General features: G+C 64.1%; 50 protein-coding genes, 1 tRNA gene and 1 pseudogene (2 of these 52 only partly in view). 26 read left to right on the forward strand and 26 right to left on the reverse strand.

Annotated elements, in window-relative coordinates; genetic code table 11:
* Both hisF and hisI read left to right on the forward strand, forming a co-directional pair.
* Nucleotides 1-412, forward strand: the 3' portion of a protein-coding gene (hisF, locus tag CH294_RS20705; RefSeq protein ID WP_032378996.1) for an imidazole glycerol phosphate synthase subunit HisF. Its footprint begins 362 nt before the window's first position; 412 of the gene's 774 nt are visible here — the last part of the coding sequence; the start codon falls outside the window, past its left edge; the stop codon is at nucleotides 410-412.
* 14 nt (nucleotides 413-426) lie between these two features.
* On the forward strand, nucleotides 427-783 hold the full coding sequence (hisI, locus tag CH294_RS20710; protein WP_094738943.1) for a phosphoribosyl-AMP cyclohydrolase: 357 nt from the start codon (nucleotides 427-429) through the stop codon (nucleotides 781-783).
* Here the strand turns inward: hisI and CH294_RS20715 are convergent.
* Nucleotides 774-1,295, reverse strand: coding sequence for a MarR family transcriptional regulator (locus CH294_RS20715; RefSeq protein WP_170944800.1), 522 nt, complete (start codon nucleotides 1,293-1,295; stop codon nucleotides 774-776). The two genes, hisI and CH294_RS20715, sit on opposite strands and share 10 nt — an antisense overlap.
* Nucleotides 1,296-1,446: 151 nt before the next feature.
* Nucleotides 1,447-1,908: a peroxiredoxin gene (locus tag CH294_RS20720; RefSeq protein WP_032378994.1), complete on the reverse strand. Its 462-nt coding sequence runs from the start codon at nucleotides 1,906-1,908 to the stop codon at nucleotides 1,447-1,449.
* Between the two features lie 88 nt (nucleotides 1,909-1,996).
* Between CH294_RS20720 and CH294_RS20725 the strand changes: the two genes are divergently transcribed.
* The 12 genes and pseudogenes from CH294_RS20725 to CH294_RS20780 all read left to right on the forward strand — a co-directional run bounded on the left by CH294_RS20725 (nucleotide 1,997) and on the right by CH294_RS20780 (nucleotide 18,640).
* Entirely contained in the window at nucleotides 1,997-3,565 is a 1,569-nt protein-coding gene (locus tag CH294_RS20725; RefSeq protein ID WP_037150774.1) for an anthranilate synthase component I, read from the forward strand.
* A complete protein-coding gene (locus CH294_RS20730; RefSeq protein WP_094738944.1) occupies nucleotides 3,562-4,224 on the forward strand; it encodes a TIGR02234 family membrane protein in 663 nt (220 codons plus the stop codon). The genes CH294_RS20725 and CH294_RS20730 overlap by 4 nt, the downstream gene beginning before the upstream one ends.
* A gap of 82 nt (nucleotides 4,225-4,306) precedes the next feature.
* Nucleotides 4,307-5,116: an indole-3-glycerol phosphate synthase TrpC gene (gene trpC, locus CH294_RS20735; protein ID WP_032378991.1), complete on the forward strand. Its 810-nt coding sequence runs from the start codon at nucleotides 4,307-4,309 to the stop codon at nucleotides 5,114-5,116.
* Nucleotides 5,117-5,251: 135 nt separating this feature from the next.
* Nucleotides 5,252-6,523, forward strand: coding sequence for a tryptophan synthase subunit beta (gene trpB / locus CH294_RS20740; RefSeq protein ID WP_052058451.1), 1,272 nt, complete (start codon nucleotides 5,252-5,254; stop codon nucleotides 6,521-6,523).
* Nucleotides 6,520-7,323, forward strand: a complete 804-nt coding sequence (gene trpA / locus CH294_RS20745) for a tryptophan synthase subunit alpha (protein ID WP_032403996.1) — start codon at nucleotides 6,520-6,522, stop codon at nucleotides 7,321-7,323. The genes trpB and trpA overlap by 4 nt, the downstream gene beginning before the upstream one ends.
* On the forward strand, nucleotides 7,320-8,318 hold the full coding sequence (lgt, locus tag CH294_RS20750; protein WP_032403997.1) for a prolipoprotein diacylglyceryl transferase: 999 nt from the start codon (nucleotides 7,320-7,322) through the stop codon (nucleotides 8,316-8,318). The genes trpA and lgt overlap by 4 nt, the downstream gene beginning before the upstream one ends.
* On the forward strand, nucleotides 8,311-9,201 hold the full coding sequence (locus CH294_RS20755) for a TM2 domain-containing protein (protein WP_249305407.1): 891 nt from the start codon (nucleotides 8,311-8,313) through the stop codon (nucleotides 9,199-9,201). Before lgt ends, CH294_RS20755 begins: the two co-directional genes overlap by 8 nt.
* A gap of 350 nt (nucleotides 9,202-9,551) precedes the next feature.
* Nucleotides 9,552-9,821: pseudogene (locus CH294_RS20760) on the forward strand (TM2 domain-containing protein); the annotation flags it as partial.
* Nucleotides 9,822-10,090: 269 nt separating this feature from the next.
* Complete coding sequence (gltB, locus tag CH294_RS20765) at nucleotides 10,091-14,674, forward strand: glutamate synthase large subunit (RefSeq protein WP_032404071.1); 4,584 nt, start codon at nucleotides 10,091-10,093, stop codon at nucleotides 14,672-14,674.
* Nucleotides 14,667-16,172, forward strand: a complete 1,506-nt coding sequence (locus CH294_RS20770) for a glutamate synthase subunit beta (RefSeq protein ID WP_032403999.1) — start codon at nucleotides 14,667-14,669, stop codon at nucleotides 16,170-16,172. Before gltB ends, CH294_RS20770 begins: the two co-directional genes overlap by 8 nt.
* 122 nt (nucleotides 16,173-16,294) lie before the next feature.
* The gene (gene pyk / locus CH294_RS20775; RefSeq protein ID WP_080730620.1) at nucleotides 16,295-17,713 is read left to right on the forward strand and encodes a pyruvate kinase; all 1,419 of its coding nucleotides are present in this window, start codon (nucleotides 16,295-16,297) and stop codon (nucleotides 17,711-17,713) included.
* On the forward strand, nucleotides 17,714-18,640 hold the full coding sequence (locus tag CH294_RS20780; protein ID WP_052065892.1) for an acyl-CoA thioesterase II: 927 nt from the start codon (nucleotides 17,714-17,716) through the stop codon (nucleotides 18,638-18,640). It begins immediately after the preceding gene.
* On the opposite strand, the gene CH294_RS20785 is transcribed toward CH294_RS20780, so the two are convergent.
* Nucleotides 18,606-19,130, reverse strand: a complete 525-nt coding sequence (locus CH294_RS20785; RefSeq protein WP_094738945.1) for a DNA-deoxyinosine glycosylase — start codon at nucleotides 19,128-19,130, stop codon at nucleotides 18,606-18,608. The two genes, CH294_RS20780 and CH294_RS20785, sit on opposite strands and share 35 nt — an antisense overlap.
* Nucleotides 19,131-19,186: 56 nt before the next feature.
* Here CH294_RS20785 and CH294_RS20790 point away from each other — a divergent pair, with 56 nt between their 5' ends.
* Nucleotides 19,187-19,390: a hypothetical protein gene (locus tag CH294_RS20790; RefSeq protein ID WP_094704748.1), complete on the forward strand. Its 204-nt coding sequence runs from the start codon at nucleotides 19,187-19,189 to the stop codon at nucleotides 19,388-19,390.
* Here CH294_RS20790 and CH294_RS20795 read toward each other — a convergent pair.
* Complete coding sequence (locus tag CH294_RS20795) at nucleotides 19,366-19,857, reverse strand: anthrone oxygenase family protein (protein WP_094620069.1); 492 nt, start codon at nucleotides 19,855-19,857, stop codon at nucleotides 19,366-19,368. The two genes, CH294_RS20790 and CH294_RS20795, sit on opposite strands and share 25 nt — an antisense overlap.
* Complete coding sequence (locus CH294_RS20800) at nucleotides 19,854-20,735, reverse strand: NAD(P)H-binding protein (protein WP_094738946.1); 882 nt, start codon at nucleotides 20,733-20,735, stop codon at nucleotides 19,854-19,856. The genes CH294_RS20795 and CH294_RS20800 overlap by 4 nt, the downstream gene beginning before the upstream one ends.
* A 120-nt stretch (nucleotides 20,736-20,855) precedes the next feature.
* On the opposite strand from CH294_RS20800, the gene CH294_RS20805 reads away from it, so the two are divergent.
* Nucleotides 20,856-21,830 carry an AraC family transcriptional regulator gene (locus CH294_RS20805; protein WP_032404004.1) on the forward strand — a complete coding sequence of 325 codons (975 nt, stop codon included), beginning with the start codon at nucleotides 20,856-20,858 and terminating at the stop codon, nucleotides 21,828-21,830.
* Between the two features lie 15 nt (nucleotides 21,831-21,845).
* Here the strand turns inward: CH294_RS20805 and CH294_RS20810 are convergent, their stop codons facing one another.
* From CH294_RS20810 to CH294_RS20825, 6 genes are all read right to left on the reverse strand, one after another.
* Nucleotides 21,846-22,577 (reverse strand): AAA family ATPase, encoded by a 732-nt coding sequence (locus tag CH294_RS20810; protein ID WP_032404005.1) that lies wholly within the window; start codon nucleotides 22,575-22,577, stop codon nucleotides 21,846-21,848.
* Nucleotides 22,578-22,580: 3 nt separating this feature from the next.
* Nucleotides 22,581-22,757 (reverse strand): hypothetical protein, encoded by a 177-nt coding sequence (locus tag CH294_RS27560; protein ID WP_165430221.1) that lies wholly within the window; start codon nucleotides 22,755-22,757, stop codon nucleotides 22,581-22,583.
* Nucleotides 22,758-23,300: 543 nt separating this feature from the next.
* On the reverse strand, nucleotides 23,301-23,675 hold the full coding sequence (locus CH294_RS27290; RefSeq protein WP_141216531.1) for a hypothetical protein: 375 nt from the start codon (nucleotides 23,673-23,675) through the stop codon (nucleotides 23,301-23,303).
* Between the two features lie 90 nt (nucleotides 23,676-23,765).
* Nucleotides 23,766-24,152, reverse strand: coding sequence for a hypothetical protein (locus tag CH294_RS20815; protein ID WP_094738947.1), 387 nt, complete (start codon nucleotides 24,150-24,152; stop codon nucleotides 23,766-23,768).
* Between the two features lie 108 nt (nucleotides 24,153-24,260).
* Entirely contained in the window at nucleotides 24,261-24,968 is a 708-nt protein-coding gene (locus tag CH294_RS20820; protein WP_094738948.1) for a DUF732 domain-containing protein, read from the reverse strand.
* A gap of 210 nt (nucleotides 24,969-25,178) precedes the next feature.
* Nucleotides 25,179-25,255, reverse strand: a tRNA-Leu gene (locus CH294_RS20825).
* Nucleotides 25,256-25,375: 120 nt separating this feature from the next.
* Here CH294_RS20825 and CH294_RS20830 point away from each other — a divergent pair.
* Nucleotides 25,376-26,008 carry an ANTAR domain-containing response regulator gene (locus tag CH294_RS20830; RefSeq protein WP_032378977.1) on the forward strand — a complete coding sequence of 211 codons (633 nt, stop codon included), beginning with the start codon at nucleotides 25,376-25,378 and terminating at the stop codon, nucleotides 26,006-26,008.
* Between the two features lie 173 nt (nucleotides 26,009-26,181).
* Nucleotides 26,182-27,516 carry an ABC transporter substrate-binding protein gene (locus CH294_RS20835; RefSeq protein WP_032378976.1) on the forward strand — a complete coding sequence of 445 codons (1,335 nt, stop codon included), beginning with the start codon at nucleotides 26,182-26,184 and terminating at the stop codon, nucleotides 27,514-27,516.
* 145 nt (nucleotides 27,517-27,661) lie between these two features.
* On the opposite strand, the gene CH294_RS20840 is transcribed toward CH294_RS20835, so the two are convergent.
* The 4 genes from CH294_RS20840 to CH294_RS20855 are packed head-to-tail and all read right to left on the reverse strand — an operon-like array spanning nucleotide 27,662 to nucleotide 31,889.
* Nucleotides 27,662-28,465 carry an ABC transporter ATP-binding protein gene (locus CH294_RS20840; RefSeq protein ID WP_032378975.1) on the reverse strand — a complete coding sequence of 268 codons (804 nt, stop codon included), beginning with the start codon at nucleotides 28,463-28,465 and terminating at the stop codon, nucleotides 27,662-27,664.
* Complete coding sequence (locus CH294_RS20845) at nucleotides 28,465-29,559, reverse strand: ABC transporter ATP-binding protein (protein ID WP_230592539.1); 1,095 nt, start codon at nucleotides 29,557-29,559, stop codon at nucleotides 28,465-28,467. Before CH294_RS20845 ends, CH294_RS20840 begins: the two co-directional genes overlap by 1 nt.
* Nucleotides 29,552-30,541 carry a branched-chain amino acid ABC transporter permease gene (locus CH294_RS20850; RefSeq protein ID WP_032404006.1) on the reverse strand — a complete coding sequence of 330 codons (990 nt, stop codon included), beginning with the start codon at nucleotides 30,539-30,541 and terminating at the stop codon, nucleotides 29,552-29,554. Before CH294_RS20850 ends, CH294_RS20845 begins: the two co-directional genes overlap by 8 nt.
* Before the next feature lie 7 nt (nucleotides 30,542-30,548).
* The gene (locus tag CH294_RS20855; RefSeq protein WP_052058413.1) at nucleotides 30,549-31,889 is read right to left on the reverse strand and encodes a branched-chain amino acid ABC transporter permease; all 1,341 of its coding nucleotides are present in this window, start codon (nucleotides 31,887-31,889) and stop codon (nucleotides 30,549-30,551) included.
* Between the two features lie 260 nt (nucleotides 31,890-32,149).
* Between CH294_RS20855 and polA the strand changes: the two genes are divergently transcribed.
* On the forward strand, nucleotides 32,150-34,891 hold the full coding sequence (gene polA, locus CH294_RS20860; RefSeq protein WP_094738949.1) for a DNA polymerase I: 2,742 nt from the start codon (nucleotides 32,150-32,152) through the stop codon (nucleotides 34,889-34,891).
* Between the two features lie 92 nt (nucleotides 34,892-34,983).
* Here polA and CH294_RS20865 read toward each other — a convergent pair whose 3' ends face one another.
* The 3 genes from CH294_RS20865 to CH294_RS20875 form a co-directional block, all read right to left on the reverse strand.
* A complete protein-coding gene (locus CH294_RS20865; protein ID WP_094738950.1) occupies nucleotides 34,984-35,349 on the reverse strand; it encodes a thioredoxin domain-containing protein in 366 nt (121 codons plus the stop codon).
* Between the two features lie 87 nt (nucleotides 35,350-35,436).
* Nucleotides 35,437-36,435 (reverse strand): helix-turn-helix domain-containing protein, encoded by a 999-nt coding sequence (locus CH294_RS20870; protein WP_032378971.1) that lies wholly within the window; start codon nucleotides 36,433-36,435, stop codon nucleotides 35,437-35,439.
* Between the two features lie 206 nt (nucleotides 36,436-36,641).
* On the reverse strand, nucleotides 36,642-37,148 hold the full coding sequence (locus tag CH294_RS20875; protein ID WP_032404008.1) for a 2'-5' RNA ligase family protein: 507 nt from the start codon (nucleotides 37,146-37,148) through the stop codon (nucleotides 36,642-36,644).
* A gap of 10 nt (nucleotides 37,149-37,158) precedes the next feature.
* On the opposite strand from CH294_RS20875, the gene CH294_RS20880 reads away from it, so the two are divergent.
* Complete coding sequence (locus CH294_RS20880) at nucleotides 37,159-38,256, forward strand: isocitrate/isopropylmalate family dehydrogenase (RefSeq protein WP_094738999.1); 1,098 nt, start codon at nucleotides 37,159-37,161, stop codon at nucleotides 38,254-38,256.
* Between the two features lie 12 nt (nucleotides 38,257-38,268).
* On the opposite strand, the gene CH294_RS20885 is transcribed toward CH294_RS20880, so the two are convergent.
* Nucleotides 38,269-39,096, reverse strand: coding sequence for a class I SAM-dependent methyltransferase (locus CH294_RS20885; RefSeq protein ID WP_037150760.1), 828 nt, complete (start codon nucleotides 39,094-39,096; stop codon nucleotides 38,269-38,271).
* 214 nt (nucleotides 39,097-39,310) lie between these two features.
* Between CH294_RS20885 and rpsA the strand changes: the two genes are divergently transcribed.
* Complete coding sequence (gene rpsA / locus CH294_RS20890) at nucleotides 39,311-40,789, forward strand: 30S ribosomal protein S1 (RefSeq protein WP_027497255.1); 1,479 nt, start codon at nucleotides 39,311-39,313, stop codon at nucleotides 40,787-40,789.
* Between the two features lie 162 nt (nucleotides 40,790-40,951).
* Here rpsA and CH294_RS20895 read toward each other — a convergent pair whose 3' ends face one another.
* Nucleotides 40,952-41,161 (reverse strand): hypothetical protein, encoded by a 210-nt coding sequence (locus CH294_RS20895; RefSeq protein ID WP_032378969.1) that lies wholly within the window; start codon nucleotides 41,159-41,161, stop codon nucleotides 40,952-40,954.
* A 129-nt stretch (nucleotides 41,162-41,290) separates the two neighbouring features.
* On the opposite strand from CH294_RS20895, the gene coaE reads away from it, so the two are divergent.
* On the forward strand, nucleotides 41,291-42,508 hold the full coding sequence (coaE, locus tag CH294_RS20900; RefSeq protein WP_094704752.1) for a dephospho-CoA kinase: 1,218 nt from the start codon (nucleotides 41,291-41,293) through the stop codon (nucleotides 42,506-42,508).
* A 16-nt stretch (nucleotides 42,509-42,524) separates the two neighbouring features.
* On the opposite strand, the gene CH294_RS20905 is transcribed toward coaE, so the two are convergent.
* Complete coding sequence (locus CH294_RS20905) at nucleotides 42,525-43,070, reverse strand: DUF402 domain-containing protein (RefSeq protein WP_037150755.1); 546 nt, start codon at nucleotides 43,068-43,070, stop codon at nucleotides 42,525-42,527.
* A 78-nt stretch (nucleotides 43,071-43,148) separates the two neighbouring features.
* On the opposite strand from CH294_RS20905, the gene uvrB reads away from it, so the two are divergent.
* Together uvrB and CH294_RS20915 are read left to right on the forward strand one after the other, a co-directional pair.
* A complete protein-coding gene (uvrB, locus tag CH294_RS20910) occupies nucleotides 43,149-45,311 on the forward strand; it encodes an excinuclease ABC subunit UvrB (RefSeq protein WP_057476196.1) in 2,163 nt (720 codons plus the stop codon).
* 64 nt (nucleotides 45,312-45,375) lie between these two features.
* Nucleotides 45,376-46,242, forward strand: coding sequence for a hypothetical protein (locus CH294_RS20915; RefSeq protein WP_032404013.1), 867 nt, complete (start codon nucleotides 45,376-45,378; stop codon nucleotides 46,240-46,242).
* A gap of 6 nt (nucleotides 46,243-46,248) precedes the next feature.
* Here CH294_RS20915 and CH294_RS20920 read toward each other — a convergent pair whose 3' ends face one another.
* Both CH294_RS20920 and CH294_RS20925 read right to left on the reverse strand, forming a co-directional pair.
* Nucleotides 46,249-47,106 (reverse strand): ABC transporter permease, encoded by an 858-nt coding sequence (locus CH294_RS20920; RefSeq protein ID WP_032404014.1) that lies wholly within the window; start codon nucleotides 47,104-47,106, stop codon nucleotides 46,249-46,251.
* Nucleotides 47,103-49,964 (reverse strand): alpha/beta fold hydrolase, encoded by a 2,862-nt coding sequence (locus CH294_RS20925; RefSeq protein ID WP_094738951.1) that lies wholly within the window; start codon nucleotides 49,962-49,964, stop codon nucleotides 47,103-47,105. Before CH294_RS20925 ends, CH294_RS20920 begins: the two co-directional genes overlap by 4 nt.
* A gap of 182 nt (nucleotides 49,965-50,146) precedes the next feature.
* Between CH294_RS20925 and CH294_RS20930 the strand changes: the two genes are divergently transcribed.
* Nucleotides 50,147-50,599: a universal stress protein gene (locus CH294_RS20930; protein WP_032378962.1), complete on the forward strand. Its 453-nt coding sequence runs from the start codon at nucleotides 50,147-50,149 to the stop codon at nucleotides 50,597-50,599.
* Between the two features lie 71 nt (nucleotides 50,600-50,670).
* Here CH294_RS20930 and CH294_RS20935 read toward each other — a convergent pair whose 3' ends face one another.
* The 3 genes from CH294_RS20935 to CH294_RS20945 form a co-directional block, all read right to left on the reverse strand.
* A complete protein-coding gene (locus tag CH294_RS20935; protein WP_094738952.1) occupies nucleotides 50,671-52,992 on the reverse strand; it encodes an ATP-binding domain-containing protein in 2,322 nt (773 codons plus the stop codon).
* 148 nt (nucleotides 52,993-53,140) lie between these two features.
* Nucleotides 53,141-54,331 carry a DoxX family protein gene (locus tag CH294_RS20940; RefSeq protein WP_032378960.1) on the reverse strand — a complete coding sequence of 397 codons (1,191 nt, stop codon included), beginning with the start codon at nucleotides 54,329-54,331 and terminating at the stop codon, nucleotides 53,141-53,143.
* Nucleotides 54,332-54,464: 133 nt separating this feature from the next.
* The gene (locus CH294_RS20945) at nucleotides 54,465-55,154 is read right to left on the reverse strand and encodes an MBL fold metallo-hydrolase (protein WP_094739000.1); all 690 of its coding nucleotides are present in this window, start codon (nucleotides 55,152-55,154) and stop codon (nucleotides 54,465-54,467) included.
* 260 nt (nucleotides 55,155-55,414) lie between these two features.
* Here CH294_RS20945 and uvrA point away from each other — a divergent pair, with 260 nt between their 5' ends.
* A protein-coding gene (gene uvrA, locus CH294_RS20950) for an excinuclease ABC subunit UvrA (protein ID WP_094739001.1) crosses the window boundary here: on the forward strand, nucleotides 55,415-57,671 show its 5' portion. It continues 674 nt past the right edge of the window; the window shows 2,257 of its 2,931 coding nt (coding positions 1-2,257); the start codon lies at nucleotides 55,415-55,417; the stop codon falls past the right edge of the window.

A 57,671-nucleotide genomic window follows, 5' to 3' on the forward strand; every position in this document is an offset into this window, starting at 1 on the left:
CGGGTCTCAATGCATCGTGCTCTCGGTCGACGCTCGTACCGTTCCGCAGGGGCAGCAGGACACCCCATCTGGCTGGGAGGTCACCACACACGGCGGTAAACGCGGAACCGGCATCGACGCCGTCGAATGGGCGGTTCGTGGTGCCGAACTGGGCGTGGGAGAAATTCTGCTCAATTCGATGGATGCCGACGGCACGAAGGCCGGGTTCGATCTACCGATGATTGCGGCTGTCCGGGCCGCGGTGCACGTGCCGGTCATAGCCAGCGGGGGAGCGGGACGGGTGGAGCACTTCGCACCCGCAGTGCAGGCCGGGGCGGACGCCGTTCTCGCCGCCAGCGTCTTCCATTTCGGCGACCTCACCATCGGTCAGGTCAAAGATGCGATGCGCGTCGAGCGCATCGTCGTTCGATAGCAAAGAGGTTTCCGATGACACTCGACGCGAGTCTCTCCGCGAGACTCAAGCGCAACGAGGCCGGACTGTTCAGTGCGGTCGTGCAGGAACGATCGACCGGGCAGGTGCTGATGGTCGCTTGGATGGACGACGAGGCATTGTCTCGAACCCTCGAAACCCGCAAGGGCACTTACTTTTCCAGGTCCCGGCAGCAGTACTGGGTGAAGGGCGAGACGTCGGGGCACACGCAGTACGTGCACGAGGTCAGGCTCGACTGCGACGGTGACACCGTGCTTCTGGTAGTCGATCAGGTCGGTGCGGCATGTCACACCGGCACCCACACCTGCTTCGACGCCGACGTGCTGATGGGGCCCGAGAACTCTCAGGCGTGACCTGTGCCCGCAGCGATTCCCTTGTCCAACTGGGCCAACAGGGTTGCGCTCAGGGTCGAGAGCTGCTCGACCTCCGTGTCCGAGAGCCCCTCGAACACCAGCGCCTGTACCGTGCCGACGTGCCCTGGGGCCGATTCCACGACCTTCGCCATACCCGAGTCGGTCAGCACCGCGTAGGAACCGCGGCTGCCCGGGATGGACTCCCGGCGAACCCACCCGGCCTTCTCGAGCTTGGTCACCACGTGTGAGAGCCGCGAGAGCGACGCATTTGCGAACTCGGCCAGATCCCGAAGTTGGATTCGCCGCTGCGGGTTCTCGCTGACGGTGGCGAGAACGAAGTAGTCGAAGTGGGTCAGCCGAGAATCGCGCTGCAGCTGGGCGTCCAGCGCTGCCGGAAGTCGAGTGATGAGGGCGACGAGCGACCGCCAGGCCTCCTGTTGACTCTCGGTGAGCCACTGGGGATCCACCGCATAACTCGGTGTCGCATCCATCGGTGTCGCCGACGTGTCCATCGCGGGGAACCTCTCGATCTCTGGGTCGTTACTGCAGACCACTCCTATCTCTGGGTCGTTCCTGCAGGCTCCACTCCTGCCCAGATAGTTGTGGTCTGCACATGATGCCTCGAGGGTCCCCCCACCCGAGGCATCACGTCCGACAGATGTTCTACGTGCGATGTGCGCGCAGGTACTCGAGCGCCTTGTCCGCGTGAGCCTCGAACCGTACTTCGCTCGAGAAGGTCTCGAGCACCTTCCGGTCGGTGCCGATGACGAACGTTGCCCGCTTGACCGGAGAGAGCTTGGCGAGCAGACCGCGCTTGACGCCGAACGCGGTGGCGACGGCACCGTCTTCGTCGGACAGCAGGGGGTAGTCGAAAGACTTGGCCGCGGCGAACTCCGCCTGCTTGGCGACGGCATCGGCACTGATACCGACTCGAGTGGCTCCGATCTCGGCGAACTCCGAGGCCAGGTCCCGGAAATGGCACGCTTCGGCCGTGCACCCGGGGGTGAAGGCAGCCGGGTAGAAGAACAGCACTATCGGACCGTTCGTCAGCAGTTCGGTCAGGGTTCGGATCTGTCCGGTCTGGTCCGGTAGGGAAAAGTCGGGAACGAGTTCGCCTGGTTTCATGCTCGGCAGGTTACCGCGAGCGCCGGCCTTGTCGCCGGAGCGGAGCCTGCGGAGTGACCCGTTGTGCCGAACCTGGGAGGATGGGGCAATGCGCGGCGAGACGACCACCGACCCCAGTCCCACCTCCAATACCGAGAACTCGGACTCGACCACCTCCCGCGAGGTGTTCCGGCAGCTCGCAGCCGAGCACCGAGTGGTTCCGGTGACACGAAAGGTGCTCGCCGACTCCGAGACTCCGTTGTCGGCGTACCGCAAGCTCGGTGCGGACCGGCCCGGTACCTTTCTGCTCGAGTCTGCGGAGAACGGCCGTTCGTGGTCGAGGTGGTCGTTCATCGGTGCAGGCGCTCCGGCGTCGCTGACGGTCATCGACGGCGAAGCGGCCTGGCGCGGCAACGTTCCGGCAGGGGTGCCCAGCGGCGGCGATCCGCTCGAGGTCTTGGCCAGGACACTGGAGCTGTTGCACTCCGAGCGGGTGCCCGGTCTGCCCCCGTTGACCGGCGGCATGGTCGGCTACCTGGGATACGACTCGGTGCGGCGTATCGAGAAGCTGCCCGAGCATGCGCAGGACGACCTCGGTGTGCCCGAGCTGGTGATGCTGCTCGCGACCGATCTGGCGGCCGTCGACCACCACGAGGGTGCGATCACTCTGATCGCGAACGCGGTCAACTGGGACGGAACCGATGACAACGTCGACGAGGCCTACGACGACGCCGTGCGCCGACTGGATCGCATGTGCGCCGACCTGTCCAAGCCGGCTGATTCCACCGTCTCCACCGTCTCGAAGCCTGCACCGCAGTTTCGTCGGCAGCGAACCTCCGAGGGATTCGGTGCCGACGTCGCCCGCTTGGTGGAGGAGATCGAAGCCGGCGAAGCGTTCCAGGTGGTTCTCTCGCAGCGCTTCGAGATGGATACCGATGCGTCGCCGCTCGACGTGTACCGCATGCTGCGGGCCTCCAACCCGAGCCCGTACATGTACCTGATGCACGTTCCGGGAGACAACGACGAGACTGCCTTCTCGATCGTCGGATCGAGCCCCGAGGCCCTGGTGACCGTGGTCGACGGCCTCGCCACCACGCATCCGATCGCGGGCACGCGGTGGCGCGGTACCTCCGAGGAAGAGGACGTGCTGCTCGAGAAGGATCTACTCGCCGACGAGAAGGAGAACGCGGAGCACCTGATGCTCGTGGACCTCGGTCGTAACGACCTCGGGCGCGTCTGTGCCCCCGGCACGGTCCGGGTGAGCGACTACCGCCACATCGAGCGATACAGCCATGTCATGCATCTGGTCTCGACGGTGACGGGCCGTCTGGCCGAGGGCAAGCGTGCCCTCGACGCGGTCAAGGCCTGCTTCCCGGCGGGCACCTTGTCGGGTGCACCGAAGGTGCGCGCCATGGAACTGATCGACGAGCTGGAACCGACGCGACGCGGTATCTACGGCGGAATCGTCGGCTACCTCGATTTCGCCGGTGACGCCGATACCGCCATCTCGATTCGGACCGCGCTGATCAAGGACGGGACCGCCTACGTTCAGGCCGGTGCGGGAGTCGTGGCGGATTCGGTCGCGCAATACGAGGACGACGAGGCACGAAACAAAGCCATGGCCGTACTGGGTGCAGTTGCGGCCGCAGAATCGCTCCGCGAGGTCGGCGGGCGATGACCGAGCGATCCGGTCGTCGCGCGTCGGCCGCTGTACCGGTCGCTCTGCTGATCGTGGCTGCCGCATGCCTGTGGGGCGCGTCGAGAATGACGTGGGTCCGGGTGACGTCCTCCGACGGTCTCGGGGAGAGTCGAACGGACGAACTTCTCGGTAGCACCTGGGCCGCTGCCACCACACCGCTCGCGCTCGTGTTGCTGGCGGCGGTGGCCGCGTCGTTCGCGGTGCGCGGGTGGGCCTCTCGGGTGCTGGCAGTGTTGATCGCGGTGGTGGCCGTGTCGGCCGCTGTTCCGGCCGTTCGACTGCTCACCGCGGGAGCATCCGACTCGGAGTCGGCGGCCCTTGCCGAACTCCCCGCCAGGGCTCAGGTCTCGATGACGGAGGTGTCGATTCTCCCGGCGATCGTCACCCTGATCGGCGCGTCGTGCGCCCTCGTTGCGGCGGTGGTATCGATTCGGAAAACAGCTGCCTCGCAGGTACTCTCGTCCAAGTACGACGCTCCGGCGGTGCGACGTGACGAGGTGGCTCGACGCGTTCGCAGTTCCTCGTCCGACAACGGCGTGCAGGACGAAGGCGAGGACCTCACCGAACGCATGATGTGGGACGCGCTCGATGCGGGCGAAGATCCTACCGACGAGTCCGGTACCCCGCGTTCGTCGTGATGAAACCGCCCTCTACGCTAGGTCCGACCCCGATGAGATTCCTCACATCGGAAGTCGACGCTCAGAAAGGACTGGGGGCACCATGACTGTTCTCGACTCGATTCTCGACGGTGTGCGGGCCGACGTGGCCGCGCGTGAATCGGTGGTCGATTTCGCCGCCGTCAAAGCAGCAGCGAAAGCAGCCCCGGCACCTCTCGACGCAGCGGCAGCCCTTCGTGAGGACGGTATCGGCGTCATCGCCGAGGTCAAGCGTGCCAGCCCGTCCAAGGGTGCGTTGGCAGACATCGGTGATCCAGCGGTTCTGGCTCGTGCTTACGAGCAGGGCGGTGCCCGCATCATCAGCGTCCTCACCGAAGAGCGTCGCTTCCACGGATCTCTCGCGGACCTCGACGCGGTTCGTGCCGCAGTCTCGATTCCGGTGTTGCGCAAGGATTTCATCGTCGGTCCGTATCAGATCCACGAGGCTCGGGCCCACGGTGCCGATGTCATCCTGCTGATCGTCGCGGCACTCGAGCAGGATGCCCTGGCGTCGTTGCTCGATCGCACGGAGTCGCTGGGCATGACGGCACTGGTCGAGGTGCACACCGAAGCCGAAGCGGATCGTGCTCTCGAGGCCGGTGCCCGCGTCATCGGCATCAACGCACGTAACCTCAAGACACTCGAGATCGACCGCGACAGCTTCGGCCGAATTGCGCCCGGTCTGCCCAGCGAGGTCATTCGTGTCGCAGAGTCCGGTGTACGAGGAACTGCCGACCTGCTGGCCTACGCCGGTGCCGGTGCCGACGCAGTGCTCGTCGGCGAGGGCTTGGTCACCGCAGGCGATCCCCGGACCGCCGTCTCGGACCTGGTGACGGCGGGAACACATCCGTCGTGCCCCAAGCCCGCACGCTGACTCTGCAGGACCGACTCGGGCACCCGACCCGAGCGCGGCGGCAGTCCGCCGTTGGGGCACACTGGTGCGGTGAGCACCAGCAATTCTTCAGGCACCACGGACGCCCCACAGGTAGTCCGTTTCAAGGGCGCTGATCTGCCGCAGAGCAGCATCGGCCTCACCGATCGCAGCGCGCACGAGCCCGATGTCGGTGGTCACTTCGGTGTCTACGGCGGCAGGTTCGTCCCCGAGGCGCTGATGGGTGTGATCGAGGAAGTCACCGCCGAGTACGAGAAGGTGCGCAGCGACAACGAATTCCTCGGCGAACTCGATCGACTGCAGCGCGACTACACCGGCCGACCGTCACCGGTCTTCGAGGCGACACGGTTGTCCGAGCACGCCGGCGGCGCTCGTATCCTTCTCAAACGAGAAGACCTCAACCACACCGGTTCTCACAAGATCAACAACGTTCTGGGCCAGGTTCTGCTGGCGAAGCGAATGGGCAAGACCCGGATCATCGCCGAGACCGGTGCGGGCCAGCACGGAGTCGCCACGGCGACGGCATGCGCACTGCTCGGGCTCGAATGTGTCGTGTACATGGGCGAGGTCGACACCGAACGGCAGGCGCTCAACGTCGCTCGGATGCGCTTGCTCGGATCGAGCGTCGTGGCCGTGAAGTCGGGATCGCGCACCCTCAAGGACGCCATCAACGAGGCGCTACGCGATTGGGTCACCAACGCGGACAACACGTACTACTGCTTCGGCACCGTCGCCGGGCCGCACCCGTTCCCGGTCATGGTGCGCGACTTCCAGCGCATCATCGGCCTCGAGGCGCGGCAGCAGGTGCTCGCCTCCATGGGGAGGCTGCCCGACGCCATCGCCGCCTGCGTCGGCGGTGGGTCCAACGCGATCGGAATCTTCCATGCGTTCATCGACGACGCCGACGTTCGGCTGATCGGCTTCGAGGCGGCCGGCGACGGCGTCGAGACGGGCCGTCACGCTGCGACGATCAGCGGTGGAACTCCGGGAGCGCTGCACGGGGCGTACTCGTACCTGCTGCAGGACGAGGACGGTCAGACCGTCGAATCTCATTCGATCTCAGCCGGTTTGGACTACCCGGGTGTCGGTCCCGAGCATTCCTACCTGCATGACATCGGTCGCGCAGAGTACCGGGGCATCACCGATACCGAGGCGATGAATGCGTTCAAGCTGCTGTGCCGTACCGAGGGCATCATTCCGGCCATCGAGTCCTCACATGCCATCGCAGGCGCACTGACCCTCGGCAAGGAGTTGGGCGAAGGTGCGATCATTCTGGTCAACCTGTCCGGGCGTGGCGACAAGGACGTCGACACCGCGGCCGAGTGGTTCGGCCTGATCGACGGAGACGGCGACGCGAACGTGGACGAAGAAGTGGGTATCAAGCCATGAGCAACAACGACTCTCGCCTCTCTGCGACCTTCGGTCAGTGCCGCGCCGAAGGGCGCGCAGCACTCGTCGGGTACCTCCCCGCAGGCTTTCCGACCGTTCCGCGCTCGGTCGAGGTGTTCAAGACCATGGTCGACGCCGGATGCGACATCGTCGAGGTCGGCATTCCGTATTCCGATCCGGTGATGGACGGACCCACGATTCAGGCCGCAGCCGACGTCGCGCTGCGAGCCGGTGCTCGGGTCAAGGACGTGTTCGCAGTGACCGAGCAGGTCTCTGCCGCAGGCGGAAAAGCAGTCGTCATGACCTACTGGAATCTGGTCCTCAAATACGGCATCGAGAACTTCGCCCGCGATCTCGCCGGTGCGGGCGGGCTCGGAATCATCACCCCCGATCTCATTCCGGACGAGGCGCAGGAATGGATCGAGGTTTCCGACAGGTACGGTCTCGACCGCATCTTCCTCGTAGCTCCGTCGTCCACCGAGGAACGGCTCGTCAGCACCGTCGAAGCCAGCAGCGGTTTCGTCTACGCCGCCTCGACCATGGGCGTGACCGGTGCCCGCGACGCGGTGTCCTCGATGGCCCCCGAACTGTCGGCTCGCATCCGAAAGCACTCCGACATCCCCATCGGCGTCGGCCTCGGTGTTCGCTCTGGCGCTCAGGCCGCCGAGATCGCCCGCTACGCCGATGCAGTCATCGTCGGATCGGCCTTGGTCAGTGCCGTGGACAACGGACTCGACGCGGTGCGTGACCTGACGACGGAACTCGCCGAGGGTGTCCGTTCCGCTAACGTAGCGTCGTGACCTCGACCGAGATTCTGGCCTACATTCCCAGCCCCGCGCAGGGAGTGTGGCACGTCGGACCGCTCGCTCTGCGGGCCTACGCCCTGTTCATCATCATCGGCATCGTCGTATCGGTGGTGTGGGGCGATCGCCGTTGGGTCGCTCGAGGGGGAACCAAGGGCACCGTCCTCGACGTCGCAGTCTGGGCCGTTCCGTTCGGTTTGCTCGGTGGACGTCTCTACCACGTGGCAACAGACTGGAAGACGTACTTCGGTCCCGGCGGAAATCCGGTCGAAGCTCTGTACGTCTGGAACGGTGGTCTCGGAATCTGGGGAGCGGTGTTCCTCGGCGGAGTCGGTGCTTGGATTGCCTGCCGTCGACGAGGGATCCCCTTGCCTGCATTCGGTGACGCGGTGGGGCCCCCGATTCTGCTGGCCCAGGCGATCGGCCGCATAGGCAACTACTTCAACCAAGAGCTGTACGGTCGTGCAACCACGCAGCCGTGGGGTCTGGAAATCTACGAGCGAGTCGACTCGAACGGGCGACTGGACCCTCTGAACGGCGTGTCGACCGGGTTCGTGGAGAAGGTCGTCCACCCGACGTTCCTCTACGAGTTGCTGTGGAGCCTCGCGATCGTCGCCCTGCTGGTGCTGATCGACCGCAAGTACACGATCGGCCACGGACGACTGTTCGCGTTGTACGTCGCCGGATACTGCGTCGGGCGTTTCTGGGTGGAACTCATGCGTGACGATTTCGCGACGAAGATCGCGGGACTTCGCGTCAACACCTTCACATCCGCCATCGTCTTCGTCCTGGCGGTCGCCTACTTCGTCATCGCCACCAAGGGTCGCGAAGACCCCGCGACACTGAAATCGAACGACGACGTGGACGGCGGTAACGACGCCGCAGACGGCGATGCCTCCGGCGATGCGGACGAGACCGACCGAACCACCGATGCTCGGGACGTGCAGACGTCCGACAAGAAAGCCGAGGAAGAAGGCAGTACACGTGGTTGATTTCGACAAGACCCACGGCCCCGAATCCGGTTCCGGCACAGGCGATTCCAGCGACGGTGACGCCAAGCCGACCACGCCGTTCGGCACTCCGTTCGACTACGGTGCCACCGCCGAGGCGTCGCTCTCGGAGCCGCCGGCAACCTCGGAATCCGCACCGTCGCACGGCCCCACCGGGCCCACGGGGCCGGGCTGGGATACGTATTCGGGTATCGGAAACGGCCCAGGTTGGTCCAGCACACCGAGCTACCCGGCCCCGAGCCCGGACGGCAGTATCGACAATCCGGTCGGAGGATTCCCGCCGGCCCAGAACTACCCGGCCCAGAACTACCCACCCCAGAACTACCCGCAACAGGGGTACGGCCAGCAGCAGGGCTACCCGCAACAGGGGTACGGCCAGCCGCAGAGCTACGCGCAGCAGGGGTACGGCCAGCAACAGGGCTACCCGCAGCAGGGGTACGGCCAGCAACAGGGCTACCCGCAGCAGGGCTACCCACAACAGGGCTACCCGCAACCAGGGTTCGGTCAGTCGCAGGGTTTCGGTGCGCCCATGGGCTATGCGGGCGGACACCCGTACGGCGTCGGCCCAGACGCTCCGTACGGTCGCGATCCGGTCACCGGCGAGCCGTTGTCGGACAAGTCCAAGATCGTCGGCGGCCTGCTGCAGATATTTCTCGGTTGGTTGGGTGTCGGTCGCTTCTACCTCGGCAGTACCGGGATCGGTGTCGCCCAGCTGCTCCTGTTCTTCTTCGGTGTTCTGCTCACCGCAGTGTTCGGCCTCGGGCTGATTCTGCTGTTCGGGCTTTTCGTCTGGCACGTCGTCGACGGCGTGCTCATTTTGGTGGGCAATGTATCGGACGCTCAGGGGCGAAAACTGAGAGACTGAGCCCTCGTTCGCACTGCACTCGAACAAGGGAGCCCGAAGTGAGTGACTCAGGTACATCGTCGTCCGACGGATCACCGGGCGACGCATCCGGTTCCACGGAACCGACGATCTCGTTCGAGAAGGGCAGTCCTGCAGGCTCGGGTCCCGTCTACGGCGCACCCGATCCCAATTACACGACCCCGAACTACGGCACCCCGAACACTCCCGGTGCCGCCGATCAGGGTCAGCAGTTCGGACCTCCTCCCGGTGTCGGTTATCCACCGCCCGCCGATGGTTCGGGTCAGTACTTCGCGCCGCCGCCGTACTCGGGTGGTCAGTACGGTGGGCCGCAGTACGCGGGTGGTCCTGGTTTCATGGACCCGATGGCTCCCTACGGCCGGCACCCGGTCACCGGCGAACCCTTCTCCGACAAGCAGAAGCTGACGGCAGGCCTGCTCAACATCCTCCTGGGCGCATTCGGAGCCGGTCGTTTCTATCTCAACCAGCCGGGTATTGCAGTGGCCCAGATTGCCGTCACGTGGCTCACCTGCGGTATCGGTGGCATCTGGCCGTTGATCGACGGGATCATGATGCTCACCGGCAGCGTGCGCGACGAACACGGTCGACCGCTGCGCGACTGACGACCGTTTCGACGGCCACCGGCATTCGCGATTGCATCGTTGCGAATTCCAACTGCTACGATTTCGCCATCCGGGAGCAATCTCGGATTCTTTCGCGGGCCAGGGCTGTCCCGGTGAATTCCCGACAGGCGTTTCGATTTCGGCTTGTGAGACCGTTCCGGTCGACATGAACCGAACCAGCCGGCGGGGTTGCCGAGACTCACGGCGCAGCGGTCGAAGTCGCTGCTTCGCCCTCACGCACCCCACCGGCCTACGTGGAGGTGATCGTGGTGCTGTTTTCTCGGATGCCTGCGGAGCAGGGTCTGTACGACCCGAGCTTGGAGAAGGATTCCTGCGGCGTGGCGATGATCGCCGACATCGCGGGACGACGGTCCCATGCCATTGTGGCCGACGGCGTTCTGGCACTGGAGAATCTGGAACATCGCGGCGCTGCCGGGGCCGAACCCAACAGCGGTGACGGCGCAGGCATTCTGATCCAGCTCCCGGTCGAACTTCTCGTCTCTCTCGCGCCGTTCGATCTACCTACGGCATCAGCCGACGGTGACAATACATTTGCAGCCGGCGTGTGTTTTCTGCCGCAGGGAATCCGGGAGCGTGCGCTCGCCGTCGAACGTGTCGAATCCGTTGCGACCGAAGAAGGTCTGGAGATCCTGGGTTGGGTCCCGGTCGAGGTAGATCCCGATCGAGCCGACGTGGGAGTCACCGCTCTGGGCTGTATGCCGTACATGAGCTACCTCTTCGTCACGGCCCCCGAGGTCGACGGCGTGCGGCCGGCCGGTCTGGCGCTCGATCGGTTGGTGTACGCGCTGCGTAAGCGTTCGGAACGGGTCACCCCCGAGATCGAGGCCGAGGGCTCCGGGTTGTTCTTTCCATCGCTGTCCTCGCGCACCATCGTCTACAAGGGCATGCTCACCACGATGCAGCTGCCGCTCTACTTCCCGGAGTTGCGGAACCCGTTGTGCACGAGCGCTATTGCCATCGTTCACAGTCGATTCTCCACCAACACGTTTCCGTCGTGGCCGCTGGCGCACCCGCATCGCTACGTGGCCCACAACGGTGAGATCAACACCGTCAAGGGCAACCGAAACCGAATGCGGGCTCGGGAAGCGCTGCTCTCGAGCGACCTGATCCCCGGTGACCTCGAGCGGTTGTTCCCGATCTGCAATCCCGATGCGTCGGACTCGGTGTCCTTGGACGAGGTGCTCGAACTGCTGCACCTCGGTGGACGCAGTGTTCCGCATGTGGTGATGATGATGGTGCCGGAGCCGTGGGAGAACCACCGCACGATGGATCCGCGAGTGCGGGCGTTCTATCAGTTCCATTCGTCGATGATGGAGGCCTGGGACGGCCCGGCTTGTGTGACGTTCACCGACGGCAGCTACGTCGGGGCCGTACTCGATCGCAACGGGCTTCGCCCCGGTCGCTGGTGGCAGACGGCCGACGGTCGCGTGATCCTCGCCAGCGAGGCCGGCGTGCTCGATGTGCCGCAATCCGAGGTCGTCGCCAAGGGCCGACTCGAGCCGGGCAAGATGTTCCTGATCGACACCGTCGCCGGACGATTGGTACCCGACGAGGAGATCAAGCTCCAACTGGCCACCGAACATCCGTATCAGGAGTGGCTGCATGCCGGACTGCTCGAGATCAAGAGCCTGCCCGAGCGCGCGCACATTCAGTACAACCACGACTCCGTGGTGCGCAGGCAGGTCGCGTTCGGTTACACCGAGGAAGACCTGCGCGTCGTACTGACACCGATGGCCGCATCCGGGGGAGAGCCACTGGGGTCCATGGGCACCGACACCCCTGCGGCAGTCATGTCGCAGCGCTCGCGTCAGCTCTACGACTACTTCATCGAGCTGTTCGCCCAGGTCACCAACCCGCCGCTGGATTCGATCCGGGAGGAGATCGTGACCTCGCTCGCGCGGGTGATGGGTCCCGAGCAGAACCTGCTCGAGCCCACCGCGGCGTCGTGCAGGCAGATCGTGTTGCCGTGGCCGGTGCTCGACAACGACGAGTTGAACAAGATCATCCACATCAACGACGACGGCGACCACCCAGGATTGTCGGCGACGGTGTTGCGGGGCCTCTACGAGGTCGAGCGCGGCGGCGAAGGTCTCGCCGAGGCCATCGAGGAACTGCGTGCTCGGGCATCGGAAGCCATCGCTGCCGGGTACACGACGCTGATCATCTCCGATCGCGACTCGGACCACACCCGCGCTCCGATTCCGTCGTTGCTGGCCACCTCGGCCGTACACCACCATCTGGTGCGCACCAAGGAGCGCACCAAGATCGCACTCGTCGTCGAATCCGGCGATGCACGCGAAGTCCATCATCTCGCGCTGCTCATCGGATTCGGTGCCGCTGCAGTCAACCCGTATCTGGCGATGGAATCGATCGAGGATCTCGTCGGCGAGGGTGAGCTGACCGGCGTCGAACCGACGATCGCAGTACGGAACTATCTGTACGGTCTCGGCAAGGGTGTGCTCAAGGTGATGTCCAAGATGGGCATCTCGACCGTCGGGTCCTACACCGGCGCACAGGTTTTCGAGGCGGTCGGTCTCGATCGCGAGGTGGTGCGCGAGTACTTCAAGGGCACGGTCAGCAAGCTCGGCGGCGTCGGCCTGGACGTGCTCGCCGAGGAGGTCAAGCTGCGCCACCGTCGGGCGTACCCCGAGAACCCCACCGACCGAGTTCACCGTCGGTTGGAAATCGGCGGTGAGTACCAGTTCCGGCGGGAAGGGGAACTGCACCTGTTCACGCCCGAAACGGTGTTCCTGTTGCAGCATGCGACCCGCACCGGGCGCTACGACGTGTTCCAGAAGTACACCGACGAGGTGGACCGGCTCGCTCGTGAAGGCGGTGCCCTGCGTGGTTTGTTCGAGTTCAAAGATGGTGTGCGGCAGCCGGTTCCGCTCGACGAAGTGGAGTCGGTCGAATCGATCGTGACGCGGTTCAACACCGGAGCGATGAGCTACGGATCCATTTCCGCCGAAGCGCACGAGACGATGGCCGTGGCGATGAACAACCTCGGCGGCCGGTCCAACTCGGGTGAGGGCGGTGAGGACGTCGACCGCCTCTACGACCCGAAGCGCCGCAGTGCCGTCAAGCAGGTGGCCAGTGGCCGCTTCGGGGTGACCAGCGACTACCTGGTCAACGCCACCGATATTCAGATCAAGATGGCGCAGGGAGCCAAGCCAGGCGAGGGCGGTCAGTTGCCCGGCTACAAGGTGTATCCGTGGGTGGCGAAGACACGACATTCGACGCCGGGCGTCGGCTTGATCTCGCCGCCCCCGCACCACGACATCTATTCGATCGAGGATCTCGCGCAGCTGATCCACGACCTCAAGAACGCCAACGAGAATGCGCGCGTGCACGTCAAGCTCGTCAGTTCCGTCGGCGTCGGCACGGTGGCGACCGGCGTCAGTAAGGCGCACGCCGACGTCGTCCTCATCTCGGGATACGACGGCGGAACCGGGGCGGCACCGTTGACCTCGCTCAAGCATGCCGGCGCTCCGTGGGAGATCGGCCTGGCCGACGCTCAGCAGACGCTGGTGCTCAACGGCCTGCGTGACCGCATCACCGTGCAGTGCGACGGTGGAATGCGCACCGGTCGAGACGTCATCGTCGCGGCACTTCTCGGTGCGGAGGAATTCGGATTCTCGACGGCTCCGCTGATCGTGGCGGGATGCATCATGATGCGTGTCTGCCACCTCGACACGTGCCCGGTCGGGGTCGCGACCCAGAACCCGGAGCTGCGCAAGAGGTTCACCGGGAAGCCGGAGTTTCTCGAGGACTTCTTCAAGTTCATCGCCGAGGACGTGCGAAAGTACCTCGCGCAGCTCGGCTTCCGCAGTATCGACGAGGCAGTGGGCCACGCCGACGTACTGGAGACAGCCGCAGGCGTCGCACACTGGAAGAGCAAGGGCCTGGATCTTGCTCCGATCTTCGCGATGCCCGTCGACCGGCACGGTGCCCCGATGTCGCAGCGTCGACGCCTCCGCGGGCAAGACCACGGTCTCGATCTCGCGCTGGATCGGACGCTGATCCAGTTGGCGGAGGGAGCGCTGGAGGACGCGCATCCGGTGAAGCTCGAGCTGCCGGTACGTAACGTCAACCGCACCGTCGGAACGCTTCTGGGGTCCGAGGTCACCCGACGCTACGGCGCGGGTGGGCTCCCGGACGACACCATTCGCGTTGCGTTCACCGGATCGGCAGGGCAGTCGCTCGGTGCCTTCCTGCCGCCGGGTATCACGATCGATCTGGTCGGTGACGCGAACGACTATGTCGGCAAGGGACTGTCGGGTGGTCGCATCGTGGTGCGCCCGGCCGACGATGCGCCCTTCGTCGCCGAGGACAACGTGATCGCCGGCAACACCATTCTGTACGGCGCAACCTCGGGCGAGGTGTACCTGCGGGGCAAGGCAGGTGAGCGCTTCGCGGTCCGGAACTCGGGAGCGATCGCGGTGAACGAGGGCGTGGGTGACCACGCGTTCGAGTACATGACCGGTGGCCGGGTCGTCGTGCTGGGCCCGACCGGTCGCAACATGGCCGCGGGAATGTCCGGCGGTATCGCCTTCGTTCTCGGTCTCGATCCGGCCGACGTGAACATGGCGATGGTCGAACTGCAGGTCCCCAACCCGGACGATCTGGTGTGGCTGCGCGAGACCGTCGAGAATCACCAGCGCTGGACCGGGTCCACCGTCGCGACCTCGTTGCTGGCCGACTGGCCACGCCGGTCCGCGCTGTTCACCAAAGTCATGCCCGTCGACTACCAGCGGGTGCTGGAAGCGACTCGAATGGCGCGTGCCGAAGGGCGCGACGTCGATGCTGCGATCATGGAGGCTGCACGTGGCTGATCCACAGGGATTTCTGAAAGTCGTCAAGCGCGAGGCTGTCAAGCGTCCGATCGGTGAGCGCGTCAAGGACTGGAACGAGGTGTATTCGCACCAGCCGACGAGCGAACGGGCCGCGGAGGTCTCCGATCAGGCACGTCGTTGTATGGACTGCGGAATTCCGTTCTGCCACTCCGGAACTGCAGGTTGTCCGCTGGGCAATCTCATTCCCGAGTGGAACGATCTGGTTCGTCGTGACCGGTGGGATGCGGCGAGCGACCGACTGCACGCGACCAACAACTTCCCGGAGTTCACCGGTCGGGTGTGCCCGGCACCGTGCGAATCAGCCTGTGTGCTTTCGATTTCCGAGGCGGCCACCGGCGGTAGCGTCACGATCAAGCGGGTCGAGCAGACCATCGCGGATCTGGCCTGGGAAGAGGGCAGCATCGTTCCGCAGCCGCCGACGATCACCACCGGGAAGCGAGTCGCCGTCGTGGGATCCGGTCCTGCGGGATTAGCTGCGGCACAACAGCTCACACGCGCCGGACACGACGTCACGGTGTACGAGCGGGATGACCGCCTGGGTGGTCTGCTCCGGTACGGCATCCCCGAGTTCAAGCTGGAGAAGTCGGTGCTGGATCAGCGCCTGATGCAGATGCGGGCCGAGGGAACACATTTCGTGACCGACTGCGAGGTGGGCATCGACTTCACGGTCGAGCAGCTCCGCGAATCCTTCGATGCCGTCGTGCTGGCGGTCGGCGCTCTGCGGGCCCGAGACAACACCGAGGTGATCGGTCGCGAACTCGACGGTATCCACCTGGCGATGGAGCACCTGGTGCCGTCGAACAAGGAATGTGAGGGCGACGGTCCCACGTCGATCTCGGCCGCGGACAAGCATGTGGTGATCATCGGCGGCGGCGACACCGGGGCCGACTGTCTGGGTACGGCGCACCGCCAGGGTGCCGCGTCGGTCACCCAGCTGGATTACAACCCTGCTCTGCCCGGGGCACGCGACGACAGCCTGTCGCCGTGGCCGTCGTGGCCGTTGGTACTGCGCACCTCGCCTGCGCACGCCGAGGGCGGCGTTGTACGTCATCAGGTGGCCGTGCAGCGCTTCCTCGGTGACGAGCGCGGACACGTGCGTGCCATGGTGCTGGCCGAGGTGGAGGTGCAGCGTGACGCGGACGGTCGACGCGTCGTCACGCCGATCGGTGAAGAGGTCGAACTGCCCTGTGATCTGGCGCTGTTCGCCATCGGTTTCGAAGGCGTGGAGCACGGTCCGTTGCTCGACGAGTACGGCCTCGCGCTCACCAAGCGTGGTGCGTTGTCGTGTGGTCCCGACTGGCAGACCACCGCGCCTGGGGTGTTCGTCTGCGGAGATGCGCATCGAGGTGCGTCGTTGGTCGTGTGGGCGATCGCAGAGGGACGATCGGCGGCTCATGGAGTCGACGCTTTCCTCACCGGGCACTCGGAATTGCCGTCTCCGGTGCACCCCACGGCACTGCCTCTCGCGGTGGTGTGACGCTCGTCTCTGAACCGATGCAGACCGTCCCAGCAGCGGCGTAGCGAGGCTACCGATCGGTAGTATCCGACTGGGAACGTCTGCGATAGAGAACGGGGCGTCCAGCGGCTAGGCTCGCTTTCGTGAGCCGACGTACGAAGATTGTCTGCACCCTTGGACCCGCAACCGCAACCACAGAGCGAATCCGTGAACTCGTAGAGAGTGGAATGGATGTCGCACGACTGAACTTCAGCCATGGTGATCACCCCGATCACCAGGCCAACTACGAGAGGGTCCGCGCAGCGTCGGACGCCACCGGCAAAGCCGTGGGCATTCTGGCCGACCTGCAGGGACCGAAGATTCGTCTCGGCCGCTTCGCCGAGGGCTCGACCACCTGGGCCAGCGGTGAGCTGATCCGTATCACCGTCGAGGAGTGCGAAGGCACCCACGACCGGGTGTCGACCACCTACAAGGAACTGGCTCAGGACGCGAAGGAAGGCGACCGCCTCCTTGTGGACGACGGCAAGGTCGGCCTCGTGGTCACCGGAGTCGAAGGCAACGACGTGCTGTGTCGTGTCACCGAAGGTGGACCGGTCAGCAACAACAAGGGCGTCTCCCTGCCCGGCATGGACGTGTCCGTTCCGGCCATGAGCGAGAAGGACATCGCGGACCTCGAATTCGCACTCGCTCTGGGATGCGACTTCATCGCGCTCTCGTTCGTCCGTTCGCCCGCGGACGTCGAACTCGTCCATGCCGTCATGGATCGTGTCGGCCGCCGAGTTCCCGTCATTGCCAAGCTGGAGAAGCCCGAGGCTGTCGACAACCTCGAAGCCATCGTGCTCGCGTTCGACGCCATCATGGTTGCCCGCGGTGACCTCGGCGTCGAGTTGCCGCTCGAGCAGGTCCCGCTGGTGCAGAAGCGCGCCATTCAGATCGCTCGCGCCAACGCCAAGCCCGTCATCGTCGCGACTCAGATGCTCGAATCGATGATCGAGAATTCCCGTCCGACGCGCGCCGAGGCCTCCGACGTGGCCAACGCGGTGCTCGACGGCACCGATGCGGTGATGCTGTCCGGTGAGACCTCGGTCGGCAAGTACGTCATGGAGACGGTGCGGACCATGGCGCGCATCGTCGAAACGGTCGAGACCGAGGGCGACAGCGTTCCGCCGCTGACACACGTCCCGCGCACCAAGCGCGGCGTGATCTCCTACGCCGCCCGCGACATCGGAGAGCGGCTGGATGCCAAGGCTCTCGTGGCCTTCACACAGTCGGGTGACACCGTTCGACGGTTGGCCCGTCTGCACACCAAGCTTCCTCTTCTCGCGTTCACCTCGATCTCCGAGGTACGCAGCCAGCTGTCGCTGAGCTGGGGAACCGAGACGTTCCTGGTACCCGACGTGGGGTCCACGGACGCGATGGTCAAAGAGGTCGACAAGGCGCTGCTCGAACTCGGTCGGTACAACAAGGGCGATCAGGTCGTGATCGTGGCCGGTGCCCCTCCCGGCACAGTAGGCTCGACCAACTTGATCCATGTGCACCGAATCGGAGAAGAGGACCGGTAAGTGGTCGAAGCGGGGGGAACCGGCGTCAGCGAAAGCGCGCCGAGCAGTACAGCGGTGAAGACCGATCTCGAGACGCTCCTCGATCTCCTCGCACTGGAGGAGATCGAGGAGGACGTGTTCGTCGGCGTTCACCCCGAGCAGGTGGGGAGCCGTACGTTCGGGGGACAACTTGTCGCACAGGGCCTGATCGCAGCGGGTCGCACCGTGTCCGGCACGTCGCGGGACGTCCACGCGATCAACGCCCACTTCATCCGCGGTGGTGACGTCAAGAAGCCCATCGAATACCGGGTCTCGCGCCAGCGCGACGGCCGCGCCTTCGCCAACCGTCAGGTGACTGCTGTCCAGGACGGCAACGAACTGTTCGTCATGCTCGCAGCGTTCCAAGATTTCGGAAAAGGCCTGGAACACAGCGTCGAGGTTCCCGAGGTTCCGTACCCCGACGCGCTGCCACCCCTGGGCGATCATTTCGTCGGGTACGAGGATCGACTCCAGATGTTCGTCGATGCTCTCAAGCCGATCGACATGCGCTACGCGAACGATCCGGCCTGGATCATGCATGGCACCGGTGAGAAGCTCAATCACAATCGAGTCTGGATGAAGGCCGACGGCGATCTGCCCGACGCCTCGATATTTCACGCCGCGACCATGGGCTACGCGTCGGACACCACCGTGCTCGATTCGATCATCACCACTCACGGACTGTCGTGGGGACTCGATCGGATCGTCGCCGCCACGGTGAACCACTCCATCTGGTTCCACCGACCGTTCAGGTTCGACGAGTGGGCCCTGTACGCCACCGAATCACCCGTCGCCGCCGGCTCGCGTGGCCTGGCCACCGGTCGTTTCTTCTCGATGGACGGCCAGTTGCTGGCAACGGTCGTGCAGGAAGGCCTCATTCGACATTTTCCGAAGCGGGTCCGCGACTGAACGCGCTCGCCCAGGCCCGAGTCTTGGCTGCAAGGTCCAGTGAGGCGTGCGCCGGACTGGTAGAGGGCAACCGGGTGAATTCGACGCGGGGGAGCGGCAGTCCCGTCGCCACGTGACGTCGGTAGCTCTCGGCCGACTTGGCTCCGTTGAAGAACACCCTGTCGATATTCGGCTGCTGCGCGAACAGTGACTCGAAATCGTTTGCAACGATAGATGATTCGACAATTGCCGAATCGAGACTGCCCGCGCGCGTGCACAGTTTCAGTACATCCCAGACGGCAATTCGGTGGTCTCGGAGGCGCTCTGTGCGTGCGTCGTACGGGAGTTCGGGTCCGGCACCGAACAACGTTCCCATGATCGGCCAGAACGCATTTCGTGGATGGGCGTAGTACTGCTGCGCCGCCAGCGATGCGACGCCGGGCATGGAGCCCAGCACCAGGGTGGTTGCGCCCGGGCCGACGATCGGCTCGAAACTGTGCACGACGTTCATGGCGCGATTGAAGCAAATCCCCGCGGGGGTGCGGGAGTGGGGACCACAATGGAGAGATGTTGGATCCACGTGTACTCGACAACAACGAACTCGAAGCCGAACTCGCCGCACTGCGCCGGGGGCGTGACGCAGCGATGGACGAGGGCGCACGCGACGTCTCGACCGTCGACACCGACCACCTCATCGCGCGGTTCGAGGAAGAAATTCGCAAGCGACACCAGGATTCGACGTCCGATCAGCCCAGTACCGATCTGCCCTGACCCAGAATCAGGACCGCGCATGCTGCGGTCGCGGCCGCGGTACGAATGTTGTTCCACAGCACCCACTTCGTCGTGAACTCTTCCCACGTCGCCGCTCCTGCCGCGGTGGTCGAGTCGGCTGCAGCCAACGCGTCGTTGAGGGGCACATTCAGTGTGACCGTGACCGCGAAGCACCCGATCACGTACAGCACTGCCCCGGCGATGATCAGTGCGGAGTGGCCGCGGTCGGTGAACGGAGTCGACACGGCTGCGATCACGCAGGACAGCGCCGTGCCCATGAACAGGATGAGAAACAGCGGATTGAGGATCGCTGCATTGGCACTCTGCATCGAGGAGATCGCGACCGGAACGGGAAGGGTCTTCAGTCCGGGCAGCACGCTGATCGAGAACGCCAGCAGCACTCCCGCCATCAATGCTGATCCGATTGCGCCGACAAGTGTTGATGCGGAGGCTATTCGGTCGATCATGACACGGCTGCCGGTGCCGGAATCGAGTCCGCGAATTCTTCGAAGGAGGTCTCGGTGCTGTTGTCGGGTGACCGGCGAACGTCACGGGTCAGTTCTTCGGTGTTGAATGCCCTGGTCATGTCGACGTACAACTGTGCATATGATCGCGAGAATCCAATCGAGACGAGCACGTCTGCCATGGCCTCGTACGGCAGGCGCTCGTAACGCGCCGCTGTGATTGCCAGTCGTTCACCCAGAATTGCCGTGGCCTCGGCGTAGCTGAGGTCTCGCTCGCCCAGCAGAACCTGGGTGCGTACACCGTCCCACGGCGAATCGGTCAGTGCCCGTACGGCGGCGTCGGCGATGTCCGAGGTGGCGATCATCGGAATCGGAAGGTGCGGGTCCACCGAGTCCACGTGTGTTCCACTGTCGGTCAGCTGTTGCGCCGCCGGAAGCAAGTTCTCGAAGAACGACACCGGACGCAGCAGGTGAAGGCTCCGATCGGTCGATGTCCGGAGGCGTTCTTCCTGTTCGGCGAGGCAGCCGATGACGCCGGGTGCGTCGAGGCGATCGGCACCGAGGCTGCTCAGCGCCACGATCCTCTCCACCTCGGACACGCGGAGGGCATCGACGATCGAGGCGCCCCACAGAGCCTGCTCGGCGGCGAAGTCCTCGGCGTAGGGATTGCTCGGCAGCATCGCGAACACGGCCTCGCTCCCCGCGAAGGATGCGGCCGGCACGGGTGTCAGGTCCGCCTGGACGGTGTGCGCGCCACCAGCCGCCAGCGCGTCGAGGCGAGCGGTGTTCCGGCCGATTGCGCGCACGTGCCTGCCCTCCTTCAGAAGTCTCTCGGCGACGCGATATCCGACCTGACCGGTCGCTCCCAGAATCGTGATCATGGTGTTCCTTCCGTTGAGTCCGTTGTCACTGCATCCACTCTGGACGTCCAGAGCTGGATGGACAATGACTTATCGGCTCGAAAAGATGTCCGATCGTCCACGCTGTGAGACGATCGATCAATGCGTGGACTCGACCCGTGGAAGTCGCCCGATCCCCTCGGGGAGGCGCTGCACTTTCTGCGAATGACAGGATCCTTCTACTGCAGATCCGAACTGTCCGGGTCGTGGGGTTTGGAGTTGCCGTCCATGGAAGACGCGCTCTGGTTCCACACCGTCGTCAGCGGGCGATGTCGGTTGTCGGTGCCGGGCGTCCCCACTCGCGACCTCCTTCCCGGTGACTTCGCTCTGGTTCCGCACGGCCGCGGGCACGTGCTCGCCAGCGATGACGACGCAGCAGTGAGTGCGCCTGTTGTCTACGACCTTCCGCACGACTACGTCAGCGATCGATACGCGGTCATCCGAAGCGGCAGCGGGGAAGCGAGCGCGACGCTCATGTGCGGCGCAGTGCGACTGGATCATCCGGCGGCGCAGCAACTCATCGGTGTGTTGCCTGCGCTCGTCGTCATCGATGCGGATTCGGGCCCGCGGCAGTCTCGGATGCACTCGCTCTTGGCCATGGTCGCCGACGAGGCGACCTCGCTGGAGCCTGGGGGAGAAGCGGTCATCACCAGGCTGTCCGACGTGCTGGTGATCCAGGCTCTGCGGTCGTGGATGGCGGACGACGAGCGGGCACGGTCCGGATGGCTCGGCGCACTCGCGGATTCTCAGGTCGGCGCGGCGCTCGCCCTCATTCATCGAAACCCCGACGCGCAGTGGACGGTTGCCGCACTGGCTGCCGAGGTGAAGATGTCTCGTTCGGCGTTCTCTGCCCGATTCACCGAGTTGGTCGGTGAATCGGTGATGCGCTACCTCTCGATGTGGCGGATGCAGATCGCCCACGACAGTCTTCGGTCGGGCGATGTCTCGGTAGCCGAATTGGCCCGGCGCAGTGGCTATCTCTCGGAGGCGGCGTTCGGTAAGGCGTTCAAACGCGCGACGGGGGTGTCACCGGGGAGCGTGCGTCGTCGTCAGGAGGTCTCGCTGACGGCAGGGTGAGCGACGGGCTGCAGGTCAGCCGAGCAGATGGCGGAGGTAGCTGTTCGGATCGTCGAGGTATCGACGCCAGTGCTGCACCAATTCGAGTTCGTCCCAGGTGCTTCGGCGAAGACCGTGTTCGCCCACTTCCACGATGTCCGCGCCCGGTGTCGAGGCCAGGATCGGAGAGTGCGTGGCACAGACGATCTGTGCCCCCTCGTCGCCCAGTTCGGACATCAGCGCGACGAGCTGCAGGCTTGCGGTGAACGACAGAGCCGACTCGGGCTCGTCCAGGACATAGAAGCCGGGTTCGGCCAACATCGCACCGAACATGGCGAGGAAGCCTTCGCCGTGACTCATCTCGGCTGTGTTCTCTTCCCAGAAACCCGGCATACCACCGAGGTTTTCGGCCATGTCGAATGCGGTTTCGGCGCGGAGGAAGAAGCCGCGTTTCTGCAGTCGTGGGCCACGAAGCATTCGAGAACCCCGCGGTGTGGTTTCCAGCTCGAGCACCTCGCCGAGGGCGCTGGTCACCTCGTCGAGTCGACGCGACTGCTGCGCCGCCCGCCCGCCGCGGGCATCGATTCCGAAACCCTCGGCGATCGCCTCGACAAGGGTCGATTTACCGGAACCGTTGTCGCCGACCAGAATTGTGACCGGCGCCAGGAATTCGAGTCCGTCGCGAGCGAGGTCGGCGACTGCAGGCACGGTGAAGGGCCAATCCGATCCGACGTCGTCGGCATCGACGTAGGCGCGCTCTACGAACATGATTCAGGCGGTGACCAGGCGGTCGACGTAACCGGTCTCGTGAGCGGAGTCCGCGCTGCAGGTGTAGTACACCCACTGAGCGGACTGGTCCGCGGAATCTCCGAAACGGTGGTCGACCTTCTGCGCGCACAATTTGCCCGCGCTGGTGTCATGGCATCGAAGACTGCTGGGTATGTACATGACTCCACTGTAGGCGCGATCGTGGGCGGCCTTGACCGACCACTCGAACGCGTGATGACGATGGGTCGCGCTTCAATGCTCGCTGTGCCCTCAGTGTGACTCGAACCGACATTGGACGGGTTTTGGACCTGCCGTCGTACTGGCTTGCTAGCGTGCCGATTTCTTCACGCAACTCAGCGGACTGGGCTCCTCGTGTAGAGATTAGGTGTCTCCGGGAATACTCGTCAGCAAGTATCGCGCCCGCGGATCCGGTGCGGACCTGTGTTGCCGGTACGCAGGTGTTGGCGTAACCGGACGAGTCGAACGCTCTGCTGTGGTGCCGTTGGCGAGACTGGAACTGACAATGGCTGGGTTATGAAATGCACGGACAGTAATCGTGCGTGCGTGCTTGCATCCCTGACCCTCGACCTGTACCGCTACTGGATCCCAGCCGAGGACGGTGGCGCGGGCAATCGACTACCCGAACCGTCCGTCCCGGTCTCAGTCGATGAACGCTTTCAACGGTCGCACTTGGTGCAGCTTTTTGGCCGACGGTTCAGTAGATTAGAACGGGGGTAGGACTCGTAAAATTCGATCAACCAATTCATGTGCGGCTGATTCGGATTCGGGAATGTTATTCTTTACGCTGACAAAATAGTCGTAGGCGAAGGGGCGGCCATCGTTCACATTGCCCTCAATTGCTGCCAGCAACGCATGGATAAGTTCCCGGTTTCGGGAGTAGGAGCGATTCGCTACGTGGTCTTTGCGGCTTTCGTTACGGAGGCGAAGTTCGATTCTTTCTACCATTTGACCGATCTGGGCGATCTCTTGTTGTTCGGGGTTGCTCGATGAGCCTAGCGTTTGTCGGTTCACCGCGTGAACCACCGGGGTCTCGACTGTGCGCCCAGCGGCCTGTTCGGCTTCGATATCTTTGGTCATCTCAGCTATTTGTGAGCGGGCCGATGCTGCACTATCGAGGTCTTTGTAGTCCAAAAAGACAGTGCGGTATTGCGCGACATCAAACGGGATTTATTCGCCATCTTGCATCAAGTGTATAAAAGGCTTGGCGAATGCGTGCCGAATTGCTAGTTCGTAAAACACGTTTGGGTTATGGCCAGTAAGGTCGGCGATTACAAGATCGGCTTCAATTAACTGGTTGACTATCTGTGTTGTAATGTTGCCAGACTTGTCGATTACGTCGGCCCGTATGGTCTCGTAGCCAAGCGGTTCGAGTGCCACGTCGATAATATGTGTCTTAACTTGATTGCTGCGTTTTCTTATCTCGCTGTTGTTGTCCCCGATGGGGCAGACGATGAAGCAAGTCTTCTTGGGTTGATGGTGCGATGGGTCGTCTACAAATGTGATTGTTGCATCCTGTAAGCCGTCGGCATCCGTTGTGCTATCCACAGTCGTCACTGACTGGCCGCTTGGTCGGAATTGACAACGCTCTCGATGTTCATGAGGGGATCGTACAGACCGACACCCATACACGTAGTACGTATGCCGGCCGATTTGTGAGCGATCTTAGGGTGTGGGGACGAGCGCTATTAGGTCAGGACAAAAGAACACGACGGCCGCGCGCATGAAGGTGTCAGCGGTTGTTATATCTTCAAGAGCTCGGATTGCCGCGATGGGGGATGCTGGCGCGTCGTCGGAAACGAATTGCACCAACTGGTCAAACCACTGTTGCGGCGGAACGTCGCCGTGATTCCTGAAGAAGTCGCAGTAGGTACGCGCATGGCTGCGAAGCCAGTCCTGATCTCGGTCGGTGGTGACCGGCACCGCCATCAGGTGCATTGCGTAGGTGAACTGGGAATCAGCCGGAAGCGGTGACGCTTGCCCTGCGGCGGTTGGCAACAGGTAGGTCAGCGCCGAGCAGTAGATAGTAACGGCAGCTCTGACGAAGTTCGCGGCTGCAGGGTGGTTGTCGAACCCATGCCGATTCACACCTTGGGCATAGATCATGCTTGTCATCGCGGGAACTTTGAGCTGGTCGGCGAGCAGCGCGGAGGGCAAGGCGTCGCACACCGAACGCGCGGTCTGGACGTAGGGCGCGACGTTGGGACTTGCATCGAATCCCAGGCGGGCAAGCATTTGCTGGAACTGCTGATCCTGGCTGAGTCCAAGGGTCGGTGAGCTAGTGGCACTTACGCCTGTAGCGGGTGTGTCAGCGGGCTGCGTAGGTGCCGAGCAACTTGCGACAAGTAGAACGGCGCTGGTGAGAATCGCCATGGCGAGTGTCTTCAATACAAGGGCTCCTGCCCAGTTGGGTTACGCGACAGACGCGTCCAATTCCCGAACTGAGCGAAAGCTACCCCACGGAAGGCGCTGATGAGCTGCATCTCGAAGTCATCATGGCTCTGACCCACCGGGGTAGAACCGGGGTGGGTTGCGCATGATGGCGCAGGCATACCGGCCAGATGGCCGATACCTGCAGTGCTGTGGTGCCCTCGGTGAGACTCGAACTCACACTGGACGGGTTTTGAATCCGTTTCCTCTGCCAATTGGGATACGAGGGCTGGCGTCTTTCAAGCAACGATTGACGAGTTTAGAAGATGCGCTTTCGGGGGCGCGCACCGGTACCCTTCAGATGCTCGACGGCCCCGATGGGCGATGACTGTCAAAGGAGACCGATACAGATGAACGCTCCTGGTGCGCACGGTACTGGCAAGCCCCCGCTTCGTGTGGTGGTGGCAGAGGACGAATCCCTGATTCGATTGGACCTCGTGGAGATGCTCCGCGAAGAGGGCTACGACGTGGTCGGGGAGGCCGCGGACGGTCAGCAGGCGGTGGACTTGGCCGTCGAACTGCGTCCCGATCTGGTCATCATGGACGTCAAGATGCCGCGTCGAGACGGGATAGATGCGGCGTCGGAGATCGCCGAGAAGCGCATCGCCCCCGTCGTCATTCTCACCGCGTTCAGTCAGCGTGAGCTGGTCGAGAAGGCGCGCGACGCCGGAGCGATGGCCTATCTGGTCAAGCCGTTCACCAAAGCAGATCTGATGCCCGCGGTGGAGTTGGCAGCCAGTCGTTTCAGCGAGATCTCTGCACTCGAATCCGAGATAGCCGATCTGCAGGATCGACTGGAAACGCGGAAGTTGATCGAGAAGGCCAAGGGCATTCTGATGGAGTCGCAATCGCTCACAGAACCGCAGGCGTTCAAGTGGATTCAACGCGCAGCGATGGATCGCAGAACGACGATGAAGGCTGTCGCCGAGGTTGTGATCGAGACACTCGGTACTCCTGCGAACAAGCCTGCGGCAGAGGGCTGATCGGCTCGCGAAAGCTACGGCCACGTAAAACTTCGTCTCTCTAGGTCACAGTCAGGTCACGAGCGTCGTTCTAGGCCTTGCGAATCGACTCCGAGCATTAGCGTCTGATCCACACGTGAGCCACATGTAACTCAGGTGCGCTTCAACGACGAGCAATTTCAAGGAGAACCTAGATGGCAATTCGGACCTATGTCCGCACGGCTGCGGTGCTGAGCGTCACCTCGCTCGCACTGTTCGGCTGTTCGTCGAGCGACGACTCCGGCTCGACCGATACCACCAGTGCCAGCGGCGGCACTGCAGCCGCGGAAACGACCGTCTCCACCGACTGCACGCCCGAGCAGGCCACTGCCGGGGCAACCCCCGACACGTCGCCTCTGGTGGTGGGAACCCTTCTCCCCGAGACCGGAACCCTGGCCTTCCTCGGCCCGCCCGAGGTTGCCGGTGTTCAGTTGGCCGTCAACGACGTCAACGGTGCCGGTGGCGTCCTCGATCAGCCCGTCACCCTCATCCCCGGTGACTCCGGCGATACGACGACGGACACCGCCAACACCACGGTCGACCGCCTGCTCGCCGGCGGCGCGAACGTCATCGTCGGTGCAGCATCGTCCTCGGTCTCCCTCAAGGTCATCGACAAGATCGCCAGCGCAGGCGTCGTGGAGTTCTCGCCCGCCAACACCTCGGACCAGTTCGTCTGCTACCCGGACAAGGGACAGTACTTCCGTACCGCTCCCACCGACGTGCTGCAGGCACAGGCACTCTCGCAGCTGATCGCCGAGGACGGCGCGCAGCGCGTATCCATCCTCGCGCTCAACGATCCCTACGGCACGGGTCTGGCCAAGAACACCGCGGACAACCTCGAAGAGGCAGGCATCGCGGCAGACCAGATTCAGACCACCATCTACGACCCGAACGCACAGTCGTTCAACGCCGAGGTCGACGGCGTGAAGAACTTCAACCCGGATGCCGTTGCCATCATCGGCTTCGAGGAGTCCGCGAAGATCATCACCCGTATGCACGAGATCGGCATCGGACCGTCCGACGGCACGGCAGTGTTCGGCGTCGACGGCAACATGGGTAATGCGCTCGGTGAGTCTGTGGCAGCAGGTCTGCTGGACACCATGCGCGGAACCACCCCGTTGACCGATGTCGGAACGGCCTTCCAGGACCGCCTCAAGGGAGTCGACCCGGCGCTGGTGGACTTCAACTACGCCGGTGAGTCCTACGACGCAGTGGTCATCTCGGCACTCGCGGCCGAGCAGGCGAAGTCGACGGCAGGCACCGATATCGCTGCCAACATCAACAGCATCACCAAGGACGGCACCAAGTGCACCAGCTACGCCGAGTGCCTTCCGCTCGTCAAGGCCGGAACGGATATCGACTACGACGGAATCACGGGCGCGCTGAACTTCAGTGATGCAGGTGAGCCCGCCACCGGTTCCTACGGCAACCTGGTCTTCGGGCCGGACAACAAGCTGACGACGGACGGATACATCGTCGTCGGTGAGTGATCTGTAACCGACACACAGGCACTGGGCCCGAGTCCTCGATCAGGACTCGGGCCCAGTGTTGTGTGTACCGGTCGATGCGGGTGCACAGACGAAGCCCCGGTTCGACATCGAGTCGAACCGGAGCTTCGTCGTCGACGAAGAAGATCTACGTCTTCTTCTCCTTGCTTCCGGCCAGTGTGCCGAGGTACAGCTCGATCACCTTCGGGTCGTTCATCAACGCAGGACCGGTATCGGTGTACGCGTTGCGGCCCTGATCGAGAACGTAGCCGCGGTCGCAGATCTGAAGGCAGCGACGGGCGTTCTGCTCGACCATGATGATCGAGACCCCCGCCGCGTTGATCTTCTTGCAGCGGATGAACACCTCGTCCTGGAACATCGGCGACAGTCCGGCCGACGGTTCGTCGAGCAGCAGTACCGAGGGCTCCATCATCAGTGCGCGTCCCATGGCGACCATCTGTCGTTCGCCACCGGACAGTGCGCCTGCCTTGACCTTCTTGCGCTCTCCGAGCAGGGGGAACAACTCGCTGACGAACTCGAAGCGCTCGCCGAACTTCTTGGGACGCAGATAGATTCCCATTTCGAGGTTCTCCTCGATGGTCAGCGACGGAAACACGTTCTGGGTCTGCGGAACGTATCCGACGCCCTTCGTGACCAGCACGTGCGCCTCGGCAGAGGTGATGTTGTCACCGCGAAGCTTCACGCTGCCCTCGCGGACGGCAACGAGCCCGAAGAGTGTTTTGAGCAATGTCGACTTACCGGCACCGTTGGGCCCGATGATGCCGACGATCTCGCCGTCGTTGAGGAAGAAGTTACATTCGCTGAGGATGTTGACGCCGGGGATGTAACCGGCGACCAATCCATCGGCGCGCAACAGTGCGCCTTCGGCCAGGCGAGCGTGCTCCTCGGGTGTGGCGGCGAATTCGGCCGGCGTCAATGTCTGTTCGCTCATCAGTTGTCCTCCTTGGCCCGGTGCGAGCCGCCCTGGGCGACGTCGGGCGTCACTGGGCTGACGAACTCCGGTTCCGAAAGATCGCCTCCCGCTTCGAGTTCTTCCTTCTCGGCCTGTTTCAGCGCCTCCGCCAGTTCGGCGGTTGCCCCGACCGGATTGCCGTCGGCGTCGAACTCGAGAGCCTGATCGTGGTGGCTGCCGAGGTAGGCGTCGACGACAGCACCGTTGTTGGAGAGTTCCTCCGGCGTGGACTCGGCGATGATGCTGCCCTGAGCCATCACCACCACCCAGTCACTGATGTCGCGGATGACGTCCATGTCGTGTTCGACGAACACCACGGTCATACCGTCGTCGCGCAGCGACTTGATGTGCCCCAGAAGTGATTGCGTCAGAGCAGGATTGACCCCGGCCATCGGCTCGTCGAGCATGACCACCGACGGATCGGTCATCAGCGCACGTGCCATCTCCAGCAGTTTGCGCTGACCGCCCGACAGTGAGCCGGCCAGATCGTCGGCCTTGGCGTCGAGCTTGAAGCGCCCCAGCAGTTCGTAGGCGCGTTCGGTGATCTGACGTTCCTGGGCCTTCCACGTCCACGGCATGAACGTATTGATCATGCGCTCGCCGCGCTGACCTGTTGCGCCCAACCGAACATTGTCCAGCACAGTCAGTTTCGACAATGCTTTGGTCAACTGGAACGTCCGCACCACACCCTTGCGGGCCACCTGGTGCGGGTGCATCCGGCCCAGCTCCTGGCCATCCATCGACCAGGTCCCGGTGTCGGGGCGATCGAATCCGGTGAGCAGGTTGAACAGCGTGGTCTTGCCTGCACCGTTCGGACCGATGAGACCGGTGATGCAGCCGCGCTGGATTTCGAGGTGCGCCACGTCGACGGCTTTGAGGCCGCCGAAGGTGCGCGACACGCCGTCGACCACCATGGTGGCGTCGGGTTTCGGTGCGCCGGGTTCGTTGGGCACACCGGCGAACAGTGACGCGCGTTGATCGCTCGACAACGCCTGGGCAGCGCGTGATTCGAGTGTGCTGGCTTTCTTGCTCGGTGCAGCCGTTGCAGCAGCATCCTTGCTTAGGTCAGGCATTGAGTTGAACCTCTCGCTTGTTGCCGAGAATGCCCTGAGGTCTGAACACCATCAACACGGCGATCAGGATTCCCAGGAGCACGAATCGCGTGGCACCGACCTGGGCGCCGGTGAGGTTGAGCACCGGGTCGTCGCCGGAGATCAATTGCCGCAGGATCGCATCGGGAATGGACAGCAGGAACCAGAAGAGCATCGCGCCCAGTACGGGGCCGAACACTGTTGCCGCCCCACCGAGAATCAGTGCGCCGAAGGCGAAGAACGTCTGCGCCGTCGAGTAGAAATCGGGGTTGATGGACTGAGTCTGCAGTGCGTTGAACACACCGCCCATACCGCCGATGACACCGCCGAGAACCAACGCCTGCATCTTGTAGACGAAGACGTTCTTGCCCAGTGAGCGGGCGGCGTCCTCGTCTTCACGGACGGCCTTGAGTACACGTCCCCACGGGCTGTGGGTCAGCAGGTAGATCACTCCGCAGAGGAGCAGCACGAGTGTCCAGCCGACGAGCATGGCCCACAGGTCGTTGCCCAGGAAGCGCACGCCGAGGAAGCTGTACGACTTGCCTCCCTCGAACGGACTCATGCTGGTGAACGGGCCGGCGAAGCCGGTGATGCCGTTGGTCGACTTGGTCACCGAATCCGTTGCGGTCGAACGGAACACCAACCGCAGGATCTCCGAGGCTGCGATGGTGACGATCGCGAGATAGTCGGCTCGCAGGCGCAGAGTCGGAATACCGAGAACAAGAGCGAGCAAGCCTGCCGCGGCGAGACCGACCAGAATACCGAGCCACAGTGGCTGCTCGTAGGTGATCGTGGTGATGCCGACGCCGTAGCCGCCGAGCAACGCGAAGCCGATCTGCCCGAAGTTGAGCAGCCCGGCGTAGCCGAAGTGCAGGTTCAGGCCGATGGCGAGCAGAGCGTAGAAGATGGCCGACGGTCCGACCAGCTGAGCGAGTGAGATCTGAAGTGCGCCGATGATATCCATGTGGTGGTCACCCGATCCTTTGTCGCGAGCCGAGGATGCCCTGTGGTCGGACGACGAGGATGAGAATCAAGACGAGCAACCCTCCGATGTATTTGAGATCGGGATTGATGACCAACGTCGACCACTGGACGAGCAGACCCACGATGACGCAACCGAGGAATGCGCCGTAGGCCGTTCCCAGTCCGCCGAGCGTGATTCCGGCGAACATCAGCAGCAGGAGCTTGAAGCCCATCTCCCACTGGACGCGTCCGCCGAGTTCGGAAAGTCCGAACAGCACGCCGCCGAGTGCGGCCAGGCCGCCACCGAGGCACCAGACGAACGTGACGACACGCTCGACATTGATGCCCGAGGACGCGGCGAGATCACGGTTGTCGGCCACCGCTCGCATGGCCTTACCGATCTTGGTGCGCTGCAACATCAGTGCAACGCCGACCAGGACGACGACGCTGATGATGATGCACGCCAGATTGACGTTGGTGATCGACAGCGGGCCCCAGTCGTTCTCGGTCTGGGCCTGGTAGTCGTCGAAGGGCTCGGAGCGATCCGAGAAGAAGATCAGGATGAGGTAGCGCAATGCGATCGCAAGTCCGATCGTCACCACGAGCTGTGCGATCAGGCCGGTTCGACGCTTGCGCAGTGGTCGCCAGATCAAGGCATTGTTGAGCCATCCGATCGCGACTCCGACGATGATTGCCAGCACCGTGGCCGGAATCAGCTGTATTCCGAGGCTCACGTTGAAGAACCACGCCGCGACGGCTCCGAGCGTGACGAGTTCGCCGTGCGCGAAGTTGGTCAGGCCGGTGGTGCCGAAGATCAGGCTCAGCCCTACCGCCGCCAGTGCGATGACCAGGCCGAAACGGAAACCGTCGACTGTGGTGCGAACGAACTTCTCGTAGAACGGAATGCTGGTGGCAGTTCTGGCTTCACCGAAGGAGAAGATGACGGTGTTGGAACGCCCGGCCTGAACGTCACGCTGGACTTCTGCCTGGACGCTCACCCCGTCGGGAAGCGTTTCCTGGACCACCTGGAATGTGTATGTCCCGGGGGACAATTCGAGAGTCCAGCGGCCGCCGGTTTCACTGGTGGTTCGAGCGACTTCGGTGCCGCTCGCGTCGAGCGCTGCGACATCGACGCCGACGAGTCGCTCGCCGGCGTTGTTGAGAGATCCCGCGACGCTGACGGCGTCTGCGGGCGGTGCCTGCTCGGCACTCGTCCCCGGCGCAGCCGGGGGAGTGGGCGTAGGTTCCTGGGCCAACGCCGGCGCACTGAACAGCAGCGCGGCGATCGAACTCAGAACGGCGAGTAGAAGTGTTCGCTGAAGTAGCCGAACGGCAGATCTTGCGCGCAACCTCGGCGGTTGCACCTTTCTGGTCCATCGAACATTTGGAGCCACGCACGTCCTCCGGACGGTTGTCGTTGAGTCACGGGTTGGGGATTTACTGCAATTGTCGGACTCTATCCGTTGAAACGACGCAAAATCGGCGACTGAGATTTCCGGAAAGTATCGGTTGTGTTTCGCGGTGCACGACGCGCGTCGTGAGGGCGAGCGCGGCGCCCAGCGAGCATCCGGCTACGAGTTGTCGGACCCGCTACCTAGACTGGTCAACCGTGAGCCCAGTAACCGAGAAAAGCGCAGCGCCCGCGGCCGAGACCGATGCGAAAGCAGGCGGGGAGCGACCCACTCTGCTCCTCATCGACGGCCACTCCATGGCGTTTCGCGCGTTCTTCGCGCTGCCTGCGGACAACTTCAAGACCACCAGCGGTCAGTCCACCAATGCCGTGTACGGATTCACCTCGATGCTGATCAATCTGCTGCGAGACGAGAAGCCGACGCACATCGCCGCGGCCTTCGACGTCTCGCGGCAGACCTTCCGTGCCGAGCGGTTCCCCGAGTACAAGGCCAACCGGAGCAAGACCCCCGACGAGTTCGCCGGCCAGGTCGACATCACCAAGGATGTTCTCGGGGCCATGGGCATCCCGGTGATGGCAGAGGCCGGATTCGAGGCGGACGACATCATCGCCACCCTGGTGACGCAGGCGGAGGCGCTCGGCTACCGCGTTCTCGTGGTCACGGGCGACCGCGATGCATTGCAGTTGGTGACCGACAACGTAACGGTGTTGTACCCGCGCAAGGGGGTTTCGGACCTGACCCGGTTCACCCCCGAGGAGGTCGCCGGCAAGTACGGGTTGACGCCGTCGCAGTATCCGGATTTTGCTGCCCTGCGCGGAGATCCGAGTGACAACCTGCCCGGCATTCCCGGTGTGGGCGAGAAGACGGCAACCAAGTGGATCATCGAATACGGTTCGCTCACTGCCCTTGTCGACAACGTGGACAAGGTGAAGGGCAAGGTGGGAGACGCACTGCGCGCCAACCTGGCGAGTGTGGTGCTCAATCGTGAGCTCACCGAAATGGTGCGCGATGTGCCGTTGCCGTACACCCCCGATCAGCTCGAACTTGCCCCGTGGGACCGCGAGAAGATCCACGCGCTGTTCGACGATCTGGAGTTCCGCATTCTTCGGGACCGACTGTTCGAGACGCTCGCGTCGGTCGAGCCCGAAGCCGAGGAAGGCTTCGACGTCCGCGGTGGGATCGTCGCCCCGGGTGAGTTGGCCGAGTGGTTGGAAGAACACGCGTCCGACGGCCGCCGCAGCGGCCTGTCCATTCTCGGTCCGCGCAGGCCCTTCGACAGTGACGCGACTTCCTTGGCCATCGCCGCGGCCGACGGGGAAGGCGCGTTCGTGACGACAACAGCCCTCGACGAATCCGACGAGCGTGCGCTCGCAGCCTGGCTCGCCGATCCGGCGCAACCCAAGGCGCTGCACGAGGCCAAGTGGGCGTTGCACGCGGTGCGGGGGCGTGGCTGGACCCTCGGGGGTTTGACCACCGACACCGCCCTGGCCGCGTATCTCGTTCGGCCCGGTCAGCGTTCGTTCAACCTCGACGACCTGTCGTTGCGCTACCTCAAGCGAGAGCTCCGTGTCGAGGATGCGGGTGAAGGCCAGATGTCGTTGCTCGATGCCGAGGATACCGCTGACGCGGCATTCGCCGAGGGTGAGATCCTCAAAGCGCGGGCCGTCATCGACCTGGCCGAGGCCCTGGACGCCGAGCTCGCTGCCATCGAATCGACCACCTTGCTCTCCGAGATGGAGCTGCCGTTGCTGACGGTCTTGGCCGATGTCGAAGCGACAGGCATCGCCGTCGACAGCGACCACCTGCGTTCGCTGCAGTCCGGTTTCGCCGCGCAGGTCGACGAGGCCGCGAACTCCGCGTACGGCGTGATCGACAAGCAGATCAACCTCGGATCACCGAAGCAGTTGCAGGTGGTGCTGTTCGAGGAACTCGACATGCCCAAGACCAAGAAGACCAAGACCGGCTACACCACCGACGCCGATGCGCTGCAGGGGTTGTTCGAGAAGACCGAGCATCCCTTCCTGAAATTCCTGCTCGATCACCGAGACGCGACACGCATGAAGGTGACGGTCGACGGCCTGCTCAAGTCCGTTGCCGACGACGGACGCATTCACACCACGTTCAACCAGACCGTTGCGGCCACCGGGCGGCTGTCGTCCACCGAACCCAACCTGCAGAACATCCCGGTGCGCAACGAGGCAGGACGCCACATCCGGGACGGCTTCGTCGTCGGGGCGGGTTACGACACCCTGCTCACCGCCGACTACAGCCAGATCGAGATGCGCATCATGGCGCACGTGTCCGGCGACGAGGGTCTGATCGAGGCGTTCAACACGGGTGAGGACCTCCACAGCTTCGTCGGTTCCCGCGCGTTCGGGGTGCCGATCGAGGAGGTCACCCCCGAACTGCGTCGTCGGGTCAAGGCGATGTCCTACGGATTGGCCTACGGGCTCAGCGCATTCGGCCTCGCCGCGCAGCTCAAGATCTCCACCGAGGAGGCGAAGCAGCAGATGGAGGCGTACTTCGCGCGGTTCGGTGGTGTCCGCGACTACCTGCGCAATGCCGTCGAGGAAGCGCGCAAGGTGGGGTACACCTCGACCCTGTACGGCAGGCGCCGGTACCTACCGGATCTCAACAGCGACAACCGCCAGCGTCGAGAGGTAGCCGAGCGCGCTGCACTCAATGCTCCGATCCAGGGCACCGCCGCCGACATCATCAAGGTCGCGATGATCGATGTGCACCGCTCACTCGCCGAGTCGACTCTGAAGTCGCGCATGCTGCTGCAGGTACACGACGAACTGGTGCTCGAGGTCGTCGACTCCGAGCGCGAGGAAGTCGAAGCGCTCGTGCGCAACAAGATGTCGTCGGCGATCGAACTCTCGGTGCCGCTCGAAGTGTCGGTCGGTACCGGCCGAAGCTGGGATGCCGCAGCTCACTGAATCGGGCCGGCTCACTGATCCGACCCGTGGCACAACGAAGGGCCGCTCACCGAACTCGGTGAGCGGCCCCTCGCGTCGTGCTGAGTGCAGAACTACTCCGCTGCGGGAGCCTGCTCGGCGATCTGCTGGCGTACGACGTCCATGTCGAGTGCCTTGATCTGTCCGACGAGGTCTTCGAGCGCCGGTGCAGGCAATGCACCGGGCTGTGCGTAGACGAGAATTCCCTCGCGGAACGCCATGATCGTCGGAATCGACTGGATCTGCGCAGCCAGACCCTGCTCGGCCTCGGTGTCGACCTTGGCGTGCACGACGTCGGGGTGAGCATCCGACGACTTCTCGAATGTCGGGGCGAACTGGCGGCAGGGGCCGCACCAGGATGCCCAGAAATCGACCAACACCACGTCGTTGCTGGTGACGATCTCGTCGAAATTCTGCTGAGTCAAAGTCTGAGTGGCCACGCGGTCCCTTTCGATTGATTGCGCTTCTGGTGTGTCTCAACGCAGGTACTCGCCTGAATCTTCCCGGCCGCGTCGGAGCGCGGCGTGTCAGGCGGGCTGGGGTGCGGCGCGGAACGTCCGGCGGTACGAGTTCGGGGTGGTGCATCGCAATCTCACGAAGTGCTGCCTCAGAGCGGCGGCGTTTCCGAAGCCGACCACCTCGGCGATCGAATCCATCGGCAGATCGGAGTTCTCCAACAATTGCTGAGCCGCCAGCACGCGTTGATCGTTGAGCCACCGCGCGGGCGTCGTTCCGGTTTCGGCCGCGAACCTACGAGCAAAGGTGCGTGCCGACATGTTCACCCGTGCTGCCAGTCGCCCGATCGTCAGCTCGGAGTCGAGATTCTCGGTCATCCAGTCCAGCAGCGGTGCCAATGTCTCGGTGTGCGTGGCGGGCAGGGGACTGGTGACGAACTGAGCCTGGCCACCGTCGCGATGCGGCGGGACGACCATTCTGCGGGCGATCCCGTTGGCCACGACGCTGCCCTGGTACTTGCGCACGATGTGCAGGCACAGGTCGATTCCGGCGGCCGTCCCTGCGCTGGTGAGGACGTTGCCTGCGTCCACGTAGAGGACGTTCGGATCCACCTGAGCCAGCGGGTATTTCGCGGCCAGCGAGGCCGAATGACGCCAATGCGTCGTGCACGGCCGATTGTCGAGCAGCCCTGCCTGGCCCAGCACGAACGCACCGTTGCACAGGCTTGCGACCATGGCACCCCGGTCCACCGCCGCACGGAGTTTGGCCAGCAAGGGCTCGATGGACGAGTTGTATCCGATGCCGCACACATAGCTGCCGTCGTCCGCCGCCTCGGTGCCGCCGGCCGGAATGATGATCAGGTCGGCGCTGTCGAGACTGTCGAGATCGTGTGGCACGTCGATGGTGTAGCCGACGCGGGTGCGGATCGGTTGGGGGACACCCGCGATCAGGGAGAAGTCGTAGGTGGGGAGGCCCTCGTCCGAGCGGTCGAACCCGAACACCTCGCATGCGACGCCGAGCTCGAACTGTTCGGTCAACGGCATCAGCGCAACGACCACTCGTTTCAGCATGCGACGAGTATGGCAGAAATTCGAGGATATGTGGCGTTACTGCCACTCGTGGAGACTCTCCGCAGGTAGGACGCTAGGTGCATGACAATTGTATTGGTAGTTGTGCTGTCGTTCCTGGCCATCGATGCTCTCGTGGTCGCAGGCTTCGCTCCCGACACCCACGCGGAGGTGACACAGTTCGGCGACTTCACCTTCTGACGTTGCGGTCAGCCGATTCGCCACTCGCGTTTGGCCTCGCCGTCCCAGCGACGCAGGGCCACGGCAGAGCCCACCAGGTCCTCGATGCTCGTCGACAACAGTCGTACGGCGGTTCCCGCCTCCTCGGACGTCAATCGCCGGGCCAGTGTCACGTGCGGTGTCCATCGGCCGGGGTCGAGGTGATCGAGCGAGTCTTCGCCCACGGCCGCGTGCATCCTGGCGTGCAGATCGAGCAACTCACTGGTCGGAACGACCAGGCGTGCCAGGGTTATCGCCCGACCGCCGAACACGACGAGCCCGCCGAGGCGCACATCGAACGGATCGAAACGAACGGCTGCGCCGTCGTCCACCGCGACGGGCATCGACGCTGCCACCGCGACAGTGATGTGTGGTCGGTTCGATTCACCTCGGTGCCGATTCTGGCTCGGGAGGCCGGCATCCGACAGCGCCGCCCACTCGCGGCGAACCGCAGCATCGAGGCCGGAGTCGAGTAGAAGTTCTGCGGACTGCACCATGGAGGCCATGATGTCGCAGACGGACGGCCGGAATGCAACGACGCTACGGATCGGGGCGATGACCGGCGACGGGATCGGTCACGAGATCGTGCCCGCCACGATCCGAGTGGTCGACGCGGCGATCGCGGCAGTGGGGGGATCGGCGGTCGAGTGGGTGCACCTCCCGCTCGGTCGCGGTGCCATCGACGAGTACGGCACGCCGATACCCGAGAGCACGTTGCAGGAACTGGGCGAGCTAGAGAGTTGGATTCTGGGGCCACACGACAGTGCCTCGTATCCGGAGCCGTTCCGTCCACAGCTGACCCCAGGCGGACGGATACGGAAGGATTTCGACCTGTTCGCCAACATCAGGCCTGCCAAAGCCCTTGCCGGCGTGCGAGCGATGTCGCCGAACATGGACTTGGTAGTGGTGCGGGAGAACACCGAGGGGTTCTATGCCGATCGCAACATGTTCGTCGGCAGCGGCGAATTCATGCCGACTCCCGACGTGGCACTCGCGGTCGGGGTGTTCACCCGCAGGGCATGCGAACGCATTGCGCGCGAGGCATTCCTGCTCGCAGACAGACGCCGCCGCAAGCTCACCATCGTCCACAAGACCAACGTGCTGTCGATGACGACGGGATTGTTCCGCGATGCGTGCCGCGCCGTGGGCGAGCAGTTCCCGCACGTCGAGGTCACCGAGGAACACGTCGACGCGCTGGCCGCACACCTGGTTCGACGCGGTGAGGACTACGACGTCATCGTGGCCGAGAACATGTTCGGCGACATCCTGTCGGATCTGACGGGAGAGTTGTCCGGCTCGCTCGGTACCGCCCCGTCGATCAATTCCTCGCAATCACAGGCCATGGCGCAGGCGTCACACGGTTCCGCCCCGGACATCGCCGGCAAGAATCGCGCCAACCCGACTGCGCTGTTCCTGTCGGCCGCGATGCTGCTCGAGTGGCTCGCCGATCGGCACGGGAACGACCGGCTCGCCGCAGCTGCCGGGCGGATCCGACACTCGGTCGACGACACCGTCGAATCCGGCGTGGCGACAGCAGACCTCGGTGGGCAGGCGTCGACTGGCGCATTCACCGAGACCGTCGAGGCACGGCTGCACCGCCGCTGATCGACGGCGGACTCAGCGCGGCTTTCGACTGCTGAAGATCGCGGTGCCGGGAAAGAGTTGCCCACGCAGCGGGCTCCACTGCCCCCACTCTCGGTCCAGCCACTCCGGCCAGTCCGGCTCGACGATGTCTCGCACCTCGAGGCCGGCGGCGACCAGTTCGCGTACTCGGTCACCGATCGTGCGGTGATGCTCCACGTAGTTCGGGGTCCCGTCGGCGTCGTATTCGACGTAGGGGGTTCGATCGAAGTACGGAATCGTCGCGGTCAGGCCGCCGACCCCCGGATCGTCGGGGAACACCCAGCGCATCGGGTGATTGACGGCGAACACCCAGATGCCGCCCGGTCGGAGCACTCGCGCGACCTCCTTCATGACGTTGGCGGAGTCCGCGACGAACGGAACTGCGCCGAAGGCCGAGCAGACGATGTCGAATCGTTCGTCGCCGAACGGCAACGATTCGGCACTGGCCTGGACCAGCGGAACCGTCGAACCCCCCGCGGCCATGGCGTCGACGCCTCGTTGCAACATGCCCATCGAGATGTCGAGACCGATCGCGCGAGCACCCTGAGCGCCGAGCCAGCGAGCGCACGGTGCACTGCCGCATCCCACTTCGAGGACGTCCTTGTCTGCCACGTCGCCCAACAAGTGCACATCGCCCTCGTGTAGTCCCTCGGGGCACCAGACGAATTCGCCGGTGTCGGTCGACACACCGAGAAACGCGCCGTGCGTACGGTGGTAGTTGTCGGCGTCGGAGTCCCACCAGAGTCTGCTGGCGCGGTCGCTCGCGGCCGAATCGACACGGCCGCGGCCGGGAGTGGACGATGGCTCAGGAAGATCGCTCACACGCCGACTCTAACCGGGTTTGTGCTGGTACTGCGGCATCGCGTACCCTGATCACCGCGAGTGTGTTCATGCTGCGCTCAGGTCGGGTCCGCCCGTCCTCGGCGTTCGCGGAGTCGGCAGGAATATCGCCGTCGACACTCGTGCTGCACATGTTCTACAAGTCCGACCGAACATCCATCAACCGATACCCAACCCGTCCGGAGCAACTCAACACATGCCCTCAACCACAACCTCACCGCAGGTGGCCGTAAACGATATCGGCTCCGCAGAGGATTTTCTCGCAGCCATCGACGCGACGATCAAGTACTTCAACGATGGTGACATCGTCGAAGGCACCATCGTCAAGGTCGATCGCGACGAGGTTCTACTCGACATCGGTTACAAGACCGAAGGCGTCATCCCTTCTCGCGAGCTCTCCATCAAGCACGACGTCGACCCCAACGAGGTCGTCTCCGTGGGAGATGAGATCGAAGCACTCGTCCTCACCAAGGAGGACAAGGAAGGCCGCCTGATCCTGTCCAAGAAGCGAGCTCAGTACGAGCGCGCTTGGGGCACGATCGAGGAGCTCAAGGAGAAGGACGAGGCCGTCAAGGGCACCGTCATCGAGGTCGTCAAGGGTGGACTCATCCTGGACATCGGTCTCCGCGGCTTCCTGCCTGCCTCGCTCGTCGAGATGCGTCGCGTCCGCGACCTCCAGCCGTACGTCGGCAAGGAGATCGAGGCCAAGATCATCGAGCTCGACAAGAACCGCAACAACGTGGTCCTGTCGCGCCGCGCATGGCTCGAGCAGACCCAGTCCGAGGTCCGCAGCGAGTTCCTGCATCAGCTCCAGAAGGGCCAGGTCCGCAAGGGCGTCGTGTCCTCCATCGTCAACTTCGGTGCCTTCGTGGACCTGGGTGGCGTCGACGGCCTCGTGCACGTCTCCGAGCTGTCCTGGAAGCACATCGATCACCCGTCCGAGGTTGTCGAGGTCGGCACCGAGGTCACCGTCGAGGTTCTCGACGTCGACCTGGACCGCGAGCGTGTGTCGCTGTCGCTCAAGGCAACTCAGGAAGATCCGTGGCGCCAGTTCGCTCGGACCCACGCGATCGGCCAGATCGTGCCCGGAAAGGTCACCAAGCTGGTTCCCTTCGGTGCGTTCGTTCGCGTCGAAGAGGGCATCGAGGGCCTCGTGCACATCTCCGAGCTGGCCGAGCGCCACGTGGAGGTTCCGGACCAGGTCGTGGGTGTCGGCGACGACGCGCTCGTCAAGGTCATCGACATCGATCTCGAGCGTCGCCGGATTTCGTTGAGCCTCAAGCAGGCCAACGAGGACTACGCAGAAGAGTTCGATCCGTCCAAGTACGGCATGGCCGACTCGTACGACGAGGGTGGCAACTACATCTTCCCCGAGGGCTTCGACTCCGAGACCAACGAATGGCTCGAAGGTTACGAGAAGCAGCGTGAAGAGTGGGAAGGTCGCTACGCCGAGGCCGAGCGTCGCCACAAGATGCACACCGCTCAGATGGAGAAGACGGCCAAGGACGAAGCTGCCGAAGCCGCCAACACCAACTACTCCTCCGAGTCGGGTCAGGCCCCCGCCGATGCAGAAGGCGATGCTCCCGCAGCATCGGCTCCGGCCTCGACCGGTGGATCGCTGGCCAGCGATGCGCAGCTTGCTGCACTTCGCGAGAAGCTGTCCGGCAACGCCTGATAGAAGTTGTCCACCCGTGAGGGTGTGACCGCAGCCCCGGTTCTCTTCATGAGAGCCGGGGCTTTCTCGTTCGAAAGCAGTCGGGCGGACATGTTCTGCTTGCGAGACGACAATGGACCCGGTTCCGATGAACCGGGCCCATGTGTGAGGGGGAAGTGCGAACTACGCGGCGGTGGCTGGACTCCACTGACCGACGCTCTCCGTACGCTTGCGCATGCTGGCAAAGCTGTGGCGGGCGGGGGTCAGGAGGTTGGTGAACCAGTTACGCCGGTGGTCGGCCAACGCCGAGGCAACTTCCGGAATGAGAACGCAATGTACGCCTGCATCCATGCCAAGGCGGTGCCGACCCGGTTGGATCTGATTGCTTCGCATGGGTGTCCTTTTCAATAGCTGTGGGTCGGCACATCGAGGTCGCGCTCGTCGAAGATAACCGACAGACCTCCGAAACCGGTGTATTTGGGGCTGGTGTGCTTCGGCGTGTTCGAGTGTCAGACTGGGTGCATGCTGAGACTGGGACTGACCGGTGGAATAGGTGCCGGAAAATCGACCGTTGCCAAGGTGCTGACCGAGCTGGGTGGAGTTCTCGTCGACTCCGATGTGCTCGCCCGTGAAGTCGTGGAACCGGGAACGCTTGGCCTGCAACAACTGACGGATACGTTCGGGGCCGACATTCTCTTACCGGACGGTTCGTTGGACCGTCCGGCGTTGGCGGCCGTGGCATTCGGGAACGAGGAATCCCGGAAGAAGCTCAACGGCATCGTCCACCCGTTGGTCGGTCAGCGTACTGCCGAGATCATCGACGGTGCGTCCTCGGATGCCATTGTGGTGCAAGATATTCCGCTCCTCGTCGAAGGCTCGATGGGTCCGTTCTTCCACCTGGTCGTGGTCGTCTGGGTCGATGCCGAAGAGCGCGTACGCCGACTCACCGGGCAACGAAACATGCCCGAGGCCGACGCCCGCGCACGCATCGCCGCGCAGGCAACCGATGACGCACGCCGAGCCGCAGCAGACGTCTGGATCGACAACACCGGTGCGCCGGGCAGCGTCGACGAGCAGGTTCGACTCCTGTGGAACGAGCGCCTGATTCCCTTCGAGCGCAACATCAGAGAGGGCATCGTCGCCCGCACGCATCCGGAACAGGTGACGGCAGACCCGGCATGGGAGTTGCAGGCCCGCCGGATCATCGGCCGCCTGGCTCTCGCCTGTGCGGACGAAGCCGTCCGGATCGACCACGTGGGGTCCACCGCAGTGCCCGGCCTGGACGCCAAGGACGTCATCGACATTCAGATCACGGTGCGTTCTCTCGACGACGCGGATGCGGTCGGTGATCGGTTACGTCTTGCCGGGTTCCCCGGAGTCGAGACCAGTAACTTCGACGACCCCAAGCCTGCATACGGAATGGGCGGTGAGGCAGATCCTGCGGTGTGGGGCAAACGCTTTCACGGCAACGCGGACCCCGGACGTCCGGCCAACGTGCACATTCGGGTCGACGGTTGGCCGAACCAGACTTTCGCCCTGTTGTTCCGCGACTGGCTGCGCGAAGACTCGTCTGTTGCGACCGAGTACTCGGGGATCAAGCGACGTGCCTCCGAGGTGGCCGCAGGGATCAAGGATTACCGTGCGGCGATCGAAGCGTACGAGAACGCCAAGGCACCGTGGTTCGACGTGGCCTACCGTCGGGCGTGGCAGTGGGCTGAGCAGACGAACTGGACTGCCTGACGCAGAGCTGCGCGCATCAGGTCGGCTTACCGTTCCACTCGGTCGGCATCCCGACGGATGCGAGCCACGCGTTCAGGTCGTAGTCGTGCCGCGTCAGTCCTTCGATGGCGGTGATCGATCTGGCCAGCGCGAGCTCGGCCGTCGGGGTGTCGAGGTGTTGCGCCACCCGAGCGTCGAACAACTCGTCGACGTCCAACAGGTCGTAATCGCGGCCGGTACGGACACTGAGGTCGAGATAGTGGTCGACGGATGTCCATCGGGTGGAGCCGGCGGTGTACTCGCCGATGTCGACGTAGTAGTCCTGATCCCTCGCGTGAGCCGGCAGGTAATGGAACACCGAGGCGCGGAGCCCGAGAGCGGGCAGTAGCCAGGACTCGAGGTAGTCGAAGTGGGCATGGTCCGAGGGTCGGGCCATGTACAACCCCCACGGCTCGACGCGGTATTCGTCGACGACACGGACGAACCCCTTGGGATCCACGTTTGTCTTGGCGACGAGGTCGAACGTCTCGTGCTTGGGGGCATGAACGACGGCGTGCGCACCGGCTGACGTGTGAGCGACCATGCCTGTAGAAGCTACCGGGAACCGACGTCCTGGGTCTGCCCGACGGAACTTGTCGGTGGTCGCGTCTACGCTTGTGTAATGGCGTTTGCATCCGAACATCCCGTTGTCGCGCACTCCGAACACCGTCCGGTGGGCGCGATCGAGCGCACCGGACCGGCGTTCGAGGTCGTCAGCGAACACGTGCCGGCCGGTGATCAGCCGACCGCCATCGCCGAGCTCGAACGGCGGATCAAGGCGGACGAGAAGGACGTCGTGCTTCTCGGTGCCACGGGTACCGGTAAATCGGCCACCACGGCCTGGCTCATCGAGAAGCTGCAGCGCCCCACCCTGGTGATGGCACCGAACAAGACTCTGGCTGCGCAGTTGGCGAACGAGCTGCGAGACATGTTGCCCAACAATGCAGTCGAGTACTTCGTGTCGTACTACGACTACTACCAGCCCGAGGCGTACATCGCGCAGACCGACACCTATATCGAGAAGGACTCGTCCATCAACGACGACGTCGAGCGGCTACGGCACTCGGCCACGGCATCTCTGCTCTCGCGGCGTGATGTGGTCGTGGTGGCCTCGGTGTCGTGCATCTACGGCCTCGGCACGCCTCAGTCGTACGTCGACCGGTCGATCGAGCTGGAGGTCAATGTCGAAGTTCAGCGTGATGCACTGCTCAGGCTGCTGGTGGACGTGCAGTACACCCGCAACGACATGGCTTTCACCCGTGGATCGTTCCGGGTGCGCGGCGATACCGTCGAGATCATTCCGTCCTACGAGGAACTGGCGATCCGCATCGAGTTCTTCGGCGACGAGATCGAAGCGCTCTACTACCTGCATCCGCTGACCGGGGACATCGTCCGACAGGTCGATTCGGTACGCATCTTCCCGGCCACTCACTACGTTGCCGGGCCCGAGCGCATGGAACGAGCCGTCAAGGACATCGAAGCCGAACTCGAAGCCCGTCTGGCGGAGCTGGAGGGCAAGGGGAAGCTGCTCGAGGCGCAACGGTTGCGGATGCGGACGCAATACGACCTGGAGATGATCAAACAGGTCGGGTTCTGCTCGGGAATCGAGAACTACTCGCGACACATCGACGGACGAGGGGCCGGCACCGCACCGGCAACGTTGATCGACTACTTCCCCGAGGACTTCTTGCTCGTGATCGACGAGTCGCACGTGACCGTGCCGCAGATCGGTGCGATGTACGAGGGTGACATGTCGCGCAAGCGAAACCTGGTCGATTTCGGGTTCCGCCTCCCGTCGGCGACCGACAACCGCCCGTTGACGTGGGAAGAGTTCACGAAGCGGATCGGTCAGACGGTCTACCTCTCTGCCACCCCGGGAAAGTACGAGCTGGGTCAGACCGGGGGCGAATTCGTCGAGCAGGTCATCAGGCCCACCGGACTTGTCGATCCCCAGGTGGTCATCAAGCCGACCAAGGGGCAGATCGACGATCTGGTGCACCAGATCCGGGAGCGCGCGGAGAAGGACGAGCGCGTGTTGGTGACCACTCTGACCAAGAAGATGTCGGAGGATCTCACCGACTACCTTCTCGAACTGGGCATTCGCGTGCGTTACCTGCACTCCGACATCGACACGCTGCGGCGAGTCGAGCTACTTCGACAACTTCGACTCGGCGAGTACGACGTATTGGTCGGCATCAACCTGCTGCGCGAGGGCCTCGACCTACCGGAAGTGTCGCTCGTCGCGATTCTCGATGCCGACAAGGAAGGCTTCCTCCGAAGCGGCACGAGCCTCATCCAGACCATCGGTCGTGCCGCCCGAAATGTGTCCGGCGAAGTGCACATGTACGCCGACAAGATGACGGACTCGATGACCTATGCGATCGAGGAAACAGAACGTCGGCGCGAGAAGCAGATCGCGTACAACAAGGAGCGGGGTGTCGATCCGCAGCCGCTGCGCAAGAAGATTGCTGACATTCTCGATCAGGTCTATCAGGAAGCCGAGGACACCGACAACGTCGTCGAGATCGGCGGGTCCGGTCGCAACGCCAGCCGCGGGCGACGCGCGCAGGGCGAAGCAGGACGGTCGGTCAGCTCCGGGGTATACGAAGGGCAGGACGTCTCGTCGATGCCGCGCGCAGAACTGGCCGATCTGATCAAGAACATGACCGACCAGATGATGAACGCTGCCCGGGAGTTGAAGTTCGAGCTCGCGGGACGCTTACGAGACGAAATTCAGGATCTGAAGAAGGAACTGCGCGGGATGGATGCGGCCGGGCTCAAATAGGGCAGGCTGGAGACGCGAGTGGAGCCTGCGGAATGAGCCGAAATGGTTCGGATACGGTTCAGCGATGGACGCAACCACCGCCGGCCGCACCTCTCGCGCGCTCGAACTGATTCACTCGATGACCTATTTCCTTCCGGAGACACAGGATGCTCTGGTCGCGGCGGGATTGCCGCCGCGGGCCTGCTATTTCGCGGGTCGGGCAGCGCCTTTGGGACGGGTCGGCGCAGGTGTCGTCACCGCCACGTTCTACAACTTCAACCGTGAACTGGTGGCACCGCTCATCCCGGCCGCCTGGGACATCGCGTCACCCGACGAGATCATGGCCATCCGGTACGAGACTCTCGACGCTGCCTTCGGCCGACTGCTCGGCCCCGAGGTTCTGACGTCCGCGGACATGGCCGAGGCGGCCGACCTGGCATCGATCGCAGCCCGTGGAATCCCCGGCGACGACGGTCGACCCCTGTACGCCGCATACTCCGAGCTCGACTGGCCCACTGCGCCGCATCTGGTGCTGTGGCATGCCCTGACCCTGATCCGCGAATACCGCGGCGACGGTCACATTGCGGCGCTGCAGACGGCGGGCCTGAGCGGGCTCGAAGCGCTGATCACCCACACCGCCACCGGCTACGGCTTCGAGAAGGAGTTCGCGCGTAAGCGTCGCGGATGGTCGACCGAGCAGTGGGATGGCGCGGTCGCATCTTTGGCCGACCGAGAACTGCTCTCGTCCGATGGTGCCCTGACTCAGGACGGCAAAGATCTCCGCACGTTGGTCGAGGACATCACCAACGACCTCGCTGTTGCGCCGTGGGCCGCCCTCGGCGAGGACGGTGCCGCTCGGCTGGTCTCGCTCGCGACGCCGTGGCGTGAGTCGATCGTCGGTCAGGGCGTCATTCCCGACGGCGTCTTCGGACCGGCGATCAAGAAGAATTAGGCCGCCTCAGCTGGTGATGTCCTTGGTCGCGAAACGCCGCCACGCGATCAACCCGAACACGGCCGCGTACGTGATGGCCGAGAACGATCCCACCACCATGTCGTTCCAGTCGATACTCGTTCCGAAAGCGTCGATCCACGAATTGGCGTAGTGCCCGGGCAGGTAGTTGCGAAGTGACCCCAGTGCGGTGATCTGATCGAGAATCTGCATCAGAATCGACGTCATCACCGCGCCGCCGACGGCCCCGAGCGGGGCGTCGGTGAGCACTGACAGCAGCATCGCCAGGCCGGCCACCCACAGCAGGTTGATGCCTATGTACGCGACTGCGATCAGTAGCCGCACCAGTGAGGTTCCGTACGACAGACCCTCACCCAGTGGGGTGATGAGCGACTCTGCGCCGTACATCACGGTGCCGATCAACAGCGAAACGCCGACAAGCACGACGATCGCCGCACTCGACAACGTGGCCGACACCAATGCCTTCTGCGTCAGCAGTCGACTCCGAGGTACCGGGATGGCCAGGAGGTACCGCAGACTCGACCACGAGGCCTCGCTCGCCACCGAGTCGCCGAAGAACAGCGCCACCACGACGATCAGTAGGAACCCCACCGACATGAACAGAGCGAAGACCGTGAAGTTCATGCCTCCGCGAGTTCCGAGTTCGATCAGTCCACCGGCGTCCGAGTCGGCACTCGAGCTGCCGACGGTGAAGGCGATCGCAAGAATCACCGGGAGCAGGGCAAGAAATCCGATGGCCAACTGAGTGCGACGGCGTCCCAGCTGCCTGCGCAACTCGGTACGGAAGGGCAAGGTACTGCCGCCGGTGTAACCGGCAGCGCGCCCGTCTGCGTGTGCGGTGCTCATGAGCGATCCTTGCTGGTGTCGGACCTGGGGGTGTCTCGGTGGACCAGGTCGAGGAACACATCCTCGAGGCGGGTCGATTGGGAGAATCCGCGCACCGAGACGCCCGCGGTGACGAGTTCTCGGATGACTACGGCGGAGTCGGCGTCGGTCAGGTCGACGGTCACCGTTCCGTCGTCGACGATCACCGCGCCGTCGTGGCCGGAGGCACCCAGCACCGACCGCGCGCGGGTGGCGTCGTCGACCCTGATCTCCGTTTGTCCGCCCGCTGCGGTCAATTCGCGGACCGTTCCGGAACTGATCACCGATCCGCGATTCATGACGACCACATGGGTACAGGTCTGTTCGACCTCGGCGAGTAGATGGCTCGACACCAACACCGTTCGACCGGTCTTCGCGTAGTTGATCAGCACGTCGCGCATCGTCCTGATCTGCGGTGGATCGAGTCCGTTGGTCGGCTCGTCCAGGACCATCAGATCCGGCAGCCCCAGCATGGCCTGGGCGATGGCCAGCCGCTGCCGCATGCCCTGGCTGTACGACTTGACCTTGCGTTCGATTGCGGTGCCGAGGTCGGCGATCTCCAGTGCCTCTTCCAGGTGGGCGTCCTCGATCGGCCGCCCGGTTGCCTCCCAGTACAACCGTAGGTTCTGAGTTCCGGTCAGGTGGGGAAGAAATCCTGATCCCTCGACGAACGAGCCGAGTCTGGACAGCACCGGCGCGCCCGGCGTCACCTTGTGGCCGAAGACGCGGATGTCACCGCCGGTGGGAGTGATCAGGCCCATCAGCATCCGCAGGGTGGTGGTCTTTCCGGCACCGTTGGGCCCGAGGAGACCCAGAACCTGGCCCTGCTTCACCTCGAAGCTCACGCCGTCGACCGCGCGGAAGCCGTTCGAGTACGTCTTGGCCAGATCGGTGATCACCAGCGGAGTGTCGATCAGACTCTCGTCCACTTCGGCGACCGCGCGGCGTCTGGTCCGCACGACTCCGGCCACGATCGCACCAGCGACCGCGAGCAGGACGACCCCGATGCCGATCAGCGGTGCCACCGGAACGGTGCTGTTGGCGCTCTCCTCTGCAGGGACTGTGGGCAACGCAATGGTGTTGTCGGTCATGGCCACGCTGAACTGGGCCGGTTCGAGCGGAACGGCGTAGGCCTGATCCGTGGTGGAAACGCTCAGTTCGAGGTGATGACCCTGCTGGACGGTGTAGCTGATGCCAGGCAGCGCGACGGTGACATCGACGGGATCGATGCCCTCGGTGTCGGGGAGGCGGATCGCCGAGACCGCGCCGCCTGGAAGCGTTCTGGTGCCGTTCGGCGCAACGTCGTAGAGCTTCGCGAACAGAACGGCTTGACCCGGTGAGGCCAGTGACGCCACTCGCAGGTTCACTCGAGGTACACCGGTGATCGTCACGGACGAATCGACGGGATCGCTTGTGAACGTCGCCGACTGGCCCGGCAAGTCCGCGGTCAGGGCTGCTCCGGCCCCGGTCGATCCGAGAGTCGAGAGCACCGAGCCCAAACCGGGTACCGACGAGATCGCCGACGGCGACGCTCCGGGCGGACGAATGATCGACTGGTTCTCCGCCTTGGGAGTGAAAGTGACGGATTCGGTCCGGGTGGCGTCGGAGTCGGCCGCCAGTCCCGGGTAGTCGGGAGCGGTCATCCGGCGGTTGCGGTCGCCGCCGCGCTCGTCGGCTGCCCGCTGAGTGGAGTAGACGAACGGCTGGCCACCGGTGGCAGTGTCGTTGTCACGCAACGTCGTGTCGAAGAAGTCGGCGATGGCCCGATCGCTCGTGCCGTCCGTTCCGCCGGCGTCGTGGCCGCCGTCGAACCATCGCACGGTGACGTTCCCACCGGCCGCCGCGATCTGACGCGCCGTCGCGTCGGCCTGATCCAGGCCGAACAATGTGTCCTGGGTGCCCTGCACCAGCAGAGTCGGTGCGGTGATGTTCGACGCCACCGCGACGGGTGAGTGTGCGGTCAGCAGATCGAGGAGCTGTTGGCTGGGGATCCCCGTCACCGCGGATTGGGCGTAGGCGTCGCAGAACTCGGGAGAAAACCTGCCGCACGCAGACGCGCCCTCGCCGGTCCCCGATGTTTCGGTCCCTGCATCACCGCTGTCATCGCCGTCGCTGGGCGGCGTGCTCGCTGCGCCCGCTCCGAAGAACACACCGGCCCAGCCGCGCTTGAGCACGCCGGGTCCGCCGTACTCCGCCGCGGCGGGAGTGACCGTGTCGCCGAGGGCTTCTCGGCCCTCGGTCGAGGTGACGCCGTAGTTGGGGAACAGGGCCTGACCCAGGTCGTTCCAGGTGATCGCGGCGGCGATGGAATCGATGCGGGGGTCGGTGCCGCCTGCACTCAGTGCCAGTGCGCCGCCGTACGAACCACCGGCGACTCCTATGTGAGGGTCGCCGGGAGCGTCGAGTTCCACTTCCGGTTGTTCGGCGAGCCAGTCGATGAGTCCGCGAGCGTCGGCGACTTCGCGATCGGGGTCGTTGATCGAGATCGAACCCGTGCTGTCGCCGAACCCGCGTGCGCTGTAGGCGAGGACGGTGTACCCGCGAGCCGCGAGGTCACGTGCCTCACCGTCGACCGAGTCCTTGCTGCCGCCGAAACCGTGGGCGAGGAGCACCGTCGGCGCGGGTGTGACAGCCGGGGCGTAGAGCCGCGCGTCGATGTCGACGGTGCCCGTCGACTCGGGGCTGTCCGGTAGCGTGATGCGCGCATCACGAGTGGATGTGTCGGCGCTCGAATCCTGGGGGAGGAGTACGAATGCGAGAGCGGCTGCCGCTAGAACTGCAATCACAGCGGCGCCGACAGTCATGGCCCGTCTCGACAGTGGCGGGCGGGGAATCGGCATGCAAACCAATGTATGTGAGTGGCGCGGATCGTGTTGTTCCCCAAGTTCACGTGCCGATCGGCCGGTTCCGGCTAATGTCAGCGAATCAGTCTCCGGACCACGTCATTCGGTCCTGTGACTTGCACCAATCGAGATCGACCAGAAGTGTCACATCTGTGTGTGACCGACAAATGGAGGAATGAATGAGCGCCTACCGCACCGTCGTCGTCGGGACCGATGGCTCCGAATCGTCACTGCGGGCAGTGGAGAAGGCCGCGGCTCTGGCGGGAGACGCCGATGCCACCCTGGTGATCGCCTGCGCGTACTACCCGGCCGATCCCAAGGACACGTCCGCTGCCGCCGACGCACTGCGCGAGGACGCCTACCAGATCACCGGATCGGCACCGACGCGTGAAATTCTGCGCACTGCGCGCGAGCATGCCACCAAGGCCGGTGCGAAGAACATCGAGGAGAAGGCGATCGTAGGCGCTCCCGTCGAGTCGCTGCTGGCACTCGTGGACGAGGTGAAGGGCGATCTGCTCGTCGTCGGCAACCGCGGCCTGAACTCGTTGACCGGGCGCCTGTTGGGTTCGGTTCCGTCGGACGCCGCTCGCAAGTCCACCTGCGATGTCCTGATCGTGCACACCGTCCGCTGATTTCACCCTGCGCACGCCTTACGGCCCGCTCCATCGAATCGACGGAGCGGGCCGTTGGTGTGTGCAGGTCTCTAGGCTTCCGGCTCGAACGGCTGCAGCGCCGAGAGTTCCTTCGGTAGCGGGTCGACGTGCACCACGCCGAGTCGCTGGGTGGCTCGGGTGAGTGCCACGTAGAGGTCGTTCATTCCCTTCGGCGACTCGGCCACGATGGCACTCGGCTCGACGATGAGAACCGAGTCGAACTCGAGCCCTTTCGCGTCCTTGACCGACGACACGGTCACCACGTCCGAAGCCAGATGTCGGAAGTCGGAGACGCGACCGGCTGGAACGAGCACTGCGCTCAGCCCAGGTCGTGGGTGCTCTGCGACCCGCTTCTCCACTGCGGTGAACAGGTCCGCCTCCAGCACTTGCAGCGCCCACGGTGTCACGCCGGTGCTGCGGATGGACCGGGGCTCGGACTGCTCGGGATCGATCGCGGCCAGCACGTCGTGCGCCACCACCATGATCTCCGACGGCGTCCTGTAGTTCACCGTCAGTTCGGTCCGCTTCCAGCGCTGTGCCACATACGGTTCGAGTACCGAACTCCACGAAGACGTTCCGGCGGGATCGCCGGTCTGCGCAGTATCGCCCACCAGGGTCATCCACCGATTCGGTATGCGCCGCATCACCATTCGCCACGCCATGGTCGACAGTTCCTGAGCCTCGTCGACGATCACGTGCCCGTATGTCCAGGTCCGGTCGCCGGCTGCCCGTTCGGCGGTGGTGAGGCGTTGACCCGAATTCTGCCGTCGCGCAAGCTGATCGGCGTCGATCAGGTCGTAGGCCATCAGGATCTCCGGATCGAGTTCGTCCTCGAGGTCCTGTGGTGCCGAACCGGTCAGGATGTCCAGTGCCCCCTGGGCGTCGGCGATCTGGCCGCGCCACTGACGTTGTGCCTGCTCACGTTCGGCCGCATCGTCCACACCGAGCAACTCGGCCAGCTCGTCGAGCAGGGGAGCGTCGGCAGCGGAGAAACCCCGGCCCCGACGAGTCAGCGAGTCGCGCTCTTCCGCATCCAGTTCCGGTGCGGCCGAGGCGATCTTCTCGGGCGAAGCAAACAGGTCGTGGAGAACCTGTTGGGGAGACAGATCCGGCCACAGCTCGTCGACAGCGGCCATGACGTCCTGGTCTTCGCGCATCTCGTCGCGCATGTCCGCGATGTCGTCGGCGCTGAGCAGGCTGGATCCGTCGACCAGGTTCTGGCCCAGCTTCGCTGCCAGTTGGTTGGCCAGTTGATCGATCACCGAGGACACGAACAGTGGCCGAGCGAGGTTGTGCGGTCGCCGCGACGAGCGAGCGCGTCCGCGAGCTCGGGTGACGATCTTGCGGTCGAGCGTGATGTCGTAGGTGTCGAATTTCAGCCGCCTCGGTTGCGCGGGAATTTCCTGCCGGTCGCGTACCGCTCGGGTCAGCACGTCGACCATCGACAGTCTGCCCTTGACCTCGGTGGCCAGGGCCGAATCCTCTCGTTGCGCACGGACTCCCGGGTAGAGGTCGCCGATCGTGGACAACAGCACACCGGTTTCGCCGAGCGAGGGCAGCACCTGTCCGATGTAGTCGAGGAACGTGGCGTTGGGTCCGATGATGAGCACGCCGCTCTTGCCCAGCTGCTGGCGGTAGGTGTAGAGCAGATACGCGGCGCGGTGCAGCGCGACGGCCGTCTTGCCGGTGCCCGGTCCGCCTTGAACGACCAGCACACTGCGATGCTGCGACCGGATGATCGCGTCCTGTTCGCTCTGGATCGTTTCGACGATGTCGTTCATCTGGCCGGTACGCGCAGCATCCAGAGCCGAGAGCAGCGCACCTTCACTTGCGACACCGCCTGCTACGGCAGCATCGCTCGACGATCGAGCCGAGTTCAGATCCAGGAATTCGTCGGCGATCGACGTCACGCGGCGGCCGCGGGTGCGAATGTGCCTGCGCCGCAACACGTTTTCAGGCGCAGCCGGCGTCGCCAGATAGAACGGCCGGGCCATCGGTGCTCGCCAGTCCAGCAGCAGCGTTTCGTAGTCGTTCTTGTCGTCGAGGATTCCGACTCGGCCGATGTAGCGTTCGGGACGATCGTCCACCTTGGGGTCGAGAGAATCCGGATCGAGGTCGATACGTCCGAAGCACAGTCCGTTCTCTGCGGCGTCGTACTTGGCGATGTCCTCGGTGTACATCTGGTTGAACGATTCGCGTTCGCTTCGGGCCTGTGGTGTTCCACCGGTCTCCAACAGCACGGCCCGCAATCGGTTTGCCGCGTATTCGCGCAGCGCGTCGAGCTGCGTGTACAGCCTCGTCAGATGCGCCTGCTCGAGGTCTTCTTCGATCGGTATGTCGGAACCGCTAGATGTGTGGCCGTCGTCCGGCAAAGGGTCTCCTCGGGGATTCGGCCGAGGCGAAGATATCGCCTCGAAATCAGCCAGAGCAGTCTACGCCGCACAACGGCCCTGCCGCAGAACCTCGAGTTCCGGGGCAGGGCCGCTGTGCACGAGCGTGCGCTCGTTCTGTCCGCGAGGACTACTTGGCGTACTGCTGAATCTTCTTGTCCAGATTCTTCTGAGCCTTGGCAACTCGCTTTTCGAGCTTGGCGCGGGCCTGCTCGGTGACCTTCTCGAGCTCCTTGCTCTGCTTCTCGGCGCGCTTGCGAGCGCGCTTGCCGAGTGTCTCCACGCGATCGGACGCCAGATCGGCCCACGTGACTCCGCGCTTCTGAGCCTCGTCGGCGAGGACGGAGCCCTTCTCAGCGGCCAGATCGGCGAGCTTGGATGCCCGCTTCTGCGCGACGTCGGCCAGTTCGACGCGACGATCCGCGGCAACGTCGACGAGCTTCGATCCACGCTTCTGCGCGAGTTCGGCCAGGTCGGTTCCGCGGTGCGCTGCCTTGTCGGCAAGCTTGGATCCGCGCTTCTGGGCCTCGTCGGCCAGGTCGCTGCCACGGTCGGCGGCGAGTTCGGCGAGCTTGGACCCGCGCTTCTGTGCTTCCTCGGCCAGTTCGGAGCCCTTGTCGGCTGCGATATGAGCCCAGCGGCTCAGTGCCGGCTGAGCAACCTCGGCCAGCTCCGAGCCCTTATCGGTAGCGATGTCCGCGAGCTTGGCCAACTTGGGCTGGGCGGCGTCGGCGAACTTGGCCAGCTTCGGCTGGGCAGCCTCGGCGAGATCTGCGCTGCGGCTCGCGGCGACGGCTGCGATTTCCTTGACGCGCTCACCGGTCTCGTGGGTGGAGTGCCCCGGCAGTGCCGAGACGACGGTCTCCTGCGCGCGGCGTGCTGCCCGCTTGCTACGCCATGCCACGGACGGCTTGCCCTCGGTATCGACGGCCGCGATGAGCAGTCCGCCGAGGAGGCTCAGGTTCTTGAAGAAGTGGATGCGCTGCGCAGCCTTGGTCTCCGGGTCGGTCTCGTTCCAGAAGGCGTGACCGGCCAGCGTCGTCGGAACGAGGCTTCCGGCCAGTGCGATCGATGCGATACGTGGTGCCTTGCCGGTCGCCAACAGAATGCCGCCCGCAACCTGAATGCCGCCGTTGATGCGAACCAGCGTCTCCGGGTCCTCGGGCACATTCGCGGTGACCTCGTTCGGCAGCGCGTCCTTGCCCTGCTCGATCAGCGGAGCGGCAACCTTTGCCTTGCCGCTGGGGTTACGGAGTGCGTCGACGCCCCCGGCGATGAAGATCGTAGACATCAACGGACGGGCGATACGGCGGACCAGCATTGACAGCCTCCTGCGTAGTTTCTCGTGTCATCGGCGTTAGGACATCGCACAGCGGTAGGGGAAACCTACCGGGGTGCGTCCTTTTGTCACACTATTCATACCCCGTGTTCGACGGTCTCAAGCGCGCCGATCGTCACCAGCCCCGTTCGCGCCATTCGGCCAGGTGAGGGCGCTCGGCACCGAGTGTGGTGTCCTTTCCGTGGCCCGGGTAGACCACGGTGTCGTCGCTGAAACGGTCGAACAACTTTGCCGTCACGTCGTCGAGAAGGTGGGTGAAGTCCTCGGGGCTTCCAGTTTTTCCGACGCCCCCGGGGAAGAGTGAATCTCCGGTGAAGAGATGGGTGCGGGTGTCGTCCGTATCGGTCAGCGCGAGTGCGATGGAACCGGGGGTGTGTCCGGTCAGGTGCACCACATCGAACGTGAGCTCGCCCACCGTCACCGTGTCCCGATCGGCCAGCAGGCGGTCCGGAGCGACGGGCAGCGGCTCGGCATCGAGTGCGTGAGCGGCCGTCGGCGACTCCGTGCCACCAGCGATGTCCGCCAGCGCCTGCCAGTGGTCGGCGTGCTGATGCGTCGTCACGATGAGCGAGAGGGTCGGTGCGTTCTCGTCGATGAGCAGCGAAATGCGTTCGGCCTCGTTGGCGGCGTCGATCAGCACCGAATGACCCGTTGCGGAACAGACGACCAAGTAGGTGTTGTTGTCCATGGGGCCGACCGACATCTTCGTGATCGTCGCGCCGGGAATCGTGCGCCGCTGCGGCTGCGAACCCTGAGAGACGACGCCGGTGTAGTTGTCGTCGATGACCATGAGGTGCTCGTCCATTTCGAGGACGCTACCGTCGGCGGCCCGATGAGGGGCGTCGGGGTCGTGCACGTGGAAAAGTGTGTCGGTGCCTGGATCTACCATTGCTACTGCGTGAGGTTCGTCCCTCACCGAGACAGGTTTTCGACGTGGGGTCGTCGGTTACACGACGTGTAGCCGGTGCATCGGCACCACACGTCATCACGCGACTCGTCAGTTGCACAGTGCTGCATCGGGCAGCGACTCGACTGGACGTGCTCGTTCGGAAAGAAGGGAACACAGTGGCGGATCGCCTGATAGTGCGAGGTGCACGAGAGCACAATCTGCGGGGAGTCGACATCGACCTGCCTCGCGATGCGCTGATCGTGTTCACAGGTCTGTCCGGCTCGGGCAAGTCGTCCCTCGCCTTCGACACGATCTTCGCCGAAGGTCAGCGTCGCTACGTGGAGTCGCTGTCCGCGTACGCGCGGCAGTTCCTCGGCCAGATGGACAAGCCGGACGTGGATTTCATCGAGGGGCTTTCGCCTGCGGTCTCCATCGATCAGAAGTCGACCAACCGCAACCCACGGTCGACCGTCGGCACCATCACCGAGGTCTACGACTACCTTCGCCTGCTGTACGCCCGCGCCGGCACGGCGCATTGCCCGGTGTGTGGTGAACAGATCGCGAAGCAGACTCCGCAGCAGATCGTCGATCAGGTGCTGGACATGGAGGAGGGTCTGAAGTTTCAGGTCCTCGCTCCGGTGGTCCGTACCCGTAAGGGTGAATTCGTCGATCTCTTCGACTCGCTCAACACGCAGGGCTACTCCCGTGTGCGCGTGGACGGCGTCGTACACCAGCTCACCAGTCCTCCTGTTCTCAAGAAGCAGGAAAAGCACGACATCGAGGTGGTCGTCGACCGCCTGACTGTCAAGTCCAGCTCGAAGCAGAGGTTGACGGACTCGGTCGAAACCGCCCTTCGACTTGCGGACGGCATCGTCGTTCTGGACTTCGTCGACCGCGACGAGAACGCTCCGGACCGCGAACGCCGGTTCTCCGAGAAGCTCGCGTGCCCCAACGGCCACCCGTTGTCCATCGACGATCTCGAGCCGCGGTCCTTCTCGTTCAACTCGCCGTACGGTGCCTGCCCCGACTGCGTCGGACTCGGCGTGCGCAAGGAGGTCGATCCCGAGCTCGTCGTTCCCGACGGCGATCTCAGCCTCGCCGACGGAGCTATCGCACCGTGGTCGATGGGCCAGACATCGGAGTACTTCGGCCGCCTGCTGTCCGGGCTCGCCGACGCGATGGGGTTCGATCTGAATGCACCGTGGAACAAGTTGCCCGCCAAGGTCAAGCGAGCGGTCCTCGAAGGCAGCGACCACCAGGTGCACGTGAAGTACAAGAACCGTTACGGCCGAACGCGCTCGTACTACGCCGAGTTCGAGGGTGTGATGCCGTTCCTGCACCGCCGTCTCGAGCAGACCGAGTCCGAGCAGATGAAGGAACGCTACGACGGGTACATGCGCGATGTGCCGTGCCCCACGTGCAACGGTGCCAGGCTGCGGCCCGAGATCTTGTCGGTCACGATCGCGGCGGGCGACTTCGGTCCGAAGTCGATCGCCGAGGTGTGCGAGCTGTCGATCGCCGATACCGCGAACTTCCTGAACAGCCTCACCCTCGGTCGTCGTGAGGAGGCGATCGCGGGCCAGGTACTCAAGGAGGTGCAGGCGCGCCTCGGCTTCCTGCTCGACGTCGGCCTGGAATACCTCTCCTTGGCCCGAACGGCCGGCTCCCTGTCCGGCGGCGAGGCCCAGAGAATCCGGCTCGCCACCCAGATCGGATCGGGCCTCGTCGGCGTTCTCTATGTGCTGGACGAGCCCTCGATCGGTCTGCACCAGCGAGACAACCGTCGGTTGATCGACACGCTGACCCGGCTCCGCGACCTCGGAAACACGCTGATCGTCGTCGAGCACGACGAGGACACCATTCGTACCTCCGACTGGATCGTCGACATCGGGCCGTTGGCCGGTGAGCACGGCGGCCGCGTCGTACACAGCGGCTCGTACGAGGACCTGCTGACCAACGAAGAATCTTTGACCGGCGCGTACCTTTCCGGGCGGATGGAAATTCCACTGCCGGACACCCGTCGCGTCGTCGACAAGAAGCGTCTGGTGACCGTCGTGGGTGCCCGCGAACACAATCTGCGCGGTATCGACGTGAGCTTCCCCCTCGGGGTGCTCACCTCGGTCACCGGAGTGTCCGGTTCGGGCAAGTCCACGCTTGTCAACGACATCCTCGCGACCGTGATGGCCAACAAGCTCAACGGTGCCCGCCAGGTTCCCGGGCGGCACACCCGGATCAACGGACTCGACCAACTCGACAAACTCGTCCGGGTCGACCAGTCGCCCATCGGACGCACGCCGCGCTCCAACGCGGCAACCTACACCGGCGTCTTCGACAAGATTCGTACGTTGTTCGCAGCCACCACCGAGGCCAAGGTGCGCGGCTACCAGCCCGGGCGGTTCTCGTTCAACGTCAAGGGCGGTCGGTGCGAGGCAT

It is taken from the genome of Rhodococcus sp. 14-2483-1-1, assembly GCF_002259335.1.
Classification (GTDB): domain Bacteria; phylum Actinomycetota; class Actinomycetes; order Mycobacteriales; family Mycobacteriaceae; genus Rhodococcoides.

What these genes read in the sequence shown, in the direction of transcription:
- CH294_RS20880 (WP_094738999.1), top strand. Translation starts at nt 37,159, where the DNA reads ATGTCGCAGACGGACGGCCGGAATGCAACGACGCTACGGATCGGGGCG.
- CH294_RS20925 (WP_094738951.1), bottom strand. Translation starts at nt 49,964, where the DNA reads ATGCCGATTCCCCGCCCGCCACTGTCGAGACGGGCCATGACTGTCGGC.
- CH294_RS20790 (WP_094704748.1), top strand. Translation starts at nt 19,187, where the DNA reads ATGTTGGATCCACGTGTACTCGACAACAACGAACTCGAAGCCGAACTC.
- coaE (WP_094704752.1), top strand. Translation starts at nt 41,291, where the DNA reads ATGCTGAGACTGGGACTGACCGGTGGAATAGGTGCCGGAAAATCGACC.
- CH294_RS20850 (WP_032404006.1), bottom strand. Translation starts at nt 30,541, where the DNA reads ATGGATATCATCGGCGCACTTCAGATCTCACTCGCTCAGCTGGTCGGA.
- trpC (WP_032378991.1), top strand. Translation starts at nt 4,307, where the DNA reads ATGACTGTTCTCGACTCGATTCTCGACGGTGTGCGGGCCGACGTGGCC.
- CH294_RS20840 (WP_032378975.1), bottom strand. Translation starts at nt 28,465, where the DNA reads ATGAGCGAACAGACATTGACGCCGGCCGAATTCGCCGCCACACCCGAG.
- CH294_RS20785 (WP_094738945.1), bottom strand. Translation starts at nt 19,130, where the DNA reads ATGAACGTCGTGCACAGTTTCGAGCCGATCGTCGGCCCGGGCGCAACC.
- rpsA (WP_027497255.1), top strand. Translation starts at nt 39,311, where the DNA reads ATGCCCTCAACCACAACCTCACCGCAGGTGGCCGTAAACGATATCGGC.
- CH294_RS20715 (WP_170944800.1), bottom strand. Translation starts at nt 1,295, where the DNA reads ATGGACACGTCGGCGACACCGATGGATGCGACACCGAGTTATGCGGTG.
- uvrB (WP_057476196.1), top strand. Translation starts at nt 43,149, where the DNA reads ATGGCGTTTGCATCCGAACATCCCGTTGTCGCGCACTCCGAACACCGT.
- CH294_RS20875 (WP_032404008.1), bottom strand. Translation starts at nt 37,148, where the DNA reads ATGGTGCAGTCCGCAGAACTTCTACTCGACTCCGGCCTCGATGCTGCG.
- CH294_RS27290 (WP_141216531.1), bottom strand. Translation starts at nt 23,675, where the DNA reads ATGACCAAAGATATCGAAGCCGAACAGGCCGCTGGGCGCACAGTCGAG.
- CH294_RS20920 (WP_032404014.1), bottom strand. Translation starts at nt 47,106, where the DNA reads ATGAGCACCGCACACGCAGACGGGCGCGCTGCCGGTTACACCGGCGGC.
- trpA (WP_032403996.1), top strand. Translation starts at nt 6,520, where the DNA reads ATGAGCAACAACGACTCTCGCCTCTCTGCGACCTTCGGTCAGTGCCGC.
- CH294_RS20905 (WP_037150755.1), bottom strand. Translation starts at nt 43,070, where the DNA reads ATGGTCGCTCACACGTCAGCCGGTGCGCACGCCGTCGTTCATGCCCCC.
- CH294_RS20915 (WP_032404013.1), top strand. Translation starts at nt 45,376, where the DNA reads ATGGACGCAACCACCGCCGGCCGCACCTCTCGCGCGCTCGAACTGATT.
- CH294_RS27560 (WP_165430221.1), bottom strand. Translation starts at nt 22,757, where the DNA reads ATGTACATACCCAGCAGTCTTCGATGCCATGACACCAGCGCGGGCAAA.
- CH294_RS20805 (WP_032404004.1), top strand. Translation starts at nt 20,856, where the DNA reads ATGCGTGGACTCGACCCGTGGAAGTCGCCCGATCCCCTCGGGGAGGCG.
- CH294_RS20725 (WP_037150774.1), top strand. Translation starts at nt 1,997, where the DNA reads ATGCGCGGCGAGACGACCACCGACCCCAGTCCCACCTCCAATACCGAG.
- CH294_RS20930 (WP_032378962.1), top strand. Translation starts at nt 50,147, where the DNA reads ATGAGCGCCTACCGCACCGTCGTCGTCGGGACCGATGGCTCCGAATCG.
- CH294_RS20870 (WP_032378971.1), bottom strand. Translation starts at nt 36,435, where the DNA reads ATGCTGAAACGAGTGGTCGTTGCGCTGATGCCGTTGACCGAACAGTTC.
- CH294_RS20730 (WP_094738944.1), top strand. Translation starts at nt 3,562, where the DNA reads ATGACCGAGCGATCCGGTCGTCGCGCGTCGGCCGCTGTACCGGTCGCT.
- CH294_RS20810 (WP_032404005.1), bottom strand. Translation starts at nt 22,577, where the DNA reads ATGTTCGTAGAGCGCGCCTACGTCGATGCCGACGACGTCGGATCGGAT.
- CH294_RS20830 (WP_032378977.1), top strand. Translation starts at nt 25,376, where the DNA reads ATGAACGCTCCTGGTGCGCACGGTACTGGCAAGCCCCCGCTTCGTGTG.
- CH294_RS20800 (WP_094738946.1), bottom strand. Translation starts at nt 20,735, where the DNA reads ATGATCACGATTCTGGGAGCGACCGGTCAGGTCGGATATCGCGTCGCC.
- CH294_RS20720 (WP_032378994.1), bottom strand. Translation starts at nt 1,908, where the DNA reads ATGAAACCAGGCGAACTCGTTCCCGACTTTTCCCTACCGGACCAGACC.
- CH294_RS20795 (WP_094620069.1), bottom strand. Translation starts at nt 19,857, where the DNA reads ATGATCGACCGAATAGCCTCCGCATCAACACTTGTCGGCGCAATCGGA.
- CH294_RS20895 (WP_032378969.1), bottom strand. Translation starts at nt 41,161, where the DNA reads ATGCGAAGCAATCAGATCCAACCGGGTCGGCACCGCCTTGGCATGGAT.
- hisI (WP_094738943.1), top strand. Translation starts at nt 427, where the DNA reads ATGACACTCGACGCGAGTCTCTCCGCGAGACTCAAGCGCAACGAGGCC.
- CH294_RS20940 (WP_032378960.1), bottom strand. Translation starts at nt 54,331, where the DNA reads ATGCTGGTCCGCCGTATCGCCCGTCCGTTGATGTCTACGATCTTCATC.
- CH294_RS20835 (WP_032378976.1), top strand. Translation starts at nt 26,182, where the DNA reads ATGGCAATTCGGACCTATGTCCGCACGGCTGCGGTGCTGAGCGTCACC.
- CH294_RS20820 (WP_094738948.1), bottom strand. Translation starts at nt 24,968, where the DNA reads ATGGCGATTCTCACCAGCGCCGTTCTACTTGTCGCAAGTTGCTCGGCA.
- CH294_RS20845 (WP_230592539.1), bottom strand. Translation starts at nt 29,559, where the DNA reads ATGCCTGACCTAAGCAAGGATGCTGCTGCAACGGCTGCACCGAGCAAG.
- CH294_RS20945 (WP_094739000.1), bottom strand. Translation starts at nt 55,154, where the DNA reads ATGGACGAGCACCTCATGGTCATCGACGACAACTACACCGGCGTCGTC.